The sequence below is a fragment of the Nocardia nepalensis genome (assembly GCF_048910785.1).
Lineage (GTDB): Bacteria > Actinomycetota > Actinomycetes > Mycobacteriales > Mycobacteriaceae > Nocardia > Nocardia nepalensis.
Genome location: NZ_JBKBET010000003.1, coordinates 394,085 through 450,829, shown reverse-complemented (window position 1 = coordinate 450,829; position 56,745 = coordinate 394,085). Strand labels below are relative to the sequence as shown.

Sequence of the window (56,745 nt, the reverse complement as noted above, 5' to 3'; positions counted from 1 at the left end):
GCGCGGCGGCGGATGGGCGCAACCGGTTGCGTGCGGTGCTCGTCGACGCGGGACAGCCCGGCGTGCACGTGACGAATCTGCCCCCGATACCTTTCGCACCCGAAATCCCGCACGCCACGGTGACCTTCGCGGGTGCGGTGGCCGAGGTGCTGCCCGGGGACGGGTATTCGGACTACCTCAAACCGTTTCGCACCATCGAGGACGTACACGTACTCGCGGCCACGCTCGGCTGGCTGGTGCGGGTCGGGCGAGAGTCCGGCTGGCCGCGGGCGGTGCTGCAGCGGTTGCTCGCGGCGGTGGCCTTCGTACGTGGCCTGGATATGGATCGGCCGACCGCGCCCGGCGGGCATATCGCATTGGGCGGGGCGTACGAATTCTTCGAGTGGGTGCTGGCGGAGCTGGAGCCGCTCTGGGCCCAGGCCGATCCGGTCACCCGTGAGCGGTGGGATCGGGATCGTCGACTGCTTGCGACGGCGGGAAAGGTACGGGCGCAACGGTTGACGGCGGCCTGGCAATCGCTGGGCATCGAGGATTTTCCAGCGGTGCCGACGGATAGCTGAGCCGGATTTCGACCTGCCCCAGAAATGGGGAGCGGGCCTCGGCGAAGGGGGGGAGTTAGCCGAGGCCCGCGTAAGGTCGGCCCGGGGGGGAGGGGCCGACGTGAATGATCCTACGCGATGATCCGGGATTGTGTGTGCGTGGCGATCGCCACTTTCCAAGATTTTTTGGGTCGGCTTACCTGCTGGCGGCATAGCAGCGGCCCAGGTGGCCGGACCGGTCGGTCGCCGGTCCACACGGCGATTTCGTGACTGTTGTCAAAAATGTTGTCGCGCAGGGTTTTACGGCGAGACTGTAATCGCACAGCCGACCTCTGTGGAATGCGAAAACCATGCCGACCGGTTGCTGTGTGTCCCGGATCGCTACTCGTTTCGTCTCCCCGGCTGCGGATTTGGCCGGATTTGTCGCGTGTCGTTTCGGCGCTGGCATGTCGTGTGCGCGGACACCGAGTACCGGCCGGGCCCGAATCGGGTAGTGCGCTACGCGTGATCGGACGGGTACCCGGGCGCGATGATCGAACCGGTCGCATCCCGAGCCGGCACCCCCGAGCACCGCCCGGAACGGGATGCGACCGTTCTATGTCCGGCTGTCGACGTCAGCCGTGGACAAAGCCCAGGCAGGCGGTAAATCACAGGAAATTGTCGGTGCCCAGGGCAATACTGACTCGGGTAACGCCTCGTCTCGAATGTCAGGAGAATCATGCCCGACGCTTTAGTCGCCGAGGGTCTGGTCAAACGATACGGCCGGTTGGTCGCCCTCGACGGACTCGACCTGTCGGTGCCCGAGGGTACTGTCACGGCACTGCTCGGACCCAATGGTGCGGGCAAGACCACCACCGTTCGAGTGCTCACCACCCTGCTGATTCCGGACGCGGGCCACGCGACGGTCGCGGGCATCGATGTGCTCCGCAATCCACAGGCCCTGCGATCGCGCATCGGTGCGTCGGGGCAATACGCCGCCGTCGACGAATATCTCACCGGATTCGAAAACCTGGAAATGGTGGGTCGGCTCTATCACATGGGCGTGCAGCGCAGTAAGGAGCGCGCGCGGGAATTGCTGGAGCGATTCCGGCTCAGCGATGCCGCCGACCGACCGGTCAAAGGCTATTCCGGAGGTATGCGCCGTCGCCTGGACCTGGCCGGTGCGCTGGTGGCGAATCCACCGGTGCTCTTCCTCGACGAGCCGACCACCGGACTCGATCCGCGTGCGCGCCTCGACCTGTGGGATGTCATCGAGGAACTCGTCGCGGGCGGCACCACCCTGCTGCTCACCACGCAGTACATGGAGGAGGCCGACCGGCTCGCCGATTCCATCGCGGTGATCGACCACGGCAAGGTGATCGCCCGCGGCACGTCGGACGAGCTCAAGACCCTGGTCGGCGGCGACCGCATCGAGCTCACCGTCGACCACGCCGACAATCTGGCAACCGCCCAGGAGGCACTGAAGGGGCTGGCGGACGGGGAGATCCACCTGGAGCCCGGGCTGCGCCGGATCACCGTTCCGGTCAGCAACGGCTCACAGGCGCTCGTCGACGCCGTCGGCAGGCTGAGCACGCACAACGTGCAGATCCACGATGTCGGCCTGCGCCGTCCGTCGCTGGACGACGTCTTCCTCATCCTCACCGGCCATGAGGCAGAGGAGCTGATCAACGGCAACGGTGGCAACGTCGCGGATCGGCTCGAAGCAACGGAAGGACGCAAGCGATGACCGCGGCGACCCTGGACGCCAGAACCGCCATGCCACTCGGTGAGCGCCTATCGATCGTCTTCAGCGACAGCTTGACGATCGCGAAGCGGAATGTCATCAAGATCAAGCGTGTGCCCGATGTGCTGATCTTCTCGACGCTGTCGCCGATCATGTTCGTGCTGCTGTTCGCCTACATCTTCGGCTCGGCGATCCAGGTGCCCGGCATGTCGGGCGGCTACCGGGAGTTCCTGATCGCGGGCATCTTCGCGCAGTCGGTGGTGTTCGGCGCGACGTTCACCGGATTGGGCCTGGCCGAGGATATGCAGAAGGGCATCATCGACCGATTCCGTTCGCTGCCGATGGCGCCGTCGGCGGTACTGGTCGGGCGCACCATCAGCGATGTGGTGATCAATGTGGTCAGCCTGGTGGTGATGTCGCTGACCGGCTATGTCGTCGGCTGGCGGATCCGCGGATCGTTCCTCGACGCGGTGCTCGCCTATGTGCTGTTGCTGCTGTTCGCCTATGCGATCTCTTGGATCATGGCCGTGGTCGGCCTGCTGGTCCGCGCACCCGAGGTGTTCAACAATGCCAGCTTCATGGTGATCTTCCCGCTGACCTTCCTGGCCAACACCTTCGTGCCGCTCGAGAATCTGCCAACGGGGCTGCGGATATTCGCCGAATGGAATCCGGTCTCCGCGGTCACCAAGGCGACTCGCGATCTGTTCGGCAATACCAGCCCGATCGCGCCGAAATCGGAGGCGTGGTCGATGCAGCATCCGGTGGTGACCACGCTGGCGTGGGTGGTGATCATTCTGCTGGCATTCATCCCGCTGGCGCTGCGTCAGTACAAGCGCACCGTCAGCCGCTGACCGGGCCCGCGCCCTGGTCAGCGGCGATCGTTCGTCAGCGACCGTTATCCGCGCCAGCGCCCGCCAAGGGGGTCGGCGCGGAACCGTTGCGGGAGTATCCGATGCGCGGCGGCGCGGGTGCGGGCTCCGGCGGTTGCGGACGCTTACTGCGGACCAGCCAGGCCACACCACCGGCCAGCGCGACAACGACCGCCGCGATTAGTCGGTTACGAGAACGTGTGGATCCAAGCAGGCGCCCCAAGGTCATTCGACAACTGTGGCACATACCCGCGCATCGCGCAGTAGGCCAATGCCCGCGACATCAGTTGTCCCGACATGATCCCCGCGCGCCTAGGGACCGGTGTGGCGAAGATGGATGTCTCGCTGACTAGCATGACGGGGTGACCTCACCGAATCAGACCGCTGTGGCGACGCTGCACACCAACCACGGCGATATCAAGATTTCGCTCTTCGGTAACCACGCACCGAAGACGGTGCGGAACTTCGTCGGCCTCGCCGACGGATCGGCGCCGTACACGACCGAGAACGCGAGCGGCGGAACCTCCGGCCCGTTCTACGACGGCGCGGTCTTCCACCGGGTGATCGACGGGTTCATGATTCAAGGCGGTGACCCGACCGGCACCGGACGCGGTGGACCCGGCTATGAATTCGGCGACGAATTCCATCCGGAGCTGCGCTTCGACCGTGGCTACCTGCTGGCGATGGCGAATGCGGGACCGGGAACCAATGGTTCGCAGTTCTTCATCACCGTCGGCCCGCAGCCGCATCTGAACCGCAAGCACACCATCTTCGGGGAGGTTGTCGACCCCGATTCGCGCAAGGTCGTCGATGCCATCGCGACCACGGCGACCGATCGCAACGACCGACCCAAGGAAGCCGTCACCATCTCCACGATCACCATCGAATAATCCGATGAACGCTCAACCGCCCGCACCGACATGCGTCCGCCACCCCAATAGACCGACGGGTCTGGCCTGCACGAGGTGCGGGCGGCCCGCTTGTCCGGAATGCCTGCGTCCGGCCGCGGTCGGCCAGCATTGTGTCGACTGTGTCCGCCAGGGTCAGCGTGAGGTCCGGCCGGTGCGCACGGTGGCCGGTGCACAGGCCGCGCGGATGCCGATTCCGTATGTCACCTATGTGCTGATCGCGCTGAACACCATTGTTTTCGCGGTCACCGCGGGCCAATCGCGCAGCCTGGTCGAAAACACCTCCCATTCCGCGCTGTACGTCGACTGGGTGCTGTACCCGCCCGCGGTGGCGCACGGCCAGTATGTGCGGCTGATCGGATCCGGCTTCCTGCACTACGGTCCGATTCACCTGCTGCTCAATATGTTCGCGTTGTACGTGGTCGGCCGGAGCATCGAGCCGGTGCTCGGACGGGTGCGCTATCTGGTGGTCTATCTGGTGTCGCTGTTCGGCGGTTCGGCCGCGGTCATGGTTTTCGCCGAGGACAGTCTCACCGCGGGTGCGTCGTGCGCGGTGTACGGCCTGTTCGGCGCCATCACGGTGCTGCTGATCCGGGTCCGGCAGAACCCGAATCAGATGTTGATCCTCATCGGCATCAACGTCTTCATCAGTTTCTCGCTGCCCGGCATCTCCTTGGCCGGACACCTCGGCGGACTGGCCGCCGGCACCCTCGCCGCGCTCGGCATTCTGTTCCTGCCCGAGTGGTTGCGCGCGAAATCCCAAGAGAATGCCCGGCTGATCGGCTGGGCCGCGGTCGCCGTGGTCGCCGTCGCGGCGCTGGCCGTCATCGTTGCCGGGGCGGTATCACTGCGGTAGATGCTTCACGTGAAACGTTGCCGCCGCACGGATTCGGCGCACCGCTACTGCGCCAGGCCATGTGCGACAAGGGTTTCGAAGACTTCGTCCGGACTGGTGCCGAGATCCCAGCGGCCGAAGATCAGCAGGCGTTCGTCGCCGTGCTGCTCGACGTCGATTTCGAGCATGGGATTCTTGCGGCCGAGGCGGCGGTAGCCGACCACCCGCGCGCGCAGAATCTGATCGCGTCGATATTCGGTCGGGCCGGTCAGGGTGCGAACCACGAGACGTGGCTCGGGGCCCGGGGTGATGCTCAGTCGTGGGCGCTGCCGGAATCCGAGTCCGGCCAAGGCCAACAGGCCGACCGCGGCCAACCCGATGAGCAGGCGGCTCGGCCCATCCTTGGCGAGGACGGCGGCACCGGTCAGCACCACACCGCCGATGGTGACCGCGACGAGTCCGGCCATCGGCGTGGTCCAAGTGGTGCGTGGCTCTGGAGGCAGCGGATCAGGCGAATCGGATTCGGGATCCACGCTCACTTTCCCCAATCGTTCCTCGAGTTGTCCACATGGTTATCCACAGGTGTGCATGAATGACACGTCTGTAATCCCAGCCGCTGGCGAGTTCTGCAGGTCGCTGGAAACAGCCGGCTAATCGACGGTCAGCGCCACCGCATCGTCATGATCAGGCCGATGACCATCAGCCCGAAGCCGATGAGGAAGTTCCACGCGCCCAGATCCGCCATCCAGGTGATGCGGTCATTGGCCAGGTAGTAGACGAGCAGCCAGAGCAGCCCGGCCAGCATGAAGCCGAGCATGATCACGACGTACCAGACCGGAGACGGCCCTACCTTCACCTTCACCGGCGTGCGGCTGGCGGGATTGATCGTGTAGTCGGTCTTCTTACGGACCTTCGACTTGGGCATGTCGTCCTCGTGTTCGGCGTTCAGGTCGGGTACCGGCGGGTGCGATTCGGTTGAATTATGGTGCCCGGCTCGCTTGCCGCGGTACCCGATCCGGCGTATGCGGAATGGGCCCGGGCGAGGGCTCAGGTCCCCTCCGGTCTGCCTCTAGGCTATCCCAACTGGTAATGCATGCGACGGTCCGCCGGGTCGCCACGTAATCTCGACAGCATGCGTGTACTGGTCGTCGACAACTACGACAGCTTCGTGTTCAACCTGGTGCAGTACCTCGGCCAGTTGGGTGCCGAGGCCGTGGTCTGGCGCAATGACGACCCGAAGCTGGCCGACCTGGATGCCGTGGTCGTCGAATACGACGGCATCCTGATCAGCCCCGGCCCCGGCACCCCGGATCGGGCGGGCGCGAGCATCGACCTGGTGCACGCCTGCGCCCGGCACGGCATTCCGCTGCTGGGGGTGTGTCTCGGACATCAGGCCATCGGCGAGGCATTCGGCGGCACCGTCACTCGGGCACCGGAACTGCTGCACGGCAAGACCAGTTCGGTATTCCACCTGGGCGCGGGCGTGCTGGCCGGTCTGCCCGACCCGTTCACCGCGACCCGATACCACTCGCTCACCGTCCTCGAGGACACCCTGCCCGCGGATATGGAGGTGCTCGGCCGCACCGACACCGGCATCGTGATGGCCATGCGGCACCGCACGCTGCCGATCCACGGCGTGCAGTTCCATCCCGAATCGGTGCTCACCCAGGGCGGGCATCGGATGCTGGCGAACTGGCTCGAGGTGTGCGGCGAACGTCCGTCCGAGGCGCTGGTGGAGATGCTGGAGGCGGAGGTCGCGGCACTGGTGACCCAGTGACGCGCGGGATCCGTCCCTATGTCCTGCTGTCCGTCGCGGTCAGCGTCGACGGATATATCGACGATGCCGGTCCGGAGCGGCTGAAGCTGTCGAATGCGGCGGACTTCGATCGGGTGGATCAGGTGCGCGCGGATTCCGACGCGATCTTGATCGGCGCGCAGACGCTGCGTCGCGATAATCCCCGATTGCTGGTCAACAGTGCGGACCGGCGGGCCGCGCGCATCGCGGCGGGTAAGCCGGAGCACCCGCTGAAGGTCGCCGTCAGCGCGCGCGGTGACCTGGATCCCGAACTGCGGTTCTGGCATCACGGCGGCGACAAGCTCGTCTACACCACCGCCGCCGGTGCGGCGAAGCTCGGCGATCGGCTGGCGGGTCTCGCCGAGGTGGTCTCGCTCGGTACCGATATCGACCTCGGTGCGATCCTCGACGATCTCGGTCGCCGTGGCATCGCCCGGCTGATGGTCGAGGGCGGCACGCGCGTCCACACGGAATTCCTCTCGGCGGACCTGGCCGACGAATTGCAGATAGCGGTCGCGCCGATCGTCGTCGGGCACGCGGCCGCGCCCCGCTTCCTCGGCCCGGCCGCTTACCCGGCCCGCAGAATGCACCTGGCCGAGGTCAGTCGGATCGGTGATGTCGCGCTACTGCGCTACCTGCCGCGAGAGTCCGGCGGTGTGGCAAATGACCGCTGAGTTTTCCCGATCGCGGAGGTCCTTCGATGTCGGCTGACCGGACCGATATCCAATTCATGCGCCGGGCCATCGAGCTGGCGCGGCTGTGCCCGACCAGTCCGACCGCGTTCTCGGTCGGCGCGGTCATCGTGGCCGACGGCATCGAGATCTCGACGGGCTATTCGCGGGAGACCGACGAGAAGGTCCACGCCGAGGAGTCCGCGCTCGACAAACTCGACGCGGACGATTCTCGCCTGGCCGCAGCGACGATCTACTCCACGCTGGAACCATGTTCACAGCGCGCCACCGCGACGCGGCTGCCGTGCACCGACCGGATCCTGCGGGCCGGGATCCCGCGCGTGGTCATCGCTTGGCGGGAACCGACGACCTTCGTGACCAATTGCGTCGGGGTGGAGAAGCTGCGGCAGCACGGCGTCGAAGTGGTCGAACTGGCGGAACTGGCCGAGGAGGCGATGTCGATGAATCGCCACCTGGATCTGTCTCAGCCGTAGCGACTGCTTGCAGGTCGCTCGAAACGGGCCGTAGCGACTGCTTGCAGGTCGCTCGAAACGGGCCGTAGCGACTGCTTGCAGGTCGCTCGAAACGATCAGCCTGTCAGGGCCTGCCGTAGACCGCGGTGACGAACTCGCCGAGCTGGTTCTCGTCGAGGTGCCGCGCGAGGTCGGCCTCGGTGATCATCCCGACCAGCCGCTTGTGATCAATCACCGGCATTCGCTTGATCCGGTGACTCTCCATCTCGTCGAGGACTTCGTCGACATCCGCATTGGCGTCGACCCATCGCGGCGTCGCCTCGCAGAGCTCCTCGGCGCGGGTGTTGGCCGGGGGCCGACCCTGGGCGATGCATTTGATCACGATGTCGCGGTCGGTGATGATCCCGCACATCCGTTCGTTCTCATCGGCGATGACCAGCGCGCCGACGCCGAGTTCGGCCATCAGCCGCGCGGCCTTGCCAACGGTCTCGTCCTTGGAAATCCACTGGGCACCGGGCTTCATGATGTCCCTGGCAGTAGTCATGGGACTGCCTCCTCTTCCACGAGGGGTTGGGATGGAACAGTCCCATTCTCGCGCCGATCAGACCGTGCGGTCCGCCTCTCCGCGTATTTAGGCCCCTGACCTGGGTGCCGCGATCACGGCGGCCCGAGGACGTACGTGGTGATCGAGACCGTTCCGTTCTTCGCGATCGACGATCCGGCCGCAGGCTGCTGGCTGACGATCCGGCCGACGCTGGTCGTATCGAAGGTGCCCTGCGTCGACTGGTTGATCTGGGCCGAGGTGCCGGTCCAGCCTGCCTGGCGCAGCTTGTCCAGCGCCTGCGCCGGGGTCAGGCCGACCAGGCTCGGCATCGTGATGTCGCCGCTGGAGATCTGCACGGTGACCGTCGATCCCTTATCGGCGGTGGTGCCGCCCGCGGGGCTGGTCGAGAGCACCTCGCCCTTGGGCTTCGAGGAGGGCACCTCCTGGATGGTGATCTTGAATCCGGCGCTGTCCACCAGATTCGGCTGCGCGACGCTGATGTCCTGGCCGACGACATTCGGCACCCGGATCTGCTCCGGACCGGAGCCGAGGATCACGACGACGGCCCGGTCGACATCGACCCTGGAGCCCGCCGAAGGTTCGGTGCCGATCACCTTGTCGGCTTCCTGCGCACTGGACGGTTTGCGTTGCACGGTCGGATCCATCCGCAGGCCGCTGGCGTTCAGCTGCTGCTCGGCCTGCTCCTGGGTCATACCGGCCAGCCGTGGGACCTGGACCTGTGCCGGTCCGGTGGAGACCTGCACGGTGATGGTGCTGCCCTTGTCGACCCGGGAACCGCCGAGCGGCTGGGTGGAGATGACATTGCCGGTGGCGACCGTGTTATTCGGCTTCTGCTGGATGGCCACCGTGAAGCCGAGCTTTTGCAGCCGATCCTGGGCCTGCTGCGCCGAATTGTTGGAAAGGTCGGGCACGGCGACCTGTTCCGGGCGCGCGCCCGGTCCGATCAGCACCCAGAACAAGGCGAACGCGACAATTACCGCGGCCGCGGCGCCGAGCGCGATGTAGAGGTTGCGGCGCGGATTCGCCGGTTCGGCGGGTTCCTGCTCGGCGGTGTCGTCATTGCGTTCGACGGTGCGGAAGCTGCGCGGCGGCGGTTCGTTCGAGCCGAGGATGGTGGTGCGGTCCTCGTCGGTCATCACCATCGGCGCACTGGGCCTCTGCCCGCCGAGCACCCGGATCAGATCGGCGCGCATCTCGGCGGCGGACTGGTACCGGTTGGCCGGATTCTTGCTCATCGCCTTGAGCACGACGGAGTCCAGCTCGCGCGGCACCCCGTTGTGGACGTGCGAGGGCAGCCGCGGATCTTCCCGGACGTGCTGGTAGGCAACGGCGATCGGCGAGTCGCCGGTGAAGGGCGGCTCGCCGGTGAGGATTTCGAACAGCACACAGCCGACGGAGTAGACGTCCGAGCGCGCGTCGACGGTCTCACCGCGCGCCTGCTCGGGCGAAAGATATTGCGCGGTACCGATCACGGCCGCGGTCTGGGTCATCGGATTGGAGCTGTCGGCGATCGCCCGCGCGATGCCGAAGTCCATCACCTTCACGGCACCGGCCCGGTTGATCATGATGTTGGCCGGCTTCATATCGCGGTGCACGATCCCGGCCTTATGGCTGAAATCCAGTGCGGCGCAGACATCGGCGACGATCTCCATGGCCCGGCGCGGCGGTATCGGCCCCTTGCCGCGCACGATATCGCGCAGCGTGTCACCGTCGACGTACTCCATCACGATGTACGGCAGCGGGCCGCCGTCCACCTCCGCCTCACCGGTGTCGTAGACCGCGACGATGGCCGGATGGTTCAGTGCGGCGGCGTTCTGTGCCTCACGCTTGAAGCGCAGGTAGAACGTTGGATCGCGGGCCAGGTCGGCACGCAGAACCTTGATCGCGACGTCCCGGCTGAGCCGTAGATCGCGCGCCTTGTGGACTTCGGACATGCCGCCGAACCCGATGATCTCACCCAGCTCGTAGCGGGAGGAGAGATTCTTCGGGGTCGTCATGGTTGTCCTTGCGGAGTAGCAGCGCCTGAAGTGGCCGAGGGTCCTCGGGCACCGGGACTATCCGGAAATGGTAAGTCGAGCGTAGGGAACCACGAGCCTCTTGTGGTGGTGGACGGATTCGTTGTTTTCGATGGTTTCGTTGTACTCGGCACCGTGGTGCTCGGTGGCGTCGTCGGCGGTGGCGTCGTCGTCGGCGCTTCGGTGGTGGTCGGCGGTGGCGGCGGCGGGGCCGGTCTGGTCGTGGAGACGATGGTCGTCGGCGGCTCGGTGGTCGTCGGCGGTGGCGTGGTGACCGGCGGCACCACGACCTTCGAGGTGGTGGGCGGGTGCACGGTATCCGGGTTGGTATCGCCGCCGAAGAGCAGCCACAGCACGAGACCGACGAGCAGTACCGAGCCGACGGCGACGGCCGCGCCGACCTTCTGGCCGGTCGTGAACCTCGACGTTTCCGGACCGGGCGCCGGGTTGGCGCGGGTGGCACCGGAACCCATCACCGTCTTGGGTGCGCCGATGGGCGTTTGCCCCGTCGCGCCCGCTACCCCCATCGGGGCGGCCGGGGTGTTGTATCGGACCGTCGCGCCCTCGTAGTCGTGCGACGGCAGGATCACCGTCGGACCGGGCGGCAGCACCCGGGTCGCGCCGGTCGCCATCGGTCCGGCGGCGCCGACCGGCGGTGGTGGGCGGCGTCCGGCGCGAACGGCGGCGACGGCGTCGGCGAACTCGCCGCCGCGGGCATAGCGCAGGGCCGGATCCTTGCCCATGGTGATCTCGATGAGCTCGCGCACATTGGGCGGCAGATCGGACGGCATCGGCGGCGGGGCCTCGCGCACATGTTTCATCGCGACGGTGATCGCGCCGTCTCCGCTGAACGGCCGCTGCCCGGCCAGCGCCTCGTAGCCGACTACACCGAGGGCGTACACATCGCTGGCCGCGGTCGCGTCCTCGCCGACCGCTTGCTCGGGCGCGATGTATTGGGCGGTGCCCATCACCATGCCGGTCTTGGTCACCGGGGAGGCGTCGACCGCCTTGGCGATGCCGAAATCGGTGATCTTCACCTGACCGGTCGGGGTGACCAGGATATTGCCCGGTTTCACGTCACGGTGCACCACACCCGCGGCGTGTGCGACCTCCAGTGCGCGGCCGGTCTGCTCCAGCATGTCCAGACCCTGGGCCACCGAGAGTCGCCCGAGCCGGTTCAGCACGGTATTGAGCGGTTCGCCCTGCACCAATTCCATGACCAGGTAGGCGGTCTCTCCGCCGCTCGGGTCCAGGGTCTCGCCGTAGTCGTAGATCCCGGCGATACCGGGATGATTCAGCTGGGCCGTGGTCTTGGCCTCACTGCGGAACCGGTGCCGGAAGGTAGGGTCGGCCGAGAACTCGGACTTGAGCACCTTCACCGCGACCCGGCGGTCCAGCCGGGTGTCGAGCGCCTCCCAGACCTGCCCCATACCGCCCGTGGCGATCAGGCGTTGCAGACGATATCGGTCGGCGATCATTGCGCCGTTGTTCAGCATCCCGGCCCCCGTACATCCACTCGCACGTTCATAATCTCTCAGCGCCCTCGCAAACCGGCGTCCAGCACCGCGCGGGCAATTGGCGCGGCCACCGAGCCACCGGTAGCGGCCAGCGCCCGATCGCCGCCGTTCTCCACGATCACCGCGATGGCGATCTTGGGGTTCTGGGCGGGCGCGAAGGCGATGTACCAGGCATGCGGTGGCGTATTGCGCGGATTGCTTCCGTGTTCGGCGGTTCCGGTCTTAGAGGCGATTTGATACCGGGTCTGGCCGTGTCCGACGGTGTTGTCCTCCGACGCGATCATCAGGTTGGTCAGCGTTGACGCTACCTGGGCGCTGACGGCTTGTCCGACTGAGACGGGTTTGTTCTTCGAGAGCTCGCTCAGATCGGGTCCCTGCAATTGATCGACCAGGTACGGCTCCATGCGCACGCCGCCGTTCGCGATGGTCGCGGCGATGACGGCGTTGTCCAGTGGGGTGAGCGCGACATCGCGCTGGCCGATGCTGCTCTGGGCCAGCGCGGCGTTGTCCGGAATCGTGCCGACGGTGCTCTCGGCGACCGGAATCGGGATGCCGCGGTGCGGGCCGATGCCGAACGCGGCGGCCTCGTCCTTGAGATTCGAGGAGCCGACCTTGAGGCCGAGTTCGACGAAGGCGGTATTGCAGGATCGGCGGAACGCCTCGGTGAGCGTTGCGGTGGGACCGTTGCCGCAGGTGCTGCCGTTGTAGTTCTCGAGCGTGGTGGTGGTGCCCGGAAGCGTGATGTTCGGCGCGGCGGTGAACTGGTCGTCCGGGGTTGCGGTGCCGTTGGCCAACGCGGCGGCGGTGACGATTACCTTGAAGGTGGAGCCCGGCGGATAGGTCTGCGACACAGCACGATTCAACATGGGTTGGCGCTGGTCCGCACTCAGCTCTTCCCAAGATTTGGTGCCCTGGGCGCCATCGTGCCCGGACAACAGGTTCGGGTCGTAGCTGGGGGTGGACACCATGGTGAGAATCTTGCCCGTACTCGGCTCGATCGCCACCACGGAACCGGTGAAGCCCTTGGCGGTCAACTGGTCGTAGGCGACCTGCTGCATCATCGGATCCAGCGTGGTGAGCACATTGCCGCCGCGCGGATCACGACCCGAGATCATATCGATCAGGCGCCGTCCGAACAGCGCATTGTCCGAGCCGTTGAGCACCGTATCCTCGGCGCGCTCCAGACCCGTGCTGCCGTACTGCATCGAGTAGAAGCCGGTGGCCGGTGCGTACGCCTGCGGATCGGTGGGGTAGGTGCGCAGGTACTTGTAGCGGTCATCGGTGGCGACCGAACTGGCAAGTACCGTGCCGCCCGCGGAGATCTGCCCGCGCTGGCGGGCGTATTCGTCGAGCAGCACCCGCGAGTTGCGTGGATCGGTGCGGTAGTCGTCGGCCTTGATCACCTGCACGTAGGTGGCGTTGACCAGTAGCGCGACGATCATGAGCATCACCGCGACCGCGACCCGTCGGAGCGGGGTGTTCATTCCTGCGGCCTCGCTTCCGGTTTGCGCAGGAGCTCGGTAGCCGCCTCCGCGATCGGGGCCACCGGATCCTTCTTGCGCACCGGCGCGGGGGCGCGAGCCGCGTCGGACACCTTGATCAGCAGGGCCAGCAGCGCGTAGTTGGCCAGCAGCGAGGAACCACCGTAGGACATGAACGGTGTGGTGAGGCCGGTCAGCGGAATCAGTTTGGTGACACCGCCGACCACCACGAACAGCTGGATCGCGATGGTGAAGGCCAGTCCCGCGGCCAGCAGCTTGCCGAAGCTGTCGCGCACGGCCAGCGCGGTCCGCAGTCCGCGCACCACGAACACCAGGAACAGCAGCAGCACCGCGGCGAGTCCGAACAGGCCCAGTTCCTCGCCGATGGTGGTGATGATGAAGTCGGTCTTGGCGAAGGGCACCTGCGAGGGCCGTCCGCTGCCGAGGCCGGTGCCCGCCAGTCCGCCGGTGGCCAGTCCGAACAGCGACTGCGAGATCTGGTAGCCGGTGTTGTTGTAGTCGGCGAACGGGTGCAGCCAGGTCTGCGTGCGCACCCGCACATGGCTGAAGGCCTGGTAGGCGAAGAAGAATCCGATGGTCAGCAGCGCGCCGCCGATCACGAGCCAGCCGACCCGTTCGGTCGCGATGTAGAGCATCACCAGCACGGTGCTGAAGATCAACAGCGAAGTGCCGAGGTCCTTTTCGAAGACCAGCACCCCGATGCAGACGATCCAGACCACCAGGATCGGTCCGAGGTCGCGGGCGCGCGGGAACTCCATGCCGAGGAAATGCCGCCCGGCCGCGGTGAACAGATCGCGCTTGGCGACCAGCACCGAGGCGAAGAAGATGATCAGCAGGATCTTCGCGAATTCACCCGGCTGCACGCTCAATCCGGGCAGCCGGATCCAGATCTTGGAGCCATTGGTCTCCGAATACGCGCCGGGCAGCAATGCCGGAATCGCCAGCGCGACAAGGCCTACGAGACCCAGGGTGTAGCTGTAGCGCGCCAACGTGCGGTAATCGCGCAGCACGACCAGGATCCCGATGAAGATGATCATCCCGAGGCCGGTCCACAGGATCTGTTGATTGGCATCGGGGGAGGGGATCGGCCACGAGTTGTACACGGCCGTCTGCGCATCGGCGAGATCGAGCCGATGGATCAGCACCAAGCCGAGTCCGTTGAGTAGCGCGGCGATCGGAAGTAGAAGTGGATCGGCGAACGGGGCGAAGCGCCGCACCGCCAGATGTGCCAGGGCGAAAAGGGCGAGGTAGGCGAGACCGTATTTGGCGATATCCGAGGTGACCGATTGTTCCTGGCTCGCTTCCACCAGGAACAGCGAGACGGTGACGATCACCGCCGCACCGGCGAGCAATAAGAGTTCGGCGTTGCGTCTGGTCGACGGCGGCGGCGCGGGCGCGAATCCGCCAGGGGGACTGGGAAAGGCCCCAGCGGACGGCGGTGCCGGAGCGGACATCAGTCCGTCACCCGGCAAGGCTCCCCCGCCGTCTGGGGGTTCGGCGACGCCGTCGCCGTCGGGGTCTTGGCGTCGGGGCTCTTGGTCTCGATCGGCTGCTCGGGTGCGGGCGGCTGCCGATTCTCGCTGGTCGGTGCCACCGAGGTCGGCGCGGGCGCACCGGGCGACACGGGCGGTTCGGCAGGCGGCGGCACGACGCCGGGCTGCGGCACCGCTTCCTTGGGCGGGCAGGCGGGCAGCAGTTCCTTCTGTGCCAGGGTCTGCATCTGCTTGCGGGCATCGTCCAGCGAGCCCGGCGGCAGTCCCTTGTCGACCTGATCGCGCCCGGTCTGCTTGAGATCGGACACCTTGAGCGCCTTGCACTTCGGCGGCAGACTCTCATCGGGCTGCTTCAGCGCGAGGGTGCCGCCGGCGTCGACACAGCCGAGCGATTCGACCTCGTGGATCGAATATCCGAGCACCGAACCCGGGAGCCCACGCAGGATGACGACCTGGCCGTTATCCGCACCGACGTAGTAGTTGCTGCGAATCATCTTGTAGCCGACCAGCAATCCGACAGCCGCGGCCACCACCAGGGCGACCGCGAGCAGGATCCACCGCAGCTTATGGGATTTGCTCTGCGCAGGCGGCTCGGGCGTGGCGGCGGCGCGGCGCGGCTCCGCCCGCGGCGGGCGCATCGCGGCGGCGCGCCCGGCCGCCGTATTCGGCGGCGGGGTGTCCTCGTCCTGACCCGAGGCCGCACCCGCCACGATCGGATGGCTCTGCCCATAGTCCAGATCGATGACATCGGCGACGACCACGGTGACGTTGTCCGGGCCGCCGCTGCGCAATGCGAGTTCGATGAGACGATCGGCACATTCGTCGGTGCTGCCCTCGCGCATGGTGTTGGCGATGGTCTCATCGCTGACCACATCGGAGAGTCCATCGGAGCACAGCAGATAGCGATCGCCCGCGCGGGCCTCGCGCATGATCAGCGTCGGCTCGATCTCGTTGCCGGTGAGTGCGCGCATGATCAGCGAACGCTGCGGATGGGTGTGCGCCTGCTCGGGGGTGATCCGGCCCTCGTCGACCAGCGACTGGACGAAGGTGTCGTCGCGGGTGATCTGGGCCAGCTCGCCGCCGCGCAGCAGATAGGCGCGGGAGTCGCCGATGTGCACCAGGCCGAGCTTCTTGCCCGCGAACAGGATGGCGGTGAGCGTGGTGCCCATGCCGTCGAGTTCGGGCTCCTCCTCGACGTGATCGGCAATGGCGGCGTTGCCCTCATGGGTGGCCGCGTTGAGCTTGCCGAGCAGATCGTCGCCGGGCTCGTCATCGTCGAGATGGGCCAGCGCGGCGATCATCAACTGCGATGCGACCTCGCCAGCGGCGTGGCCGCCCATCCCGTCGGCTAGTGCGAGTAGGCGTGCACCCGCATAGACGGAGTCCTCGTTGTTGCCTCGGACAAGACCGCGGTCGCTGCGCGCTGCGTAGCGGAGAACAAGTGTCACGATCGCAGCTCGATCACTGTTTTGCCGACACGAACGGGGGTGCCGAGTGGAACTCGGACCGCGGTGGTGACTTTCGCGCGGTCGAGATAGGTGCCATTTGTCGAGCCGAGGTCTTCGACGTACCAGTCGTCACCGCGCGGCGAGAGTCGCGCATGCCTAGTCGAGGCATAGTCATCGGTGAGTACCAGCGTTGAGTCGTCCGCACGTCCGATCAGCACCGGTTGGGTGCCGAGCGATATGCGAGTGCCGGCGAGTGAACCTTGAGTCACCACAAGAAATTTGGCGCCCTTCTGGCCTCGGCTGAAAGACGGCAGCACCGCGGAACCGCGTGCGGCCCTGGGCTGGATCCGGATGCCGGATGCCGCGTAGATGTCGCTGCGCAGGGTGCGCAATACCGCCCACACGAATAACCACAACAAAAGCAGGAACCCCGCACGGGTCAATTGCAGGATCAGTCCCTGCACGGCGCTCCACCTCCTGTTCGACCGTGTACGTCGGTGCCGTAGGTGCGAGTTCGCCCCCACCGGCTTGCTGGTTTCGCGAGCCCCGATCCCGGTGACGCGCGTGTGTTGGCAGCATCATAGGGCCGTGGGTCGAGTTCGATCACGATACGACCGCAGAATCCCTGTACGCCATGTCGTGACCTGCACCGCGAGCTTACGGGATCAGACGATACGGATCAGGATCTCGGAATGCCCGGCGCGGATCACGTCACCGTCGGCGAGCTGCCAATCCTGGACGGGGGAGCCGTTGACGAGGGTGCCGTTGGTCGAGCCCAGGTCCGAGAGCATCGCGGTCTGCCCGTCCCAGCGAACCTCGATGTGGCGGCGCGAAACCCCGGTGTCCGGCAGCCGGAAGTGCGCGTCCTGGCCCCGGCCGATGATGTTGCTGCCCTCGCGGAGCTGATAGGTGCGGCCGCTGCCGTCGTCGAGTTGCAGGGTCGCGGAGTAGCCCGAACCGGCTTGTGCGCCACCGCCATACGCGGGGGCCTGGTATCCGCCGCCCGGTGCGCCGTAGCCGGGCTGTTGCGAGTAGGCCTGGCCATAGCCGCCCGGCTCCTCGGGCGCGGCGTAGCCCGGCTCGCCGTAACCCGGTTCCGCGTAGCCCTGTTCGCCGTAGCCGGACTGTGCGTAGCCCTGCTGCCCGTAGCCCTGCTGCTGACCGTAACCGCCCTGGTCGGCGTAGCCCTGTTCGCCGTAGCCGGACTGCCCGTAGCCCTGCTGCCCGTAGCCTTGTTCGCCGTAGCCCTGCTGCCCGTAGCCCGGCTCCTGGTAGCCCTGCTGGCCGTAGTCCTGGTCGGCGTAGCCACCCTGCTGCTGGCCGTAGCCGCCGCGGTCGCCATAGGCCTGGCCGTAGGCCGGCTCCTGGTAGCCCTGCTGCCCGTAGCCCTGGCCACCCTGCTGGTAGTCGTAACCGTTCTGGTAGTCGCCGTAGCCCTGCTGCGAGTCCGGCGCCTGATAATCGGAGCCACCGCCGTAGGGCGCGCCGCCGCGGGCGTAGTCGTCGCGATACGCACCGTTCGGCGGCCCGGGCCGCCCCGCTGGCGGCGGTGCGTACCCGCGGTTGCGTGGATCGGACTCCGCGGGCTCACGGCTTGGGTCGTAGCCTGAGTTCTGCGTCATGGGGCCAGCTCCTGGTTGCGGGTGTGCAGGTCGTTGTGGCGGGGGTTCGGGGCTGCGAGCCGGGGTGGCTCTGCGGCCGATGTCGGGATCGACCCGACCGCTCGCCCTGAACTGTCCGGTGTGCAGCGTAGGTGATGCCTCGAATGCCACGTGTACTTCGCCGTAGGTCTGCCAGCCTTGTTCGCGGATGTAGTCCTGTAGGTGCTTGGCGAATGCGCGGGTCGTGAGGTCGTGGTCGGCCTCGAGTTGTTGGTGGTCAGAGGTGTTGATGGTGATCACATAGCTGTTGGGCGCCAACAGATGTCCGCCACCCAGATCCTGGATGTTGTCGGCGGCTTCCTGCTTGAGCGCCGCCTCCACCTCCTGGGGTACGACACTGCCCCCGAAGGCTCTGGCGAACACATCACCGACGGCGCCCTGCAGGCGACGCTCGAAACGAGAAACGATGCCCATCTCGGCCTCCCTTCGGCGAGCGTCTGTGCTGATTCATAACAACGACACGCGGATATGGCGTGTCGCGTATCGACCACGTTCATTGCATGATATCCACGATCGTCCACACCTGTAACTCCTGGAAAGCCCAGGGGGTTCCCGTGGCTGGCTGGCCAGCGCCGAAGCGCCGTCAGCAGGCGATTTCGTGTCTCGCCGACCATCGTGATACTGTCTCCCAGTCGCTCGGGCGAGTGGCGGAATGGCAGACGCGCTGGCTTCAGGTGCCAGTGTCCTTCGGGACGTGGGGGTTCAAGTCCCCCTTCGCCCACTGCTTCACCTGAGAAAGGCTCGTGCTCGCAAAGAGCACGAGCCTTTTTCTCGTTTTCGCGGGTGCATCCGCGGGTCGCTCAGAACGCGAATTCGGTGCCGTAGCCCGTCGTCTGGGCAGTGCTGTTGGTGGCGTCGGCGGTGACGGTCACGAACGGCATGGCCGAGGCGGGTGAGAGGCATCCGCTGACATTCAGCGGGGTATTGGTGTGCCCGAAGGTGTAGGGGAACGCCGCGTCCGGGTCCAGGAGTGCGGTGCCGATCGCTACCGCGGTGACATTGCCCGGGGCCACCGTTACCGAAAGCGCACCGGTGATGCCCGCGTTGACACCGACGTTGGGCGACACACTGACGCTGACGCTGGGCGGCATCCCGGAAGTGATGGTGATCGAGGGCGCGATACCAGCGCTGACGCCGACACTCGGGGCGATACCCACCGAGATGCCATTGGAAATGTCCACCGCGCAGCCGATCAGATATCCGGCCACGATCTGCCCGCTACGCAGCGACGAGACGCCGTCCATGTGGACCGAATACTCTGCGGACACCTTGACCTGGTGCGCGAACGGGACGTTGGATGCGATATCACCGCCGGGCGATGCGGAACTATTCGAATCGACCGATGCGACCACGTGCAGCCCACCGGCGTTGACCTCCCCCGGCGCCGCGCTGGCCGCGGTAACAGCACCGGTGGCGGCCACCGTTACCGCGATGATTACGGCGAGGATTTGCGAATGCTTGCGGTTCATCACGCTCCAGTCGAGTAGTCATCGAAACGGAACTTCACCAACGAACTCGCACACCAGCGATCGACGCGGATTCTGTGCGGGGTGTGCGGATCCAAAAACTGTAGCGGCCGGCGCAGGTCGGTCGCGGTTAACAGGGCCGGGGCGGCGTCATTTGGGCCGTCTGAAACCGAATGACACCTAATTCAGCGGTCTCTAATATCGGACGGGTGTACCGATGCTTCCTGATCACCCCGCCGCGCGCCTCCTGAGCGAGGTGTGCGCACCACCCGGTAGGTGAGCGCGCCGCATGGGCATCGTGCACCTCGCTTCCGCGACCCCCGATCCCTTTCTGTCGCAGGAGCGCGAACTCTTCATGTCCACATCTGTATCTATGCCCGGTCGAGCCGGGCTGGTCTGTCTCATCGGCGCCGGACTGTTGGCGGGCAGCGGCGGTCTGCTGGGCACCCTCCTTCATCGCGCGACCGGCCTTTCACCGGTGTCCGTCGCCACCTGTCGGCTCGCCGTCGGCGGGCTGTCGCTGATCGCTGTGCTCACCGTGACGCGACGGCCATGGCCGCGAGACATCGTGGCCTGGCGAAGGATCGGGGCGGTCGGGGTGCTTTCCGCAACCGTCCAGGCGAGCTTCTTCGGTGCTGTCGCGGCATCGTCGGTGAGCCTGGCGACCCTGATCACCATCGGGATGGCACCGGTGGTGGTCGCGCTGCTGGAACAACTGACCGGCAGGTGGGTCCTGGATCGTCGGCGTGGGGCGACGATCGGCATCGCACTGCTCGGGTTGATCCTGCTCGTCGGCGCACCCTCGGACCACTCGGCAGCGGGCGGGATATTCGCGGGTGCGGCAATGGCATTGGTGTCCGCCTGCGCCTTCGCGACGGTCACTGTGATCAGTGCCCGGCCGGTGCCAGGGCTCGACGCAATGACCACGACGGGGTTCGGCCTGGGTTGCGGTGCGGTGCTGCTGACACCGCTCGCGGCGATTTCAGGGCTTACGTTCGCCCCGACTCCGTACAGCATTGTCCTCGTCGTCGCACTCGGGCTGATACCTACCGCGGTGGCGTCCACCCTGTACTTCCGCGGGCTGTCCCAGGCCGGTGCGGGCACGGCCGCGGTGCTCGCGCTGCTCGAGCCCCTTACCGGCGCGGTGCTGGCCGCCGCGATGCTCGGTGAACGGCTGACGTCGAGTGGGTTGCTGGGCGCGGTGCTACTGACAGCAGCGCTGGTCCGCACCAGTGTTCAGTCACGGACCGGTGCGTCGTCCGTGCCGCTTATGCTCGGACCATCACATCCATGTGAAGGTCAAGGGTGAGGTGGGATATGCGGATCGGGGAACTGTCGGAGCGCACCGGTACGCCGCGGCGGCTGCTGCGCTACTACGAGGAGCAGGGCCTCATCGCCGCGGACCGTTGCGCCAACGGCTACCGCACCTATGACGACCGCTTCGTCGACCGGGTCCTGCAGATCCGCGGCCTGCTCGACGCGGGCCTGCCGACCCGCATCATCAAGCAAATCCTGCCCTGCCTGGACAAACCCCGCACCATTTACTTACCGGACGTGACCCCGGAAATGCTCGCCACCCTGGAACACGAACGTGACCGGATGACCGACCGCATCCGCTGCCTGTCCCGCAACCGCGACGCCATCGCCGAATACCTCGAAACGGTCAGAGGGAATGCCGCCCCCTGATCGGTATGTCATCTGATCCAGCGGGCGGCCAGAAGTCCGGAGGCGGCGGTCAGTAGCGCGGCGGCGACGACGGTCGCGTTCAGGCCGAGCTGGTCGGCGAGGACGCCCGCGATGAGAGCGCCTGCGGCATAACCGATATCGCGCCAGAAGCGGTAGGTGCCCAGCGCGTTGGCGCGCCAGGCGGGATGGGCGTGGTCGGATACCGACGCGATGAGGGCTGGATAGACCATTGCGGTGCCGATCCCGAGGGCGATCGCGGAGACGACGCCCGCCAGCAGCGGGCGCTCCAGCAGCGCCAGTGCCAGGACGAATCCGGCGGATTGGACCAGCATGCCGGCGACGATCAGAGGTTTGCGGCCGATGCGGTCGGCGAGATGGCCGGTGGGAATCTGCCCGATGCCCCACAGCAGCGGGTAGAGGCCCTTGATCAGCCCGATGGCGGCGATGCCGAGGCCATGGTCGGTGAACAGCAGTGGGAACACACCCCAGGTGAGTCCGTCGTTGAGATTGTTGACCATGCCCGCTTGGCTGGCGCCGCGCAGTGACCGGTTGTGCCAGGAGGTGCGGGCGAAGATCGTGGCCAGCGAATTGCCTTGGCCGGGTTCTAGTTTCGGGTGATCGGCCAGTTCGAGCGCCAGATGGGCGGCGGTATCGCCGACGACGATCGACAGGCCGAGTCCGGCGGCGACGAATACGACGCCGATCAGTTCGGGCGCGGGCCGCAGCCCGTAGCTGGTGGCGAGATATCCGGTGAGCAGCGCGGTGGCGCCGACGGCGACATATCCGGCGGCCTCGTTGAGTCCGGTGGCGAGTCCGCGACGGGCCGGGCCGACGAGGTCGATCTTCATATTGACCGTCATCGACCAGGTCAAGCCCTGATTGGCGCCGAGCAGAACGTTGGCGGCCACGATCCATCCCCATGCCGGTGCCCAGGCCAACAGGAACGGGACCGGGATGCCGATGAGCCATCCGGAGATCAGCAGCTGTTTACGGCGGAAACGTGCGGTCAATGCTCCGGCGGCGAGATTGGTCAGCGCCTTGGTCACGCCGAAGGCGATGATGAAGGAGAACACCGCCAGATCGCTCGTCAGGCCGAAGGTTTCGGCGCCGATCAACGGAACGGTGGTGCGCTCCAACCCGACCAGGCCGCCGACACAGATATTGACGATCACCAGCAGGCTGAACGGCAGCCAGTTCTCCCGCAACCCCAATCGCACCGGACGTGCCACCGCGCCCGACCCGGGAGCGGTGGCGTTCATCGAGCGTCGGTGAGCTGTTGGCCGCTGGCCGCGGCGAATTCGGCTGGGCCGCCGTCGAGTGCGACGATATCGCTGCGCCCGGCCCGCTCGAGCAGGCTCGCCGCGGTCATGGCGCGCTCGCCGTGCCCGCACGCGACGACGGCGCCGGCGGGGGCATCGGAGCGATATCGCCGAGTTCGATGTGGACCGCCCCTGGGACATGTCCGGCCGCGAACTCATTGTCCTGGCGCACATCGACGAACGTGCGTCCCCGCGCATCCGCTGCGGACAGGAACTCCGTGCGTCGTTGTTCGCCGCCCTCGGCGAGCCACCCGGACATCCCGGCCAGCCGTCCGGCGAGGCGTTCGTAGCCGATTTTGTATGCCTGCCAGATGATTTCGCTCAGGTCCTGGTCTTCTCCGGTGACGAAGACCAGCGGTATGTCGTCGGGCAGCAACCAGCCGAGCCAGGTCGCGAACTGGCCGCGCAACGGGATCGAGATCGCGCCGGGGATGTGTCCGGCCGCGTAGTCGGCCGCTGGGCGGACATCGACCGCGACCGCGCCCTCGGCCAGCAGCGCTCGCACGCGCGCTGGATCCAGCGTGGGCAGGATCGGATCGGCGGGCAATACGGCGGGCCCACGCCGGTTGAGTTCGGCGAGGCGATCGAAATAGGTGGGATAGGAGCCGAGACTCGCCACGAGTTGACGCACGAAGCTGTCTTCATCGGGTGCGGCAAGCAGCGGGTTGGCTCGCTTCTGGGCGCCGATGGTCGAGGTGCGATCGGTTCCGGGTGGGGCCGAGCAGAACGAGCCCGCACCGTGTGTCGGCCAAACCGCCACGTCATCGCCCAATGTCATGAGCCGATGCAGTGACCTGTACTGGGCGCGCGCCAGTTCCTCGGTGCGGTCGGCGCCGAGCAGATCGGTGCGGGCGGCGGAGTTCACGATCAACGACCCGCCGGTGAACACGCCGAGTTCCCGGCTGCCGTCGAGTAACAGGAACGACAAATGTTCGTCGGTGTGGCCCGGGGTGGCCAGTGCTCGCAGTGTCAGCCCGCCGAGGTCGATTTCATCGCCGTCGCCGAGGCCGGTATGGGCGAAGCGGCGCAGGCCCGCCGCGGACGCGAGGACCGTCGCATCGTCGTCGTGACCGAGTTGCACGGCGCCGGAGACGAAGTCGGCATGCAGGTGGGTATCGGCGGCGAACGCCACTCGCACACCGCGCCGCTGTGCCGCCGTCCGCAATGCCCGCAGGTCACGGCTGGCATCCACGGCCAGCGCCCGCCCATCGCCGAGATCGACAAGATAGGCGCTATTGCCCAGCCCCGCATCCACGAGCGGGATCAGTTGGTCGTCGGCGAAACTCACGATGGCCTCCAAGGTCGGTGGCGGGACGCCATGCTTATAATATTCCATAGATTATTGGAGGAAGCGATGGTGGAGTTCACACCGACCGAGAAGAAGGCCCGTCTCTACGAGGCTTTCGCGGCCAGCGGCAAGGCGCTGGCCAGCGGGAAGCGGCTCGAACTGCTGGATCTGCTCGCCCAGGGCGAGCGCACGGTGGAGGCGCTGGCGGCCGCTGCTGGATTGAATCTGACGACCGCGTCCGCACATCTGCAGACCCTCAAACAGGCCGGGTTCGTCGCCACGCGCCGTGAGGGCGTACGCATCCATTACCGCCTCGCCGGCGACGATGTCGCGCAGTTGTTCGCGCTGCTGCGCAAGGTCGCCGAAACCCATCAGGCCGCGGTCCCGGTCGCCCGCGCCGACTATCTCGGCACCGACGGCGCCCGTGTGGTCGGCCATGCGGAACTTCAGGCCCGGGTCGCCGCGGGTGCGGTGGTCGTGCTCGATGTGCGGCCGCTGATCGAATACCTGGCCGGGCACATCCCGGGCGCGATCTCGGTCCCGGTCGACGAACTCGCCGACCGGATCGCCGAATTTTCGGAAGATACCGAGATCGTCGTGTACTGCCGCGGCGAATACTGCGTTCTCGCCTACGACGCGGTGCGGCTGCTGACCGAACACGGTCGCCGGGCGGTCCGCCTCAATGACGGCATGCTCGAATGGCGGCTGGCCAACCTGCCGGTCCATACCGGTCCGCGCGAACCTGTTGACTCCTAATGAGAACCTGTTCTAATTTTTGGCATGCGCAGATATGAGGGCCGCCGGGTATTGGTCACCGGAGCGGGATCGGGCATCGGGCAGGGCATTGCCCTGCGGCTACTCGACGAGGGTGCGACATTGGTCGCCGCCGATGTCGACGCGGCGGGGCTGGAGACCACCGCGGCGAAGGCGGGCGACGCCGCCGATCGGCTGCGGACCGTCGAGGTGAATATCGCCGATATCGAGTCGGTGCGCGCGGCGACGGGCGAGGCGGTCGAATTCCTCGGCGGCCTGGATGTGCTGGTCAATGCGGCGGGCATTCTGCGTCCGGCGCGCACCGAGGATATGCCGCTCGAGGTGTGGAACCAGGTGATCACGGTCAACCTCACCGGTACCTTCCTGATGACCCAGAGCGCGCTGCCCGCGCTATTGGCGTCCGGACACGGCGTCGTCGTGAACCTCTCCTCGACCGCGGCCTTCAGCGCCGCGCCCTATCTGGCGGCGTATGCGGCCTCGAAGGGCGGCGTCAACGCCTTCACCCACGCGATCGCGCTGGAATACGCCAAGCAGGGGCTGCGCGCAGTGAACATCGTGCCCGCCGGCATCACCAGCGGGATCACCACCAAATCCATCCTCGATCAGCCCGAGGGTTTCGATCCGAAGCTGTTCTCCCGGATGACCGGCTGGCTCAACGGCGGCGCGCTCGGCAGTCCGGAGGATATCGCCGGTGTGGTCGCCATGGTCGCCTCCGATGACGGCCGCTATATGACCGGCACCGAAATCCGGATCGACGGCGGCGCGTTGATGTAGTCAGGCGGGTCGAGCGACGAGCAGATGATGCGGAATCGGCGGATTCGGCAGTTGCCGATGGTCGACGGTGCTGCCCGCGCGTTCCAATGCGGCGATCACCTCGGCCACCGGCCGCAGCGTGAAACCGTATGCGGTGAAGGGCAGTTTCGCCATCGCGTCCGGATCGCCGATGCCGACCACGAGGCTGCCGCCGGGACGGACGACGCGCACCAGTTCCTTGCACGCGGCATCCAGGTCCGGCACGAAGTAGATGGTGTTGACGGTGATCGCGGCATCGAGCGCGTTGTCGGCCAGCGGCAGTCCCGTCATCGGGCCCTCGGTGAGTTGCAGTCGGCCCGAACCGATTTCGCTGGCGAATTTGGCCCTGGCGCGGGTCAGCATGTCCGGGGAGATTTCGAAACCGTGCACCGTGCCGCCGCGTTCGAGCAGCATCGAAAGACCCGCGCCGCCGCCGAATCCGATATCGGCGACCGTCGCACCGGCGGTGACTTCCGCCGCCTCCACCGCACCCGCGATGGCGCGGTGATTGCCGCGATTGAGGATGAAGGCGAAGCCCTTCCCCAGTGTCCCGTGCGGGTTGCCGAGCTGACCGGCGATCGTGGACAGCAGACGGTCCCGAATACTCATGCCGTCATGCTAGCCACCGCCCAATTTGGATCATCTCTGCTTCGAATACTGTTCCCGCTGCGTCGGATCGGATTCGATCGAATGCCGTCAACGGAAAGCTGACCCCTGATGCGCTCACCACTCGTACTCCTCGCTGCCGCCTGCTTGGCACTCGCATCGGCCGGCGCGGCCGACGCGGCGGGATCGTGGGGTCCGCTGGCACCGCCCAATCCGTACCTGGGCCCGCTGGGGACCGCGACCATGCACGGTGACGCGGGGTCCTCGGATGCGACGCCATTGGCCGGGCCGGGTACGGGCTGGATTTCGGTGGCCGGGTACCCATTGGCGTCGGCGTGCCCGACGCTGCTGCAGGGTTCGGACAACCTGGTTGTCGCACTGTGCACGCCTGTCGTCGGTCAGACCCCGACCATCCATCTGCTCGATCCGTCCTTCGGCGGTCCGGTCGGCACCCCGCTGGCATCGCTGGAAATCGCCAAGGGCAGCCTGCTCGGCGGCGTCTACGCCTACCTCGACAATGCCGACCGCCTGGTCATCGTGGACGGCAACCGCACTCTGCTCCGCGTCGGCCACGCGCGCGACGCGGCGGGCAAGTGGCGGCTGTCGATCGATGCGTCTACCGACCTCGGCTCGGTGATTCCGGTTGGCGACAACGTGACCGGGCTGGTGCCGGACTGGTCCGGCAATGTCTGGTTCGCCACCGGCAAGAGTTTGGTCGGTCTGGTGACGCCCGCGGGTGCGGCGGCCACCGTCGCACTGCCCGCGGGTGAGTCGGTGGCCAACAGCATCTCGTCGGCGCCGAGTGGACGGGTGGCGGTCGCCACCACGCATGCGCTCTACGAGCTGCACGCCGACGCGGCCGGACGGCCGCAGGTGCTGTGGCGCGCGCCCTACGATCGCGGTTCGGCGCGCAAGCCGGGACAGCTCAGCTGGGGCACCGGCTCGACGCCGACCTACTTCGGGCCGAGCTCGGGGGCGGAATATCTGACCATCGTCGACAATGCGGACGGACAGGTCAACGCGCTGGTCTTCCGTTCCGGCAGTGGGCAATTGGTGTGCTCGCAACCGGTGCTCACCCGTGGCGGCCCGGGCAGCGAGAACTCGCCGATCGGCATCGGGCGGTCCGTCTTCGTCGCGAGTACCTACGGCTACCCGTACCCGGCCGTGCCCGAGGACGCGGGCCCGGCCGTTCCGGCTTCCGCACCGTTCGTCGGCGGCATGACCAGGGTCGATGTCGATGACACCGGGTGCCACACGGTGTGGGAGAACACGGTTCGCAGCGCAGCCGTCCCGCATCTGTCCACCGCCGACGGTTCGATCTACACCGTGACGCGCGTCGGACTCGACATCACGACCCCGCTGGACGGCTACGCGTTCACCGTCGTGAGTCCGGATACCGGCGCGGTGCTCTCGAACCGTCCGCTCGCCGGAACCATCGTCGACGACCCGCTGCAGACCTCGCCGTTGATCACCCACGATCGCAGGATCCTGCAGGGCACGATCACCGGAATCCTGCGCATCAGCTGAAATCACCGGCATTCGGTCCGGTGGCCAAACCCCGCTCGATGACCGCGAGGGTGCGCTTGATCGCCTGATCCCTGGCCGCGTCGTCGAGGTCGTCGAGTAAGCCATCGATGATGAGCGAGGCCATACCGTGCACCGTTGACCAGGCGGCGTATTCGGCATCCGGTCGATCGGCGGGGGCGAGGAATCCGACGGCCACGAGTTCGTCCAGGATGCCGGCGAGCAGGTCGAAGGCCGGGGATGGCATCTGGTCGCCGCAGAAGGCGGTGCGGAACAGACCGGGCTCGCGCAGTGCGAAGGTGATATAGCCCCGGCCCACCGCCCCTAGTCGGCTGATCGCATCCGCTTGCGGCGCAAGGCCTGCCATTGTCTCGGCCATCGCGCCGAACAGGGTCGCCTGTGCCTGCGCCTGCGCGGCGTTGAGTAATTCCTCGTGATTGGTGAAGTGCCGATAGGCCGCGGTCGGGGTGACACCGACGTGGCGGGCGGCGGCGCGCACCGTCACCGCCTCGGGTCCGCCGGTTTCCGCGAGTTCGGCGGCGGCGCGCACCAAGGCATTGCGCAGGTCGCCGTGGTGGTACGGGGCGGAGCGCTTCGTCGCTGCTTCCGAATCTGTCATCACATCGATGTTGACACCCGCACACATCTCATGGCAAGTTAACACGCATAAAGTTTACGCATGACAACATGCCCGATCGGAGACCGATATGTTCGAAAGACTCGGCAGATTCGTCGTCCACCACGCGCGCTGGATCCTGGTCGTCGGCGTGCTCGCGCTCGTCGCGGGCGGCGTGGTCGGCGCGACCGCCTTCAGCAAGATGCAGCCCGGCGGCCAAGAGGATCCCAACGCCCAATCCAGCGCCGCGGTCACGCAATTGGCCGATAAGTTCGGCGCCGATACCGACTACGTCTTCCTGGTCGAGGCGAAGCAGGGGACGGTCGACGCCGATGCGGTCGCCACCGTCGGCCGCGATCTGGCCCGGCGGCTCGCGGCCGATCAGCGGCTCATCAATGTCGTCTCGTACTGGGATACCGGATCCCCGGCCATGCGCTCCGGCGACGGGGCCGCCGCCGTGGTCCTAGCGGGCAATGCCGATAAGAACGCCACCGATAAGGAGAAGTCGGCCGCCGCGATCATCGATGCCTATCGCGCCGACGGGCCTACCGCGCAGATCGAGGTCGGCGGCGGCACCGCGATCTTCCACGCGATCACCCAGCAGATCGGCAAGGATCTCGGCCTCGCGGAAGCCGTTGCGGTGCCGTTGATCCTGGGGCTGCTGGTACTGGCCTTCGGCAATGTGATCGCCGCGCTGCTCACCCAGGTCGTCGGTGGCATCGCCATCCTCGGCACCTTCACCGAACTCTCGATCCTGGGTTCGGTCACCGATGTGTCGATCTATGCGGTGAATCTGACCACCGGTCTCGGTCTCGGCCTGGCGGTGGATTACGGGCTGCTGATGGTGAGTCGATTCCGGGAGCGCCGCGCTGCGGGGGCCGAACCGTCCGATGCCGTGATATCGGCGGTATCCACGGCCGGTCGGACCATAGCGTTCAGCGCGGCCACGGTCGTTGCCGCTCTGTCCGCGCTGGTGATCTTCCCGCAGTACTTCCTGCGGTCCTTCGCCTACGGCGGCATCGGCGTCGTGGCCATCTCGGCCCTGGCCGCGGTGGTCATCTTGCCCGCGCTGCTCACCGTGCTCGGCGCGCGGACCGATGCGTGGCGGGTGCCCGGTGTCCGCGGGATCCGAGGGGACGCCACGCCGTTCTGGGCCGGAGTCGCCGGATTCGCCATGCGCAGGCCGCTGCTGGCGGGTGTGCCGGTGGTGGCGGTGCTGCTGCTCGCGGCCGCCCCGCTGCTGAACGTGCAGTTCGGCACGCCCGACGATCGGGTGCTGCCGACGAGCACCGAGGTGCGTCAGGTCGGTGACGCGCTGCGCGACGACTTCGGCGGCGGCGATGTCAACGCGCTGTCGGTGATCACCGAGACCGGCGTGGCCGCCGGCCCGCTCGCGGACTACGCGCGCACACTGTCGCGGATCGAGCACGTCAGCCAGGTCGACTCGAGCGCGGGCACTTTCGTGCGCGGCGAGCTGACGGCGAGCACACCCGCCGATGCCCGCTTCGCCCGTCCGGACGCGCAGCGGCTGACGGTGCTCACCGATCTGGACCGCAATTCCGCCGCCGCGCGCGATCTGGTCGATCGGGTGCGCGAGGTGCCGGGTCCGGCCGGGGCGAGCGCCTTGGTCGGCGGTCAGGTGGCCGAGTTGCGCGACAGCCTCGCGTCGATCGGCGCGAAACTGCCGATCGCGATCGGGTGGATCGTGGCGACGACCTTCGCGCTGCTGTTCCTGTTCACCGGCAGCATCGTGCAGCCGCTGCGCGCACTGCTGTCGAATGTGCTGAGTCTGGCCGCCACACTCGGGCTGATGGTGTTCATCTTCCAGCAGGGGCACCTGTCCGGGGTGATCGGTTTCACACCGGCGCCGCTGGATGTCTCGATGCTGCTGTTGTTGTTCTGCATCACCTTTGGGCTGTCGATGGACTACGAGGTGTTCGTGATCAGCCGGATCAAGGAGCTGCACGATCGCGGGGTGTCCACGAAGGAAGCGGTTATCGAAGGGCTGGCCAGGACCGGGCGTCTGGTGACCACCGCCGCGGCATTGATTTCGATCAGCTTCCTCGCCTTCACCAGCAGCGATGTTCGGTTTATCCAGTTCTTCGGTCTCGGTGCCGGATTGGCGATTCTGATCGACGCGACGCTGGTGCGCGGTGTGCTGGTGCCGGTGGCGATGCGACTGCTCGGCAGGGCGGCTTGGTACGCGCCCAAGCCGCTGCGGTTGGTGCACGGTCGGCTCGGTCTGGCCGAAGCCTGAGGGCGGTTCACGAGGCGGCCCCGCACGGAAATGTGGGGCCGCTTCGGCGTGTGGGTGATCGCCTGTCGCAGCGCCGTTTTCATGCGGTTCGGCCTGGTTGAGCGGCAATGGTGGCGGATGTCACAGAACCCGTTTTGGTTGCGGTCGAGGTGCTGACTCGGCCCCGATGTGGCAGTCGAGCAACCCCATTTCCCTAACTGGTTAATCATGATCTTGACCGGATGCAAGTCCACGTTGAAGGGTTGCGACTAGGTGTAGATCACGTTTATTAGCCGGTAAACAAACCTGAGGTTGCTTTTAGTTCATCCAACGGTCAGCTAACGCAATTATCGGCCATGGAATCCCCAGGTCGGGAGCATGTTGCGGGAACATGGAGAGATCTATGTTTTCCGTCCAGTTAATCGGTCGAAGAAAGTTTGTCGGCGATCGAAGGTTTTCCGAACGTGATCTGGGATCGCGCACTGAAGGTGCTTCGCGAGGCCTTGTGTGGGCCCCCCGGATTGCCGCTACGAGTTTGCTGGATGAGTGAAAAACCATGTGCCCACATGGGTTTGCTGGGGGCCTGCTTTATACGCTTGACCACGGCGGGGAGGGTTGCGTCGGGATAACGATTGTGTACAGTTGACGGTAACGCTGGCCGCAGCTGAGCTGGACTCGCTGCGGCCAGCGGAACTCAATTGGGGGACTTCGAAACTCATCCGCGGCTCAGCGTTGCTACTGATTGCCCGGACCCATTTCACTCATCGTGTGCTCGGCGTTGTCTGCCAACGGTCCGTGATATCCGTGCCGGGTAGACCGAGTTCGGCCGCGGCCCGGGCGTCCTGCTCGAGCGCGGCGCGGCGACCGACCACGAAGACGTAGCCGAGAAACAATGCCTCCGCGACGAATCCGATGCCGACCTTCACCGGCACCGGCAGCGAACTCGGCGTCACGAAACCCTCGAGCAGACCGCAGACCAGCAGCACCGCGACCAGACCGAGCGCGACCGTCGCGGTCGCCCGGCCCTGGCGCGCCACCGCCTCCAGCCGACTCGATCGGCCCGGATCGATCAGCGTCCAGCCCAGCTTCAGTCCGACGCCGCCCGCCACGAAGATCGCGGTCAGCTCGAGCGTGCCGTGCGGCAGGATGAACCCGAAGAACGAATCGAGCCGACCGGCCTCGGCCATCAGCCCGCCGGTCACCGCCGTATTCAGCGCGTTCCCGAACAGCAGGTACACCGCCGGCAGGATCAGCACGCCCGTGAACAGCACCATCGCCGTCACCCAGGCGTTGTTGGTCCATACCTGCGCGGCGAAGGCGTCGTGCGGATGTTCGGAGTAGTAGGTCTCGAATTCCCCGCCCGGTGCGGTGAGCCAGTCGTTGTCGTTGGTGATGCCGAACACATCGCGCGCCGAACCGGATCCGGATATCCAGACGGCCAGACCGGTGGAGACCATGATGAACACCGCCGCCACCGCCACCCACCACGGCCACGCCCGATACAGCGTCGCGGGGAAGCGGTGCGTGAAGAACCGGCCCACCTCGTGCCACGCGTCGCCCTTGGTGCCCAGCACCCGGCCGCGCGCCTTGGTCAGCAGCGCGCTGAGTCCGGCGATGAGTTCCGGATCCGGACTGTGCGATTGCAGGCGCGCCAACTGCTGTGAGGTGCGCCGGTACAGCGCGACCAGTTCGTCGGCCTCGGCGCCGCTGAGCTTGCGCCGCCCGGCCAGATAGGCCAGCCGATCCCACGCCCCCCGCTGTGCGTAGCTGTACGCGTCTATGTCCATTGGTTGCCTCCCATACCGCCGGTCGGAAGAATGCTATCGACATGGCTGAATTCACCACCGGCGAAGCGGTCGCACTCGAGCTGCCGATCGCGCGGATCCCGACCAGGGCCATCGCGTTCCTCTTGGACGTGCTGGTGCAGTTCGTGCTGGGCAGCATCCTGGTGTTCGTCCTGAGCCTGGTGCTGGCCTTCTCCGGTGCGGACATCGCGTGGTTCAGTGCGGCGCTGATCACCGCGATCGTCGCAACGTTGGTCGGCTATCCGGTGCTCTGCGAAACCCTCATGCGCGGACGGACCATCGGGAAGTTGGCGCTCGGCCTGCGGGTGGTGCGCGGCGACGGCGGGCCGATCGATTTCCGTCACGCCCTGACCCGCGGTCTTGCGGGCGTGATCGTCGACTTCTGGATGTTGGGCGCGTTCGGTGCGGTCGGCGTGGTCACCTCGATGTGCTCGCCGAATGCGCGCCGGGTCGGCGATGTGCTCGCGGGCACCGTCGTCGTGCACGGTCAGCGCCGCGTGCCGTTCCCGCTGCTGGCCGTCGCGCCGCCCTGGCTCGTCGCCTGGTCCGGACAGCTGGACCTGTCCGGCATCCACGAAGATCTCGCGCTCGCGGTGCGCCAGTACCTGTCCCGCGTCAACACCCTCACCCCCGCCGTCCAGGCGAACCTCGGCCACACCCTGGTCGTCGCCGTCTGCGACCGTCTGCAGATCCCCGTCCCCGCGAACTACCCACCCGTACAGATCCTCGGCGCGGTCATCGCCGAACGCCAACGCCGCACCCTCGCCCCGATAGTCGCCCCGATGGTGATGGCCGGCCCGCGCCCCATGCCGATCGCCCGCGCGAGCTAGGCCGCGACTCACATCGTGCCGGACTGTTTGAGTTCGAGGTATTCGTCGGCCAGGGCTTCGGGGAGGCGGCCGGGGGAGGCCGCTACGACGGCTATGCCCATGCGGCGCAGGGATTCCTGGACCAGGGCGCGTTCGGCGAGCAGGGATTCGGCGGCGGCCGCGGGGTAGAGGTCGGCGAGGGTGGCGCGGTTGGCGGCCGCCGCGGCGACGTCGGGGTCGGTGACCGAGACGATCAGGACGCGGTGGCGTTGGGCGAGGGTCGGGAGCACCGGGAGCAGGTTTTCTTCGACGGCGGCGCCGTCGAGACTGGTGAACCAGACCACCAGGCTGCGGCGGCGGGTGCGTTGGATGGCGGCGCGGACCAGACCCGCGCTGTCGGTGTCGACCAGTGCGGGGGTCACGCCCGCCATGGCGTGCATGAGTTTCAGCTGCAGGCGGCGGCCGCCGACGCCGCGCACCTCGGTGCGGACCTTGCGGTCGTAGGCGAGCAGGTCCACCGAATCGCCCGCCGCGGCGGCGAGTCCGCCGAGCAGCAGTGCGGCCTCGATGCTCGCGTCCAGGCGGGTGCCCGCGCCGACGCGGCCCGCGCTGATGCGGCCGGTATCGAGCACCATCAGCATGTGGCGGTTGCGTTCCGGCCGCCAGGTGCGCACCAGGACGTCTTTGGCGCGGGCGGTCGCGCGCCAGTCGATGGCCCGGACGTCATCGCCGGCGACATACTCGCGGAACGAATCGAATTCGGTGCCCTGACCGCGCAGATTCGCGACATTGCGGCCCTCGAGATGTTGCAGCCGTTTCACCTTCGAGCGCAGCAGGCGTTCACTGCGGAATTCGGGCAGCGCGCGGACCCGGGCGGGCACCGTGTGGCGGCTCTGCCATCCGGCCATGCCCAGCAGGCCGAACAGGCGCACCGTCACCGGACCCGCGACCCGATCGCCGCGGTAGGTGGGCGTCAGCGTGGTGTGTACGCGCAGGCGGGTGTTGGGCGGCAGATCCAGTCGGTGCGTGCGGGTTTCGGCGCGGGCACTGCCGGGCCAGTCGTCCCACATCCGCCCGCGCACGGTGCGGGTTCCGTTGTTCACCACGCTGAGTTCCACGTCAGCGGCGCGGCCGAGCCGGATCACCGTCAGCTGTTCCCTGGACAGCGTGAGATCGCGGGGCCGCGCCACCGTGCCCAGATCGAAAAGGACAAGGGCGGCAAGCAGACTCGTCACGAGGACAACGCCGAGCCAGGACGGCATGACGAAGCCGACGAACAGCGCGAGCAGCACCGCCGTCACGGCGAGCCGACCGGTGACGACCACGAGTTACACCGGAACCGGAACCGACAGCAGCAGCGACGACATGACACCCTCGGTCGTCACACCGTCCAACTCCGCCTCGGGCCGCAGGTGCAGACGGTGTCGAAGGACCGCCACCGCAACAGATTTCACGTCATCCGGCGTCACGAACCCGCGGCCGTTCAGCCAGGCGAAGGCGCGCGAGGCAGCCATCAACGAGGTCGCCCCACGGGTGGACGCGCCGTGTTGCACCGCGGGGGAGTTGCGGGTGGCCCGGCAGATATCCACCGTGTAGGCGAGCACCTCGGGGCTGATGGTGACCCGGGTGATCGCCGCCCGCGCCGAGGCGATATGCGAGGGCCCCGCTACCGGCCGCAGACCGGCGGCGGCCAGATCGCGCGGATCGAATCCGCCCGCGTGCCGCTGCAGGATGCGGAATTCGTCGTCGCGGCCGGGCAATTGGATATCGACCTTGAACAGGAACCGGTCCAGCTGCGCCTCCGGCAGCGGGTAGGTGCCCTCCTGCTCGATCGGGTTCTGGGTGGCGACCACCACGAACGGATCCGGCAGCGGCTGCGGCTTGCCGTCCACCGAAACCTGGCGTTCCTCCATCGATTCCAGCAGCGCCGATTGGGTTTTCGGGGGCGTGCGGTTGATCTCGTCGGCGAGCAGCAGGTTGGTGAAGACCGGGCCCTGCCGGAAGGTGAACTCGGTCGTATGCGGGTCGTAGATCTGCGAGCCGGTTACATCGCTCGGCATCAGATCCGGGGTGAACTGAACCCTGGCGTGCTCGAGATCCAGGGCCGTCGCGAGCGCCCGAACGAGCAGCGTCTTGGCCACGCCCGGCACGCCTTCCAGCAGCACATGGCCGCGGCAGAGCAGTGCGAGCACCAGGTACATGATCGCGTTGTCGTTGCCGATCACCGCTTTGCCGATTTCGGCACGCAGCGCGGCGAATGCCGCGCCCGCCTCCTCGGCGGTGGGGGTGTGGTTGGTGTCCGTGCTGGTCATCCGACCTCCGCCTCTATCCATTCGAGTTGTGTGGCAACGAGTTGCAGGGTGCTCGCATCGGGCACCGGTCCGTACAGTGCGGCGCCGATCATGGCCGGATCGGCCCTGGTGCGGGTGGCGATCGTCGCGATGAGTCGATCCGGGGTGGCATCGGTGGTCACACCGAGCATGGGACGGATGCGGCGCAGTGTCGCGGCGCGCAGCCGGGCGGCGACATGTTCGTGGTCCTTCGACCGGCGATACAGCGCGGCCTGACCGCCGAGCAGTTCGTTCGCCGCCACCTCGACCGGCCTCGGTTCACCGACCAGCGCACCGCGGCGGCGCGCCCGCCACCACACCACGAGTGCGGCCGCGATCAGGAATTGGAGTCCGCCGAAGGCCAGCGGTGCGGGCAGCCTGCCGAAGATGGAGTCCTTGCCCGCGCCGAAGCCCGAGCCGCCGTCGTCCGGGCGCTGCTCGGGATGTTTGTTCGGCGGCGGGATGTCCGGCGGCGTCGGCTTGTGCGGGGCGGGCGCGGCGCACGAATTCAACACGGCGTACAGCAGCACGACCAACGCGATGACGGCCAGCAGCGCTGCCCAGAATTTCGGATTGCGCAGCAGGTCGGGCAGCGGCGGGAGTTGTCGGCGGGTCCTGGTCTTTTCGGTGATCGTCGCCTCGGCCGGTTCCGCCGCGGGCGGTGGGGCGCTGCGCGAGTACCGGTCGGCGTATTCGAGTCTGCGGTACTCGTCCTCGGTCGCGTGCCGACCGCCGTAGACGACCTCGTCGAAACTGTATGCGGCCGGATGTAATTCGGTAGCGGCCTCCAGCGGCAGCGCGGTCGTCGCGTCGTCGGCGGTTTCCCGGGCGGTCCGCGAGCGGCGGACCTCCAACATGCCGCGCTGTTCGAGGCCGCGCAGCACCGCACGGAATCGTTCACGCAGCGCGGTATCGAAATCGCGGTGCAGCGCGGCATTCTCGGCGGCCTCGCGGTGGTTGTCCGCCGGCCCGAGTCGCGGCGGCAGCGGTGCCGCGGGCTCGGTCGGTGCGGTGAAGTCCGGCGCACCGGTCGCCTGAGCGACACCTCTGATGGAATCGCTATCTGGTGCTTCGCTCATCTCTTTTCCGTCCCCGGCACCCGGATATCGAGCCCCTCGCGACGGCACCGCCGATCGACATACGACACCACCCGCGTCGCCGACTCGACAACCTCACCGAAGGCGATGATCAACAACACCGCGGAAGTGAGCAGGACGATGACCTGCCAGCGATGGGTTCCGGTGAAATCCGCGAGGTACCACGGAATGCCGAGCAGCGGCACGGCGATCAGGACCACCAGGGCGCGGCAGGCGAACCACAATCCGGTGATCGATGACTGGGCGCCCTCGACCAGCAGCTTCGAGCGCGCCACCGCCCCGGCGTGCGTGGTCCGCTCGACGAAGATGACCGGCACCGCGACGAATCGCCCGGCCCGCAGATAGCCGAGCCAGATCAGCGCGAACGGATAGGTGATGATCAGAATGCTGCCGCCGACCAGTACGCCGACGCCGACCAGGGTGTACAGCACCTGGAACGCCAGCAGCGGACCCGCGACCGCACCCACCCGGCCCAGCGCGGTGCGCCAGCCGATCGGTGATCCGGCCACCGTCGCCAGTGCGACCCCGACGGTCATTCCGCGCAGCAGGAACCGCAGCAACCAGGCGCAGGCCGCCGTCGCGAGGATCGCCGCCCACGCGGTTCCCGCGTCGGAGCCTTCGGTCAGATATGAAATCCCCCCGGTGACACCGACGACCACGAGCTCGGCCAGGACGAGCCCGATCGCGGTGGTGCAGACCAGCACGACGATATTCGCCTGGATCAGCGCGAACGGCTCGTCGAGGAGTTCGCGAAAGCTCAATGGACGGATCGGCACCGTCGTTCCAGGGGACCCTGGTACCGGATCGTTCCCCGCCCCGACGGCACCGGCCGATTCGGCGGCAGGTAGCACGCGGCCGAGTCTAATCGTCGGCGACCCGCCAGGCGGGTCACAACGTATGGATGGTGCGTCGGGTCAGCGCTCGAGCAGTCGGTCCACGACTTTCCGGTAGCGCGCCGGGTCGACGGCCGGTAGGCCGAGCAGGGCGCGCATGTAGGCGCCGTCGCCGACCAACCGGATGATGTCGGCCCGCACCGGATCGTCGACGTCGGTGTCCAGACCGGCCGACCAGCCGTTCATCATGTCGGCCAGCGCTTGGCGCACCTCATCGGTCTCCGGGCCGGATTTGGCATCGACGGTGCGCATGGCGGCGACCATCGATCGGTAGAGCGCGAGTTCCAGTGCGTCCGAGGCATCGTCCGGATTCGGGGTCTGCAGATACCACTCGGCGACCGATGTGCCCTTGGCGACGGCGGCGTCGAGTTGTTGTCCAGCACGTTCCCCCAGTCGGCGTACCAGGCCAGCGAGCAGGGCGTCCTTGCTCTTGAAGTGGTACAGCAGTCCGCCCTTGGAGACACCGGCGGTCGCGGCGACGTTCTCGAGGGTCACCTGGGACATCCCCTTTTCCAGCAGCAGGGTTTCGAGCGCGTCCAGGATCCGGTCGCGAGTGTTTGCCGTCACCGCCGTGACTATACCGGCTGGACGGTAATGTTGATTTACTGTACCGTCTGGACGGTAAGAAGACCGAAGACGGAAATCGAGAAGGCGATGACCACACAGATCGAGAAGGACACCGGGATCGTCCCGCCGCGCGCCACGGTCCGTGATTGGGCGGGCCTGGTCGTGCTCGCGCTGGCCCTGCTGCTGCTTGCCGTCGACGCGACCGTGCTCGACCTCGCGGTGCCCGCGATCAGCGCGGAATTGGCGCCGACCACACCGCAGCTGCTGTGGATCATCGACGTGTACTCGTTCGTCCTGGCCGGACTGCTGGTCGTGATGGGCAATCTCGGCGACCGGATCGGGCGGCGCAGACTGCTGCTGATCGGAGCCTTCGGATTCGGACTCGCCTCGGCGCTGGCCGCCTGGTCGGTTGATCCGGAAATGCTGATCGCCGCGCGCGTGCTGCAAGGTGTCGCGGGTGCGACGCTGATGCCCGCGACGCTGGGGCTGATCCGGTCGATGTTCCTGGATCCACGGCAGCGCACCGTCGCGATTTCGGTGTGGGCGGCGATGGCCGGGGGTGGTGCGGCGGCGGGTCCGCTGCTCGGCGGCTGGCTGCTCGAGCACTACTGGTGGGGTTCGGTATTCCTGGTGAACCTGCCGGTGCTGCTGGTGCTGCTGGCGGTGGGCCCGGCGCTCATTCCGGAATCCCGCGACCCGCGGCCCGGCCGCTTCGACCTGCCGAGCGCGGCGCTGTCCATGTTGGCGCTGGTGCCGGTGGTGTACGCGGTCAAGGAATCCGCGGCGCACGGTATGAGTGTGCGGCTGTTGGTGATCGGTGCGGTCGGTGTCGTCGCGGGTGTGGCGTTCGTGCACCGGCAGCGTGGACTCACCCACCCGATGATCGACCTGAAGCTGTTCGCGCTCCCCAGCTTCCGCACCGCGGTCCTCACCAATCTGCTCGCGGTCTTCGCGCTGGCCGGTGTGCTGTTCTCCGGCTCGCAGTATCTGCAGTTGGTGCTGGGACATTCGCCGATGCGGGCCGGATTGCTCCTGCTTCCCGGTCTCGCGGCCAGCGTGCTCGCCTCATTGGCGGCGGCGTGGTTGGTCCGGGTGCTGCGTCCCGGGCTGGTGCTCGGTGGCGCACTGGTATTCGCCGCGATCGGTTCGGCGCTGTTCCTGTGGCTGAGCCCGGATTCGGCGACCAGTACGGCCCCGTTCATCGTCGGGTTCCTGTTGCTCGGCGCGGGTGTCGGTGTGGCACTGACGGTTTCGTCCGATCTGGTGGTCAGCTCGGCTCCGGCGGAGCGGGCCGGTGCGGCCGCGGCGGTCTCGGAGACCGCCTACGAGACCGGCATCGCGCTCGGTGTCGCCGTGCTCGGCAGCGTCACCATGGCGGTATTCCGCGGCGGACTCGACCTGTCCCGGGTACCGAGCGAGCAGACCGGCGCGGCCTCGGAATCCCTCGGCGGCGCTACCGAATTCGCGCGCGAACTGCCGGAATCGGTGGCCAGCGGATTCCTGACATCGGTGCACGAGGCCTTCGTCTCGGGCGTCCACGTCGCCGCGATCGGCACGGCAGTCGTGCTGCTGATCGCCGCGGTGGTGGCCTTCCAATTGCGCACGGCCCGCGCGTAACCCGATGTAGCCGAGGAGATTTCGCCCCGTTCGAAGGTCGAGCGGGGCGAAGTCGTACCCACGTTGCGTCGAATGATCGACACCGATTCGAGTGCTGGTGAAAATGCACGACGGCTAATGGGTCTGCGGCCGTCCGAGTTGGGTCGCCGTGACCCTGCCGCGCAGCAGGACGGATTCGCCGAGGGTCCACTGTTTCGCTTCGGACGGGTTGGCGGCGGCGATGGTGGGGGCGGAGGTGAGGAGGCGATGCGGATCGGTTTTGGCGAGTTCGCAGAGGCGGGCGGCCTCGTTGACCGCATCGCCGATGACGGTGAATTCATAGCGTTGGTGCGCGCCGACATTGCCCGCGACGACGCGGCCCGCGGCCACGCCGATGGCGGCGGTGAAGTCGGCGGCCCGCGCGGTCAGGCGGTTTCGGATGGCGCGGGCGCAGGACAGGGCCGCGCCCGCTGCGTCGCCGAGTGGCGCCGGCGTGCCGAAGACGGCCAGCGCGGCATCGCCCTCGAATTTGTTGAGTAGCCCGCCGCACTGTTCGACCTCATCGACCACTATGTCGAAGAAGCTGTTCAGGATGGCGACGATTTCGGTGGCGGGGCGGGTGGCGGTCATGGTCGTCGAGCCGATGATGTCGATGAACAGCACGGCCGCTTCGCATTCCACGCCGCCGAGATTCGGCTCGCCCTCGAGTGCCGCCTCGGCGACATCGTGGCCGACATGCCTGCCGAACAGGTCCCTGATCTGTTCGCGCTCGCGCAGACCCGCCACCATGCGGTTGAATCCGCTTTGCAACTCACCCAATTCGGTGCCGTCGTAGACCGTGAGCGCGATATCGAGATCGCCGTCCTCCACCTGACGCAGTGCGCGGCGCACGCCGCGGATGGGGGCGACCGTCGCCGCCAGGGTCTGTGTCATCAGCAATAGACCGAAGCAGAGTCCGGCGCCGCCGAACGCCAACATGCACACCGCCAGCCGCGCCGTGCTCACCTCGTCCATGGTCAGCGCCAGAATGGCCACCACCATCGACGCGGTCATCGGAACCGCGGAACCCAGCGTCCAGGCCAGAATCGACCGCCCGAACACACCGATGCCGCGCCGCCGTCGCGAGGCCGCGGCCTCGAGCACCCGCGCGGTCGAGGGCCGCAGTGCGAACTCGATGATCAGATAACTGTTGGCGCACACCACGATCGCGCTGAACCCGATACCGAACACGATTTTCGGGATGAGCGCCGGATCCGACAGTCCGTACAGCGTGGTCAGCACCGCCATGCCGCCCAGCCACAGCACTGCCTGGCACCGCACCAGCCGCATCGGCACCCGGGTTGCCGCGAGCTGCTCCGCCTCGGTCGGCACCTGATCCGGATCGATCGCCCACCGCAGCGCACCCAGTCCACGCGTCGTGCCCCACCAGAGTCCGATCACCAGGGCCAGCGCCCCATAGAGCGGTGTGGCGACGAAATCGAGCAGCACCAGCCGCCTGGTGAACACCGTCGGGCCGGGCAGCACGAACCCGGTCAGCGCGATCGATACGAAGATCCCGGTGAGATTCGCGATCAGCAACGGCAGCGTCAGCAGCAGCTGTACCCGAATCCGCCGCTTGCCAGCCGATTCCGCGGCAGACCCGAGCAGCCGCGACCCCCAGGGGGCAGCCCCCGCGTCCGGCTTGGTCCGCACGTCATTGTCTGGCATGCGTTGCAGACTAAGCTCCGCACCCGCGATAGCGGCGGCCACCGCCACCTCGTTCGATCTTGCGTTGCGCCTCGGCGTGTACGCCGGTGATGCGGTGGCGGCGGCCGCTATCCCCCTCTCTGCGGCAAATGCGCGATCGGGCGGGTGCGACTGCGCTCGATGGGCCTGCTCTTCCCCGGTGAGCGGGGCGTCGCGGTGGGTCATGCGGCCGGGACGTCTTCGGCCGACAGTGCCGGTTCGGTGTCGAGCAAGTGTGTCCGTTCGGGCAGCAAGAGTGGGGTGGCGAGCAGGAGAACGCCGGCGATGGTGATAGCCGCGATGGGGCTGGTGAGTGTGGCGAGGATGCCCCAGATCACCATGAGGGCGGCCTGCACGAGTTTGCCGCTGACACTCCACGTGCTGAGGACTTGGGCGGCATGATCCGCGGGAGTCCGCTGCAGGCGTTCGGTGGCGTAGATCGGGTTGAAGATGCCCATGCAGATGATCAGCAGGCCCTCGACGATGATCACGGTGAGGAGTCCGGTGACGCCGGGATGGATGAACGCGAGACCCAGCGGGAAAAGCGATCGCAGCCAGCCCGAGACGGTCATGACTCGGTGCCGGCCGTAGCGCTGCACGAGGCGGGTGGAGAGGCGGGCGCCCACTAAGCCGCCGAGTGCCGGGATGCCGAAGGCAAGACCGTACTGCCAGGCCGGGAAGTGGTATTCGCCCAGCAAGAGGACGGCCAGGAGCGGGGCGGTGGCCATGATCAGGCCGCCGACCAGGATCTGATTGAGGAACAGGCGACGTAGTGCGCGGTCGTGGCGGATGAACCGCCAGCCACGAAGCAGGTCGGCTCCGCGCAACCTGGCGGCCGGATCGCGGGGCGCCGCGACGTCGCCTCCGCGGATGCGCAGGACCGCGAGTGCGGATAGCAGGTAGCTGAGGGCGTCGGCCATGACGGTGACGACCGGACCGAGCAGCCCGATGAGCGCGCCGCCGAGGGGCGGTCCGGCCGCGGTCGCCACCCAACTCGTGCCCTCGAACCTCGCGTTCGCGGTAAGGAGGTGATCGCCGCGGACGAGGTATTTCAGGTACGCGCCGGATGCGGCGGTGAAGGCGATGCTCGCGGTTACGGAGATGACCGAGACGACCAGCAACTGGCCGTAGGACAGCACGCCGAGGAAGTACGCGATCGGAACACTGGCCATCGCGAGGAACCGGGCCAGGTCCGTCGCGATCATCACCGGACGCTTGGGCCGGTGCTCGACCCACGGCCCGAGCGGGAACGCGATGATCGCCGCGACGGCAGGCCCGGCCGCCTCCAGCAGCGAAACCGCGAATGCCGATGAGTGCAGCACACGAACCGCGATGAGCGGGAACGCTCCGAAGGCGATCCACGTGCCGTATGTGCTGACGGCGTAGGCCGACCACAGCCAGCCGAAAGCGGACCCCGATTTCACGCCCATATGACTCCCCTGCAACAACCGATGTTTGGATCACTGAATCAAATCGCCTACGCCACAGCAGGATCAAACAACCGCCGTTCGGTGAGCCACAACGATCAGTTGTGCAGATATAAGCTGGACCAATGGATACCGAGGCAGTGCGATCGTTTGTCCGGGCGGCGGAGCTCGGACAGTTGCAACACGCGGCCGACGAGCTGGGCGTAACGCAGCAGGCGGTCTCGAAGCGGATCGCCGCCCTGGAGCGTGAGCTGGATGTCCGCCTGTTCACCCGGACCGCCCGAGGGGTCGAACTGACGCTCGACGGCCAAGCGTTCCTCCCACACGCGCGCAGCATCGTCGCGGGCGTCGATCGCGCCGTCACCGCGGTCAGGCCGGGCTCGCGGGCCCTTCGGATCGACGTTCTGGGCCTGCGGAGCGCGCAGGCCGTCGTTCTGCACGACTATTGGCGCTCGCATCCCGAAACCGACCTGGACGTGGTGACCCTGAAGGTCAACGATCCGCACGTGGCGGCCGCCGCCGTCCAGGCAGGCGATATCGACGCCTCGTTCCGCACCGTCACCGATCCGGCCACGCTGCCGCGCGACGTGCAAATGATCCACGCCTTCGACTCGCCGCTGGAACTGCTCGTCGGCCCCAGGCATCCGCTTGCCTCCGCACGAACACTGACCCCACCCCAGCTGCGCAAGCTTCGGATCTGGGTACCGGGCATCGTGCCCCGAAGCGAATGGGCAGAGTTCTACGATCAGCTCGCCACCGCCTTCGACCTCCGCATCGACGCGGCCGGCCCGAACTTCGGTGACGAGGTACTACTGGACGCCCTCGCGGACTCCGCCGACGTCGCCACCCTTGTCGGCGCGCGCGATCGGTACATCTGGCCGACGAACCACGACCTACGCCGCATCCCGATCGTGAATCCGACGCTCGCCTACCCGCTCTGCCTCATGTTCCCCAGAACGAATCCGCACCCGGGACTTCGGGCGATCATCAACCACTTCGCGAGCCTGACCCCGCTCCCCGAGACGGCCTGGCTCCCGTCCTGGGCAACGACACCACGCCGCGGCGCCGGCCACATCGCGCACATCCGCGACAGATAGTCGTGCATCACCAACATGACTCGCTCAACCCGTTCGCCACCGAGTTCGATCTGCCGCCGCAGTCGCCGCTCGAGCGGCACAGGTGATAGGAGATCGGACCGAGCACACGCGCGATGGTGCCGTTCGGGCGATCCGATCGGACAGCGGCGCGGCCCCGGCCGTCAGGAAGGTATCGAATGGCGACGGCCGGCAGGGAGCAGCGGACCCGCGGATACCGAACAGTGCCGCAACGCACCCGTGCGTCCGTCGGAACCGCGTCCGATCAGTTCGCGGGCGGGAGTTCCCGCGGGCCGCGGCGGCCGGGCAGTTCGTTGCGCTGGCGGGCCGAGAGTTCGTCGTGGCGTTCGACCGGGGGCAGGCCGTAGCCCTGGGGTGCGGCGGCCGAGGGCAGTGCCGAGTAGCGCGGGTCCTGGGCGTACTGCGGGTAATCCGCGTCCACGACGGTGGCCGCGATGCGCTGGGCGTGCCAGGAATCGGGGGTGCCGGGTGGCAGCTGGTAACCGGCCTGGGCCGGCTGACCGATGGCCGGTGCATGCGAATCCTGGGAGTCCACGGTCACCTTGCGGGTGCGGCGCAGAGTGAAGGTGATCTCCTCGACCTCCTCGAACGCCTGCCGCGCGGTGCGCAGCGGGTGGGTGGCGGTGTCGATCGCGTTCGCGACGAACGAGGGCACCAGCGGCCGGATCCAGCGGGCCGCGGTATCGCTGAACGGCACGGTGCCGATCAGCGGAAGTTCCAGGCCGCCGCCCTTGGGTGCGGCGGGTGCGGCCGACGCGACATGCGGCACCACCGTGCCAGCCGCGCTGGTCGGTGCGAGCGCCCCCGCGCTGACGGTGGCCGGTAGGTTCGGTGTCACGATGCCCTCCTGAGACACGGAGCTGTCCTCTCGGTCGCCAGCCGTTCCGGCTGGGAGTTCGCCACGACGCTGATTTCCAACGAGGTGTTGGGGTTCGGTGATGCCGATCTCCAGCCCGCCGATGGCGGCGATGATCCGGGTGCGCTGGCGCTCCCGGTCGATGGCGGTATCGGCCTCGACGGCAAGTCGGGCGGCGGTCAATTGCTGTTCGGCGCGCAGGGTTTCGGCCTCGGCCCGCACCTCGGCCCGCTTGACCGCGATGGCGGCATCGGCGCTGCGTTCGGCGCGGTCCTGCACGGTGTGGAAGGCCAGTCGCCGATCGAATGAGGTCTCGCCGCGCCACCACCGCAGGATCAGCGGCAGCAGCGCGAGCAGGACGAAAACAATGATGGTCAGCACCCGCAGCAGGAAGGCCCCCGCCGTGCCGGTGGTGTAGTCGTTCATCGCCAGCCAGCGCGCGCCCAGGCCGCGATCGGCATCGGCGAAGGCGACGGAACCCGCTGCGGTGACGGCCTTTTGGTCATCGGCGATCCGCTGATCCAGCCCGGCCACCCGGTTCTGCGCCGCGGCCAGCTGCTTGCGCGCGTCGTCGAGCATTTCGTTGGCGGTCTGCGATTCGGGTCCGCGGCCCGGCACGCCGGTGATCCTGGTCTGCGGGCACTCCGGTGTCGGGTTGTACTCACAGCGCGCGATCACCAATGCGTGGTCGATATCGGCCTGCGCTTTGACAATCGACTGATCCAGCGCCGCGCGATCGGCCTTGGCGCGGTCGAGTTCGGTGGTCGCGGTGACCACGGCGGGCGCGGAATCGACGGCGCGCTGGGCCTTTTCATCCAGCAGCCGGTCGATGGTGCCGCCGAAGAGCACCGTCGAGGCGAGTTCGGCGACCAGCACACCGGCACCGACCGCGACCGCGATCCGTCCGGCGAGGCCGCGGCGGTCCGGTCCGCTGGCCGGTCGCGCGGTCGCGAGTGCGCGGGCCACCGCACCGGCCAGCAGTGCGCCGACGATCGCGACGAAGACGATCGCGAATAAGGGCATGGCATCGGCCGCGGCCAGGGCAAGTGTGGTGACCAAGCCGGCCGCCGTCGCGAACAGCAGTACGACGGCACCGCTCACGGCATAGCCCGCCCGCTCATGCCGTTCGTTGAGTTCTATTCCACCCTGCTCGCGCCCGAGACCTCCGCCGAGCCAGCTGAACAAGCCGGTGACTGTCATGGGATCCCACATCCTCTACATCCCAGTCATGGCGGCCGCGCCGCTAGCGACTGCTTGCAGGTCGCTCGATAGGACCGGCGAAACTGTCACAGATTCGTTGTCACAGCGTGACAGGCGCGGCCGCGACACACCGAATGAGGAACCGGGGATGTGGTAAGGCTCACAGAATTGCCGATTCCGCCCGGACTTGTGCGCGCGCTCACCCTTAATCTGGCGTAGTTGACCGGAACCGGACGGGGTGGTGCGAATGTTTTTCCGAGGCTCGGCGAGGGTTGTGGTCTGTGTGGCGGCCGCACTGTTGATGGCTGCCCCCGACAGCGGCGCGCAAACACTCGACGACGACCCGGCTCTGGACCGCATCGTCGCACTGCTGACCGAACGCCTGGACACCGCCGACGCTGTCGCCGCGGCCAAATGGGCGACGGCCGCGCAGAACGGTGGCGAGCCCTCGATCGACGATCCGGCACGCGAAGCGCAGGTATACGACTCGATGGCGCGCCTCGGCGCCGAGCGCGGACTGCCGGAAAGCTGGATCCACCAGGTGTTCTCGGGTCAGATCGAGGCCAATAAGATCGTCCAGCGCGGCCTGGTCACCCGCTGGCGCTTCGATCCGGCCGCGGTGCCGAGCACGCCGCCGGATCTGGCCACCGTGCGCCCGGTGATCGACCGGGTGAACGCGGAGATCATCGACCAACTCGCGCTGCGCCGCGCCGAGCTCACCGGACCGAATTGTGCCCAGCGCCTGGCATCGCCGGTGCTCGGGGCCCTTACCTCCGGACGTGCCGACCCGCTGCACCAAGCGGCCCTGGTCAGGGCCGCCGCCGCGCTGTGCGGTCCTTAGTCCGGTGTGCTATAGGCCGCAAGTCCTCCGGCACTGTGTGTCGGAGACCGGAAATGTGTTGTAAAGCACTCGCATTCGGGTTGCTGGAAATGTGCTGAATCCCACAGAATGTAAAAGAATCCGGATGGTCGGATCAGGTTGTGTGCTCGTCACGCCCCTGTCGGAAATCTCTCATCCACCCCGCTGACCAGTTAGCCACTGCGGATCGGGTTTGCGTCGTGTGAAGCAGGGGAAATCCACTTCGATGCAGGTGAGCGCCGGTTCTCGCGTATGCGGTTCGCCGTCGCGCGGGTCCTGGGTGCCCGTTGTCGCAGGTTGGCACGGGGTGCCAAGGGGATCGATCCCACCGTGTTCGCTGCTTTACACTGGACAACGCGCACACGTGGAGGACCGAATGAAGAAGCCCAGCTAGACCTTGTTATTAGCACAACCTAAGTTGGTTGGGCTCAGGACCTGACTTATCGTTTGCTCTTACGCCGAACACAGAATGTTCGGCACTATCGCCCGCTCGGGCTCGGAAATCCGGTGCCCAAGCGTAGCGGGCGAGCACCCGCGCGGAGGTAAGGAACACGTAAGCGTTCCGTTACCGACGAGCACCCCTACGTCACAGCAGCGGGTGGACAACTGGAGACCGTGACTGCACGAAGAAGACCATCAGCGCGGCTGGTTTCGCAACGTACGGGCGCAGTCTTGACGGAGGCAATCGACGAAAGGCCCCTTTCCCATAGGCCGATTCATCGAGGCCGACTTTCTTGAAGGCAGAGGCATGACGCAACTTCCTGGCCACAGGTCCCCCGGACCCATCGGGCTCTATGACCCGGCGAACGAACACGACGCCTGCGGTGTCGCATTCGTCGTCGACATGCACGGCCGCCGCAGCCGCGACATCGTCGACAAGGCTATTACGGCTCTGTTGAATCTGGAGCACCGCGGTGCCGCGGGCGCCGAACCCAATAGTGGTGACGGCGCGGGCATCCTGATCCAGATTCCGGACCGGTTCTTCCGCGCCGTGGTCGATTTCGAGTTGCCGCCGGAGGGCTCCTACGCCACCGGTATCGCCTTCCTGCCGCAGGCCCGTCGCGAGGCGACCAAGGCGGCCTACGGCCTGGAGCGCATCGTCGAATCCGAGGGCCTGGCCGTCCTGGGCTGGCGCGACGTGCCCACCGATGAGTCCACCCTCGGTGCGCTGGCCCGCGACGCCATGCCGACCTTCCGTCAGATCTTCATCGGCTCGCCGAAGGGTTCGGCCGAACAGCTGTCGGGCATGGACCTGGAGCGCCGCGCCTACGTCGTGCGCAAGCGGGTCGAGCACGAGCTCGGCAAGGCGGGCGCCGGTGAGGGTGCGGTCGGCAAGGAGTCGGTCTACTTCCCGAGCCTGTCCGGGCAGACCTTCGTCTACAAGGGCATGTTCACCACGCCGCAGCTGCGCGCTTTCTACCTGGACCTGCAGGACGACCGGGTGGAGTCCGCCCTCGGCATCGTGCACTCCCGGTTCTCCACCAACACCTTCCCGTCGTGGCCGCTGGCGCATCCGTTCCGCCGGGTCGCGCACAACGGTGAGATCAACACCGTCACCGGCAACGAGAACTGGATGCGCGCCCGCGAGGCGCTGCTGCGCTCGGATGTCTTCGGCATCGACGAGGCCGGCAACAACCGCCTGGAGAAGATCTTCCCCGTCTGTACCCCGGGGGCGAGCGATACCGCGCGCTTCGACGAGGTGCTGGAACTGCTGCACCTCGGCGGCCGCAGCTTGCCCCACGCGGTGCTGATGATGATTCCCGAGGCCTGGGAACGCAACGAGAACATGGACCCGCAGCGGCGGGCGTTCTACCGCTACCACTCGATGCTGATGGAGCCGTGGGACGGCCCGGCATCGGTCTGCTTCTCCGATGGCACCGTGGTCGGCGCCGTGCTCGACCGCAACGGCCTGCGGCCCAGCCGCGTCTGGGTCACCGATGACGGTCTGGTCGTCATGGCCTCCGAGGTCGGCGTCCTCGATATCGATCCGGCCAAGGTGGTCAAGAAGGTCCGGCTGCAGCCGGGCCGCATGTTCCTGGTCGACACCTCGCAGGGCCGCATCGTCGGCGACGAGGAACTCAAGAGCCAGCTGGCCGCCGAGCACCCGTACCAGGAATGGCTCGACGCCGGTGTGACCAAGCTGGCCGACCTGCCCGATCGCCCGCACGTGCACATGTCGCACGATCGCGTGCTGATCCGTCAGCAGATCTTCGGATACACCAACGAAGAGCTGAACCTGCTCATCTCGCCGATGGCCAAGACGGGGCTGGAGGCGCTCGGCTCGATGGGCACCGACACCCCGATCGCGGTGCTGTCGTCGCGCCCGCGACTGCTCTTCGACTACTTCTCCCAGCTGTTCGCGCAGGTGACCAACCCGCCGCTGGACGCGATCCGCGAGGAAGTGGTGACCAGCCTGCGCCGGGCCATCGGCCCGGAGGCCGATCTGCTGCACCCCGGCCCGGAGTCCTGCCACCAGATCACCATCCCGCAGCCGATTCTGGACAACGACGAGCTGGCCAAGCTCATCCACATCAACGACGACGGCTCGCATCCGGAGCTGCGTTCGGTGGTCGTGCACGGTCTGTACCCGGTGAAGAAGGGTGGCAAGGGCCTGCGCAAGGCGCTCGAGGCCATCAACACCCAGGTCTCGGCCGCGATCGAGGGCGGCGCGCGGATCATCGTGCTGTCCGATCGCGAGTCCAATGAGAAGCTGGCGCCGATTCCGTCGCTGCTGCTGACCGCGTCGGTGCACCACCACCTGGTCCGCGAGCGCACCCGCACCATGGTCGGTTTGGTCGTCGAGGCCGGTGACGCCCGCGAGGTGCACCACATGGCCATGCTGGTCGGCTTCGGCGCGGCCGCGATCAACCCGTACATGGCCTTCGAGACCATCGAGGATCTGCTCGAGCGCGGCGGACTCCAGCTGCCCGGCAGCACCGGCGATCTGGCCGCCGACTACCGCAAGGCGGTCGCGAACTACAACAAGGCCGCGAGCAAGGGCGTGCTCAAGGTGATGTCCAAGATGGGCATCTCCACCATCGCCTCCTACACCGGCGCGCAGCTGTTCCAGGTCATCGGCCTGTCGCAGGACCTGGTGGACGAGTACTTCACCGGTCTGCGCTCGCATCTGGACGGCATCGGCCTGGACGAGATCGCCGCCGATGTGGCGGCCCGGCACACCGTGGCGTTCCTGGAGAACCGCAACGAGCGCGCGCACCGCGAACTCGAGGTGGGCGGCGAATACCAGTGGCGGCGCGAGGGCGAATACCACCTGTTCAACCCGGACACCGTCTTCAAGCTGCAGCACGCCACCCGCAGCGGTCAGTACTCGATCTTCAAGGAGTACACCAAGCTGGTCGACGACCAGTCCGAGCGACTGGCCTCGCTGCGCGGCCTGTTCAAGTTCAGGACCGGTGAGCGCAAGCCGATCTCCATCGACGAGGTCGAGCCCGCCAGCGCCATCGTCAAGCGGTTCTCCACCGGCGCGATGAGCTACGGCTCCATCTCCTCCGAGGCGCACGAGACCCTGGCGATCGCGATGAACCGGCTCGGCGGTCGCTCGAACTCCGGTGAGGGCGGCGAGCACCCGGCCCGCTTCGAGGTCGAGGAGAACGGCGACTGGCGGCGTTCGGCGATCAAGCAGGTCGCCTCGGGTCGCTTCGGTGTCACCGCCCACTACCTGACCAACTGCACCGATATCCAGATCAAGATGGCCCAGGGCGCGAAGCCCGGTGAGGGCGGCCAGCTTCCGGCGCACAAGGTGTACCCGTGGGTCGCCGAGGTGCGGCACTCGACGCCGGGTGTCGGCCTGATCTCGCCGCCGCCGCACCACGACATCTACTCGATCGAGGATCTGGCGCAGCTGATCCACGACCTGAAGAATGCGAACCCGCAGGCTCGGATTCACGTGAAACTTGTCGCGGAGCCCGGCGTCGGCACGGTTGCGGCCGGTGTGTCGAAGGCGCACGCGGACGTGGTGCTGATCTCCGGCCACGACGGCGGCACCGGCGCCTCGCCGCTGACCTCGCTGAAGCACGCGGGTGGTCCATGGGAACTCGGCCTGGCCGAGACCCAGCAGACGTTGCTGCTCAACGGACTTCGCGACCGCATCGTCGTACAGGTCGACGGTCAGATGAAGACCGGCCGCGACGTGATGATCGCCGCGCTGCTCGGCGCCGAGGAATTCGGTTTCGCCACCGCGCCGCTGGTGGTGTCGGGCTGCATCATGATGCGCGTCTGCCACCTCGACACCTGCCCCGTCGGTGTCGCGACGCAGAACCCGGTGCTGCGCGAACGCTTCACCGGCAAGCCGGAATTCGTCGAGAACTTCATGCTGTTCGTCGCCGAAGAGGTCCGGGAACTGCTGGCGGAGTTGGGCTTCCGCACGCTCGACGAGGCCATCGGCCGGGTCGACATGCTCGACACCTCCCAGGCCAAGGCGCATTGGAAGGCCAGCAAGCTGGACCTTTCGCCGATCCTCGACGATGTCGAGACCGCGTTCATGCGTCAGGACCGCTACTGCACCAAGACCCAGGACCACGGCCTGGACAAGGCGCTGGACCAGCAGCTGATCGCGCAGAGCAGCGATGCGCTCGAGCGTGGTCAGGCGGTGAAGTTCGAAACCAAGATCACGAACGTGAACCGCACCGTCGGCACCATGCTCGGCCACGAGGTGACCAAGCTCTACGGTGGCGCGGGCCTGCCCGATGACACCATCGACATCACCTTCAGCGGTTCCGCGGGCAACAGCTTCGGCGCCTTCGTGCCCGCCGGTATCACGCTGCGGGTACACGGTGACGCGAACGACTATGTGGGCAAGGGTCTTTCCGGCGGCCACCTGGTCGTGCGCCCCTCGCTCAACGCACCGGCCGAATTCGTCGCGGCAGAGAACATCATCGCGGGCAACGTGATCCTGTTCGGCGCGACCAGCGGTCAGGCATTCCTGAGCGGTGTGGTCGGCGAGCGGTTCGCCGTGCGCAACTCGGGCGCCACCGCGGTGGTCGAGGGCGTCGGCGACCACGGTTGTGAGTACATGACCGGTGGCCGGGTGGTCATCCTCGGTGAGACCGGCCGCAACTTCGGCGCCGGTATGTCCGGTGGTGTGGCGTTCGTCTACGACCCGAACGGCACCTTCGAGGCCAGGCTCAACCCGGAGCAGGCCGACGCGGTCGAGCAGCTCGCCGGTGACGACTTCACCTGGCTGCGCGACATCATCACCCAGCACCGCGAGCAGACGGGTTCGGCTGTCGCCGAGCGCATTCTGAGCGACTGGTCCCAGCAGGTGAACCACTTCGTGAAGGTTATGCCGCGCGAATACAAGAAGGTTTTGCTCGCGATTTCCGAGGCCGAGAAGAACGGCACGGACGTCGACGAGGCGATCATGGAGGCGGCACGTGGCTGACCCGCAAGGATTTCTGAAGCACACCAAACGGGAACTGCCGACGCGTCGTCCGGTTCCGCTGCGCCTGATGGACTGGAAAGAGGTCTACGAGCAGGGTTTCTCCCACCAGACCCTGCAGACCCAGGCCAGCCGGTGCATGGACTGCGGTATTCCGTTCTGTCACAACGGCTGTCCGCTGGGCAACCTGATCCCGGAATGGAATGACCTGGTCTACAAGGGCCAGTGGCGTGAGGGCATCGACCGGCTGCACGCGACCAACAACTTCCCGGAGTTCACCGGGCGGCTGTGCCCGGCGCCGTGCGAGGCGTCCTGCGTCCTCGGCATCAACCAGGATCCGGTGACGATCAAGCAGGTCGAGGTCGAGCTCATCGAGAACGCCTTCGACGAGGGCTGGGTGACCCCGGTCTACCCGACCCGCCTCACCGGCAAGAAGGTCGCCGTCGTCGGTTCGGGTCCGGCCGGTCTGGCTGCCGCACAGCAGCTGACCCGGGCCGGTCACACGGTGACCGTCTTCGAGCGCGCCGACCGCATCGGCGGCCTGCTGCGCTACGGCATCCCGGAATTCAAGATGGAGAAGCGCTTCATCGACCGCCGCCTGGCGCAGATGGAGGCCGAGGGCACCATCTTCAAGACCGGTGTGAACGTCGGTGTCGACATCACCGCCGACGAGCTGCGCGCGCGGTTCGACGCGGTCGTGCTCGCCGGTGGCGCCACCCTGGCGCGTGACCTGCCGATCCCGGGCCGGGATCTGGACGGCATCCACCAGGCGATGGAATTCCTGCCGTGGGCCAACCGGGTACAGCTCGGCGACGATGTCACCGACGAGAACGGCCTGCCGCCCATCCACGCGAAGGACAAGAAGGTCGTCATCATCGGTGGCGGTGACACCGGCGCGGACTGCCTTGGCACCTCGCACCGGCAGGGCGCGGCGAGCATCCACCAATTCGAGATCATGCCGCGGCCGCCGGAGGAGCGTGCCACCTCCACTCCGTGGCCGACCTACCCGCTCATGTACCGGGTCTCCTCGGCGCACGAGGAGGGCGGCGAGCGGGTGTTCTCCGTGAACACCGAGCGCTTCGTCGGTGCGGACGGCAAGGTCACCGCGCTGGAGGCGCACGAGGTCAAGATGGTCAACGGCCGCTTCGAGAAGGTCGAGGGCACCGACTTCACCCTCGAGGCCGACCTGGTGCTGCTCGCCATGGGCTTCACCGGTCCCGAAAAGCCGGGCCTGCTCGAAGGTTTGGGCGTCGGCTACGACCAGCGCGGCAATGTCCAGCGCGACAAGAACTGGGCGACCAACATCCCGGGCGTCTTCGTCGCCGGTGATATGGGCCGCGGCCAGTCCCTGATCGTCTGGGCCATCGCCGAGGGTCGCGCCGCGGCCGCCGCGGTCGACAAGTTCCTGGAAGGCGAGACCGCGCTGCCCGCGCCGATCGCCCCCACGGCGGTCGCCCAGCGCTAGAACCTCTCTCTTACCGGAGCGGAAAGGGCGCCTGTGGACTTCGGTCCACAGGCGCCCTTGTTTGTGCGTCGAATCGAGCCGCTCGGCATTTGCTGTTCACTCCTGCGTGATCTTGCCGGGGTCGAGTGAAAGATCGCGGAACGGAACCGGTTCCGGCGTGCGCGGTGACGGGAATCGGACACGGTAACGAGTTTGAATGGCGCAGGTGGGGGTGTTGCCTTATTGTGATCTGCGGCGTGGTGCGTGATCTTGGGATGTGGGTCGCGACGTGCATGTCCAACCAGTTGATAACTGGAGTTAGCCCGATGTGCACTGGATCGACATCCGCCGAGGTCGGCACGGTTAGCGGACAACTGTCGGGGCTTGCTCCCGCAAGGGGCAGTGGTTTTGAACTGGAGCAGTATGCGGTTGAAGAAGGTTGCCGCCGCACTTGGTGCGTGCGCGGCTGTTGCATCCGGCGTGGTCCTTGGTAGCGGTTCGGTAACGGCCGATCCGGGCTGCCCGAGCCTCTATGTGGTGGCGGTTCCCGGCACCTGGGAGACCGGAAAGGATAAGACGCCGCAGCCCGGCATGCTGGCCGGCGTCACCGACGGTCTGCCCAGATCGGTGGACGTCGACTACGTGACGTACGCCGCGACCGCATTCCCCTGGGAGGGCGATGTCTACGGTGCGTCCAAGAAGGAAGCGACCGATCGTGCCCGCGGTCTGGCGGTCTCGATGGCGCAGCGCTGCGGCGGCACCAAGATCGCGCTCGTCGGCTACAGCCAGGGCGCGGATGCCGCGGGTGATCTCGCGGCCGAGATCGGCACCGGCCTGAGCCCGATTCCGGCCGATCGGATCGCGGGCGTCGGCCTCATCTCCGATCCGCGCCGTTCGCCCACCGACGTTCAGGTCGGTCCGATCGCGCAGGGCGGGGGCGCCGGTGGCCCTCGGGTCGGCGGCTTCGGCTGGCTCAGCGATCGCACCCGCACCATCTGCGCGGTCGACGATCTCTACTGCGCCACCGCCACCGATGATTTCGTGACCCGCTTCGCCGGATTCCTCGCGCAGACCTCCGAGGCGAACCCGGCCAACATCTGGCGCTACCAGCTCGAGGCAGGCGCCATCATGAACGACCTGATGTCGTTCGGCGGCATCCCGACACTGCAGTCGCAGTTGACCGATTCCGCGAACCAGCAGCGGGCCAAGGATCTCGAGCGGTTCTACCGTTCGCAGGCGCACACGCTCTACGGCAGTTACCCGGTGGGCGGCGGGCAGACCGCAATCACCTGGATGCACAACTGGATTGCGGGCATGGCCTGATTCCAGGCCCTCGATACCCATAGCGAAGGCCACCTCTCCGGACGGAGGGGTGGCCTTTCGCTTTCTACGATCCGTGACTAGCTGCTACCGGCGGAACCGGTCGGCGGCCGGAAGTGCTGGAAGAAGACGTGCGGTCCATCGCCGGGGCAATGCCGATCGTCCGGCCCGCGGAACTCCACCCGCGGCCCCGGCCCGTCCGGGAACTCGTCCGACCAGTGATGCGGACGGCCGATATCGGTGCCTTCCAACGGAATCGGATCCGAGACGGACTGGGCCGCGGACGAATCGGGCTCGGCCGCGGAGGCGGTGACGGCGAGCGCGCCGAGCGGAATCGAGACCAACGCACCGGCCACCGCCACCCGGGCGAAGCGCCGCTTGAATGTCGCTGTCGTGGAGAGCAAAACGGAATTCCTTTCTCTCGATCGTGAGCGCTGCAGTGGCGGCTCACCCGACCAATAGAAGGCTCCGTCGCTGGGAGCGGGGTGCGATCAATCTGGCAGTCGGCTGTGAATGCCCGAGTCTGTGAACAACCGTCAGGGTTGCTGTGAAATGTTGCGCGGCAACAGATCCCAGACATGACCGTTCTCATTGATGGTGGCCGCGGTGCGGCGGCCGCTGCGGGAGAACAGGATTCGGGTGATCGAGCAGTAGTCGATCGGGAAGGTCAGCGGCCGCGCCAGGCCGAGCACATCCTGCAGGATCACATTGATCACCCCGCCGTGCGCGAACACGACCACCGTATCGGCGGGATCGGTATGCGCGGCGATCGAGGTGACGGCCTCCCGCACCCGCGTGGTGAAGGCCGGCCCGTCGATCTGCTCGGGCAGATGCCCGGACTTGATCCGTTCATAGACGGCCTGGAATTCGACCTTGGCGTCCTCGATCGGAATGTAGGCGGGCAGATCCCGATCGTATTCGGCCAGATCGTCGATCACATCCACCGGCAGCCCGAGCTTCGCCGCGGTCGGCCCGGCCGTCTCCAGCGCCCGGCGCTGCGGACTGCTCACGATCCGGCTGATCCGATGCTGACTCAAAGCCGCGGGCACCCGCTCGGCCTGCTCGATGCCCACCGGCGCCAACCCGGGATCGGCGGGCCCGACCGTATTCGACAACCGCACCGGCTGAGCATGACGAACCAGAATCAACTGCACCCCGCCCACTCTGCCGTATCCGAACTCCCCACCGATATCAGGGTGAACCAGTACCTCGCCGACTACCGCCGCCTTTGCGGTCAGCATCCCGACCGATCCTAATTCCGAACGCGCCGCCATCTAGGCGGCAGCCGCCCGGAGATACCGAAACGGCCCGGTTCGCGAAATGCGAGCCGGGCCGTTCGTCAGGTATGGCCTACTGCTGCTTCTTACGCTGAGTGAGCAGGTAGATGCCGCCGACGATCAGGGCGATGACGACCAGACAGCAGATGCCGCCGAGGATCAGCAGCCCGCTGCTGCCGCTCTTCTTTCTCCTGGCCGCGAACTCCATCGCCGAGGCGAGGGTGTCCGAGTTGGTCCAGGTGTCCGCGCTCGCCAGCAGCTGCGGGTCCAGCAGAGTCGTGTTGGTCAGCAGGTCAAGGTACATATGCGTCCCCATCTACGTCGGTAACGGCCTCCTCCCGGGGCCGAATACTCAACGTTAGCGGGCGAATACGGCAAACGGAACTCAGCGCGGCTTCACCAGTGGGAACGGCAGCGTCTCGCGAATGCTGCGACCGGTGATCAGCATCACGATGCGGTCCACACCCATCCCTAAACCGCCGGACGGCGGCATCGCATGCTCGAGCGCCTGCAGGAAGTCCTCGTCGAGTTCCATCGCCTCCGGATCGCCGTTGGCCGCCAGCATCGATTGTTCGGTGAGCCTGCGGCGCTGTTCGATCGGATCGGTGAGTTCGCTGTAGGCAGTACCCAATTCGACGCCCCAGGCGACCAGATCCCAGCGCTCGGTCACGCCGGGGATATTGCGGTGCGCGCGTGTCAGCGGGGA

Annotated in this window: 50 protein-coding genes and 1 tRNA gene (2 of these 51 only partly in view); 22 read left to right on the top strand and 29 right to left on the bottom strand. The window is 67.1% G+C overall.

The genetic code is table 11. The features are described 5' to 3' along the window. The 3 genes from ACHQ4I_RS02620 to ACHQ4I_RS02610 form a co-directional block, all read left to right on the top strand. On the top strand, nt 1-560 hold the 3' portion of the coding sequence (locus ACHQ4I_RS02620; RefSeq protein ID WP_420770013.1) for an acyl-CoA dehydrogenase family protein. Its footprint begins 382 nt before the window's first position; only the last 560 of its 942 coding nucleotides appear in the window; its start codon lies beyond the left edge, outside the window; the stop codon is at nt 558-560. Nucleotides 561-1,257: 697 nt separating this feature from the next. Further along, nucleotides 1,258-2,265: an ATP-binding cassette domain-containing protein gene (locus tag ACHQ4I_RS02615; protein WP_420770012.1), complete on the top strand. Its 1,008-nt coding sequence runs from the start codon at nt 1,258-1,260 to the stop codon at nt 2,263-2,265. A 29-nt stretch (nt 2,266-2,294) separates the two neighbouring features. Beyond that, nucleotides 2,295-3,113 carry an ABC transporter permease gene (locus ACHQ4I_RS02610; RefSeq protein WP_420770177.1) on the top strand — a complete coding sequence of 273 codons (819 nt, stop codon included), beginning with the start codon at nt 2,295-2,297 and terminating at the stop codon, nt 3,111-3,113. A 34-nt stretch (nt 3,114-3,147) separates the two neighbouring features. Here the strand turns inward: ACHQ4I_RS02610 and ACHQ4I_RS02605 are convergent, their stop codons facing one another. Beyond that, entirely contained in the window at nt 3,148-3,360 is a 213-nt protein-coding gene (locus ACHQ4I_RS02605; RefSeq protein ID WP_420770011.1) for a hypothetical protein, read from the bottom strand. Nucleotides 3,361-3,493: 133 nt separating this feature from the next. Here ACHQ4I_RS02605 and ACHQ4I_RS02600 point away from each other — a divergent pair, with 133 nt between their 5' ends. Continuing rightward, the gene (locus tag ACHQ4I_RS02600) at nt 3,494-4,021 is read left to right on the top strand and encodes a peptidylprolyl isomerase (RefSeq protein ID WP_420770010.1); all 528 of its coding nucleotides are present in this window, start codon (nt 3,494-3,496) and stop codon (nt 4,019-4,021) included. A 4-nt stretch (nt 4,022-4,025) separates the two neighbouring features. After that, complete coding sequence (locus tag ACHQ4I_RS02595) at nt 4,026-4,895, top strand: rhomboid family intramembrane serine protease (RefSeq protein ID WP_420770009.1); 870 nt, start codon at nt 4,026-4,028, stop codon at nt 4,893-4,895. Between the two features lie 44 nt (nt 4,896-4,939). Here the strand turns inward: ACHQ4I_RS02595 and ACHQ4I_RS02590 are convergent, their stop codons facing one another. Together ACHQ4I_RS02590 and crgA are read right to left on the bottom strand one after the other, a co-directional pair. Beyond that, nucleotides 4,940-5,341, bottom strand: a complete 402-nt coding sequence (locus ACHQ4I_RS02590; RefSeq protein ID WP_420770176.1) for a PH domain-containing protein — start codon at nt 5,339-5,341, stop codon at nt 4,940-4,942. 194 nt (nt 5,342-5,535) lie between these two features. Next, nucleotides 5,536-5,799, bottom strand: a complete 264-nt coding sequence (crgA, locus tag ACHQ4I_RS02585) for a cell division protein CrgA (RefSeq protein WP_420770008.1) — start codon at nt 5,797-5,799, stop codon at nt 5,536-5,538. Between the two features lie 207 nt (nt 5,800-6,006). On the opposite strand from crgA, the gene ACHQ4I_RS02580 reads away from it, so the two are divergent. From ACHQ4I_RS02580 to ACHQ4I_RS02570, 3 genes are read left to right on the top strand one after another with little or no spacing between them, the layout of a single operon-like run. Then, nucleotides 6,007-6,651, top strand: coding sequence for an aminodeoxychorismate/anthranilate synthase component II (locus tag ACHQ4I_RS02580; RefSeq protein ID WP_420770007.1), 645 nt, complete (start codon nt 6,007-6,009; stop codon nt 6,649-6,651). After that, nucleotides 6,648-7,343 (top strand): RibD family protein, encoded by a 696-nt coding sequence (locus ACHQ4I_RS02575; RefSeq protein WP_420770006.1) that lies wholly within the window; start codon nt 6,648-6,650, stop codon nt 7,341-7,343. Before ACHQ4I_RS02580 ends, ACHQ4I_RS02575 begins: the two co-directional genes overlap by 4 nt. A 26-nt stretch (nt 7,344-7,369) precedes the next feature. Further along, nucleotides 7,370-7,834, top strand: coding sequence for a deaminase (locus tag ACHQ4I_RS02570; protein WP_420770005.1), 465 nt, complete (start codon nt 7,370-7,372; stop codon nt 7,832-7,834). A gap of 103 nt (nt 7,835-7,937) precedes the next feature. On the opposite strand, the gene ACHQ4I_RS02565 is transcribed toward ACHQ4I_RS02570, so the two are convergent. The 8 genes from ACHQ4I_RS02565 to ACHQ4I_RS02530 form a co-directional block, all read right to left on the bottom strand. After that, nucleotides 7,938-8,357: a CBS domain-containing protein gene (locus ACHQ4I_RS02565; protein ID WP_420770004.1), complete on the bottom strand. Its 420-nt coding sequence runs from the start codon at nt 8,355-8,357 to the stop codon at nt 7,938-7,940. Between the two features lie 113 nt (nt 8,358-8,470). Next, nucleotides 8,471-10,375 (bottom strand): Stk1 family PASTA domain-containing Ser/Thr kinase, encoded by a 1,905-nt coding sequence (gene pknB, locus ACHQ4I_RS02560; protein WP_420770003.1) that lies wholly within the window; start codon nt 10,373-10,375, stop codon nt 8,471-8,473. Then, nucleotides 10,372-11,889, bottom strand: a complete 1,518-nt coding sequence (locus tag ACHQ4I_RS02555; protein ID WP_420770002.1) for a serine/threonine-protein kinase — start codon at nt 11,887-11,889, stop codon at nt 10,372-10,374. Before ACHQ4I_RS02555 ends, pknB begins: the two co-directional genes overlap by 4 nt. A 38-nt stretch (nt 11,890-11,927) precedes the next feature. Continuing rightward, the gene (locus ACHQ4I_RS02550; protein ID WP_420770001.1) at nt 11,928-13,394 is read right to left on the bottom strand and encodes a peptidoglycan D,D-transpeptidase FtsI family protein; all 1,467 of its coding nucleotides are present in this window, start codon (nt 13,392-13,394) and stop codon (nt 11,928-11,930) included. Then, complete coding sequence (locus tag ACHQ4I_RS02545; protein ID WP_420770000.1) at nt 13,391-14,866, bottom strand: FtsW/RodA/SpoVE family cell cycle protein; 1,476 nt, start codon at nt 14,864-14,866, stop codon at nt 13,391-13,393. The genes ACHQ4I_RS02550 and ACHQ4I_RS02545 overlap by 4 nt, the downstream gene beginning before the upstream one ends. Next, nucleotides 14,866-16,353 carry a PP2C family protein-serine/threonine phosphatase gene (locus tag ACHQ4I_RS02540; protein ID WP_420769999.1) on the bottom strand — a complete coding sequence of 496 codons (1,488 nt, stop codon included), beginning with the start codon at nt 16,351-16,353 and terminating at the stop codon, nt 14,866-14,868. The genes ACHQ4I_RS02545 and ACHQ4I_RS02540 overlap by 1 nt, the downstream gene beginning before the upstream one ends. Then, nucleotides 16,350-16,817: an FHA domain-containing protein FhaB/FipA gene (locus ACHQ4I_RS02535; RefSeq protein WP_014980860.1), complete on the bottom strand. Its 468-nt coding sequence runs from the start codon at nt 16,815-16,817 to the stop codon at nt 16,350-16,352. The genes ACHQ4I_RS02540 and ACHQ4I_RS02535 overlap by 4 nt, the downstream gene beginning before the upstream one ends. A gap of 201 nt (nt 16,818-17,018) precedes the next feature. Next, nucleotides 17,019-18,428, bottom strand: a complete 1,410-nt coding sequence (locus ACHQ4I_RS02530) for a DUF3662 and FHA domain-containing protein (RefSeq protein ID WP_420769998.1) — start codon at nt 18,426-18,428, stop codon at nt 17,019-17,021. Nucleotides 18,429-18,652: 224 nt separating this feature from the next. Between ACHQ4I_RS02530 and ACHQ4I_RS02525 the strand changes: the two genes are divergently transcribed. Further along, a tRNA-Leu gene (locus ACHQ4I_RS02525) sits at nt 18,653-18,735 on the top strand. 79 nt (nt 18,736-18,814) lie between these two features. On the opposite strand, the gene ACHQ4I_RS02520 is transcribed toward ACHQ4I_RS02525, so the two are convergent. Beyond that, complete coding sequence (locus ACHQ4I_RS02520; RefSeq protein WP_420769997.1) at nt 18,815-19,483, bottom strand: MspA family porin; 669 nt, start codon at nt 19,481-19,483, stop codon at nt 18,815-18,817. 286 nt (nt 19,484-19,769) lie between these two features. Between ACHQ4I_RS02520 and ACHQ4I_RS02515 the strand changes: the two genes are divergently transcribed. Together ACHQ4I_RS02515 and ACHQ4I_RS02510 are read left to right on the top strand one after the other, a co-directional pair. Beyond that, nucleotides 19,770-20,789, top strand: a complete 1,020-nt coding sequence (locus tag ACHQ4I_RS02515) for a DMT family transporter (protein WP_420769996.1) — start codon at nt 19,770-19,772, stop codon at nt 20,787-20,789. 8 nt (nt 20,790-20,797) lie between these two features. Then, nucleotides 20,798-21,166, top strand: a complete 369-nt coding sequence (locus ACHQ4I_RS02510; RefSeq protein WP_420769995.1) for a MerR family transcriptional regulator — start codon at nt 20,798-20,800, stop codon at nt 21,164-21,166. Between the two features lie 8 nt (nt 21,167-21,174). Here the strand turns inward: ACHQ4I_RS02510 and ACHQ4I_RS02505 are convergent, their stop codons facing one another. After that, nucleotides 21,175-22,425 (bottom strand): MFS transporter, encoded by a 1,251-nt coding sequence (locus tag ACHQ4I_RS02505; RefSeq protein ID WP_420769994.1) that lies wholly within the window; start codon nt 22,423-22,425, stop codon nt 21,175-21,177. 106 nt (nt 22,426-22,531) lie between these two features. Further along, a complete protein-coding gene (locus tag ACHQ4I_RS02500; RefSeq protein WP_420769993.1) occupies nt 22,532-23,773 on the bottom strand; it encodes an MBL fold metallo-hydrolase in 1,242 nt (413 codons plus the stop codon). A 66-nt stretch (nt 23,774-23,839) separates the two neighbouring features. On the opposite strand from ACHQ4I_RS02500, the gene ACHQ4I_RS02495 reads away from it, so the two are divergent. Further along, the gene (locus tag ACHQ4I_RS02495) at nt 23,840-24,529 is read left to right on the top strand and encodes an ArsR/SmtB family transcription factor (RefSeq protein ID WP_420770175.1); all 690 of its coding nucleotides are present in this window, start codon (nt 23,840-23,842) and stop codon (nt 24,527-24,529) included. 24 nt (nt 24,530-24,553) lie between these two features. After that, nucleotides 24,554-25,321, top strand: a complete 768-nt coding sequence (locus tag ACHQ4I_RS02490; RefSeq protein WP_420769992.1) for an SDR family NAD(P)-dependent oxidoreductase — start codon at nt 24,554-24,556, stop codon at nt 25,319-25,321. On the opposite strand, the gene ACHQ4I_RS02485 is transcribed toward ACHQ4I_RS02490, so the two are convergent. Beyond that, nucleotides 25,322-25,948, bottom strand: coding sequence for a class I SAM-dependent methyltransferase (locus ACHQ4I_RS02485; RefSeq protein WP_420769991.1), 627 nt, complete (start codon nt 25,946-25,948; stop codon nt 25,322-25,324). Between the two features lie 108 nt (nt 25,949-26,056). Here ACHQ4I_RS02485 and ACHQ4I_RS02480 point away from each other — a divergent pair, with 108 nt between their 5' ends. Next, nucleotides 26,057-27,472, top strand: coding sequence for a hypothetical protein (locus ACHQ4I_RS02480; protein ID WP_420769990.1), 1,416 nt, complete (start codon nt 26,057-26,059; stop codon nt 27,470-27,472). Here the strand turns inward: ACHQ4I_RS02480 and ACHQ4I_RS02475 are convergent. After that, nucleotides 27,465-28,088, bottom strand: coding sequence for a TetR/AcrR family transcriptional regulator (locus tag ACHQ4I_RS02475; protein ID WP_420769989.1), 624 nt, complete (start codon nt 28,086-28,088; stop codon nt 27,465-27,467). The genes ACHQ4I_RS02480 and ACHQ4I_RS02475 overlap by 8 nt on opposite strands. Nucleotides 28,089-28,176: 88 nt before the next feature. On the opposite strand from ACHQ4I_RS02475, the gene ACHQ4I_RS02470 reads away from it, so the two are divergent. Then, entirely contained in the window at nt 28,177-30,342 is a 2,166-nt protein-coding gene (locus ACHQ4I_RS02470) for an MMPL family transporter (RefSeq protein WP_420769988.1), read from the top strand. A gap of 740 nt (nt 30,343-31,082) precedes the next feature. Here the strand turns inward: ACHQ4I_RS02470 and ACHQ4I_RS02465 are convergent. Further along, nucleotides 31,083-32,108 (bottom strand): stage II sporulation protein M, encoded by a 1,026-nt coding sequence (locus ACHQ4I_RS02465; protein WP_420769987.1) that lies wholly within the window; start codon nt 32,106-32,108, stop codon nt 31,083-31,085. Nucleotides 32,109-32,149: 41 nt separating this feature from the next. On the opposite strand from ACHQ4I_RS02465, the gene ACHQ4I_RS02460 reads away from it, so the two are divergent. Beyond that, nucleotides 32,150-32,956: an RDD family protein gene (locus ACHQ4I_RS02460; protein WP_420769986.1), complete on the top strand. Its 807-nt coding sequence runs from the start codon at nt 32,150-32,152 to the stop codon at nt 32,954-32,956. Between the two features lie 8 nt (nt 32,957-32,964). On the opposite strand, the gene ACHQ4I_RS02455 is transcribed toward ACHQ4I_RS02460, so the two are convergent. The 5 genes from ACHQ4I_RS02455 to ACHQ4I_RS02435 all read right to left on the bottom strand — a co-directional run bounded on the left by ACHQ4I_RS02455 (nt 32,965) and on the right by ACHQ4I_RS02435 (nt 37,822). Further along, nucleotides 32,965-34,260, bottom strand: a complete 1,296-nt coding sequence (locus ACHQ4I_RS02455) for a DUF58 domain-containing protein (protein WP_420769985.1) — start codon at nt 34,258-34,260, stop codon at nt 32,965-32,967. Nucleotides 34,261-34,263: 3 nt separating this feature from the next. After that, complete coding sequence (locus ACHQ4I_RS02450; protein ID WP_420769984.1) at nt 34,264-35,247, bottom strand: AAA family ATPase; 984 nt, start codon at nt 35,245-35,247, stop codon at nt 34,264-34,266. After that, the gene (locus tag ACHQ4I_RS02445; RefSeq protein WP_420769983.1) at nt 35,244-36,344 is read right to left on the bottom strand and encodes a DUF4129 domain-containing protein; all 1,101 of its coding nucleotides are present in this window, start codon (nt 36,342-36,344) and stop codon (nt 35,244-35,246) included. The genes ACHQ4I_RS02450 and ACHQ4I_RS02445 overlap by 4 nt, the downstream gene beginning before the upstream one ends. Next, a complete protein-coding gene (locus ACHQ4I_RS02440; protein WP_420769982.1) occupies nt 36,341-37,138 on the bottom strand; it encodes a hypothetical protein in 798 nt (265 codons plus the stop codon). Before ACHQ4I_RS02440 ends, ACHQ4I_RS02445 begins: the two co-directional genes overlap by 4 nt. 138 nt (nt 37,139-37,276) lie before the next feature. Then, nucleotides 37,277-37,822 (bottom strand): TetR/AcrR family transcriptional regulator, encoded by a 546-nt coding sequence (locus ACHQ4I_RS02435; protein ID WP_420769981.1) that lies wholly within the window; start codon nt 37,820-37,822, stop codon nt 37,277-37,279. 87 nt (nt 37,823-37,909) lie between these two features. On the opposite strand from ACHQ4I_RS02435, the gene ACHQ4I_RS02430 reads away from it, so the two are divergent. Then, complete coding sequence (locus ACHQ4I_RS02430; protein ID WP_420769980.1) at nt 37,910-39,439, top strand: MFS transporter; 1,530 nt, start codon at nt 37,910-37,912, stop codon at nt 39,437-39,439. 114 nt (nt 39,440-39,553) lie between these two features. Here ACHQ4I_RS02430 and ACHQ4I_RS02425 read toward each other — a convergent pair whose 3' ends face one another. Beyond that, the gene (locus tag ACHQ4I_RS02425) at nt 39,554-41,125 is read right to left on the bottom strand and encodes an adenylate/guanylate cyclase domain-containing protein (RefSeq protein WP_420769979.1); all 1,572 of its coding nucleotides are present in this window, start codon (nt 41,123-41,125) and stop codon (nt 39,554-39,556) included. A 200-nt stretch (nt 41,126-41,325) separates the two neighbouring features. Continuing rightward, nucleotides 41,326-42,573 (bottom strand): MFS transporter, encoded by a 1,248-nt coding sequence (locus tag ACHQ4I_RS02420; protein ID WP_420769978.1) that lies wholly within the window; start codon nt 42,571-42,573, stop codon nt 41,326-41,328. Between the two features lie 122 nt (nt 42,574-42,695). On the opposite strand from ACHQ4I_RS02420, the gene ACHQ4I_RS02415 reads away from it, so the two are divergent. Continuing rightward, nucleotides 42,696-43,667, top strand: a complete 972-nt coding sequence (locus ACHQ4I_RS02415; protein WP_420769977.1) for a LysR family transcriptional regulator — start codon at nt 42,696-42,698, stop codon at nt 43,665-43,667. A gap of 262 nt (nt 43,668-43,929) precedes the next feature. Here the strand turns inward: ACHQ4I_RS02415 and ACHQ4I_RS02410 are convergent, their stop codons facing one another. After that, nucleotides 43,930-45,741 (bottom strand): DUF4407 domain-containing protein, encoded by a 1,812-nt coding sequence (locus tag ACHQ4I_RS02410; RefSeq protein ID WP_420769976.1) that lies wholly within the window; start codon nt 45,739-45,741, stop codon nt 43,930-43,932. Nucleotides 45,742-45,988: 247 nt separating this feature from the next. Between ACHQ4I_RS02410 and aroQ the strand changes: the two genes are divergently transcribed. The 4 genes from aroQ to ACHQ4I_RS02390 all read left to right on the top strand — a co-directional run bounded on the left by aroQ (nt 45,989) and on the right by ACHQ4I_RS02390 (nt 54,765). Beyond that, nucleotides 45,989-46,582: a gamma subclass chorismate mutase AroQ gene (gene aroQ, locus ACHQ4I_RS02405; RefSeq protein WP_420769975.1), complete on the top strand. Its 594-nt coding sequence runs from the start codon at nt 45,989-45,991 to the stop codon at nt 46,580-46,582. A 766-nt stretch (nt 46,583-47,348) separates the two neighbouring features. Next, on the top strand, nt 47,349-52,001 hold the full coding sequence (gene gltB / locus ACHQ4I_RS02400; RefSeq protein WP_420769974.1) for a glutamate synthase large subunit: 4,653 nt from the start codon (nt 47,349-47,351) through the stop codon (nt 51,999-52,001). Further along, nucleotides 51,994-53,463, top strand: coding sequence for a glutamate synthase subunit beta (locus ACHQ4I_RS02395; protein ID WP_420769973.1), 1,470 nt, complete (start codon nt 51,994-51,996; stop codon nt 53,461-53,463). Before gltB ends, ACHQ4I_RS02395 begins: the two co-directional genes overlap by 8 nt. Before the next feature lie 402 nt (nt 53,464-53,865). Then, the gene (locus ACHQ4I_RS02390; RefSeq protein ID WP_420769972.1) at nt 53,866-54,765 is read left to right on the top strand and encodes a cutinase family protein; all 900 of its coding nucleotides are present in this window, start codon (nt 53,866-53,868) and stop codon (nt 54,763-54,765) included. A 77-nt stretch (nt 54,766-54,842) separates the two neighbouring features. On the opposite strand, the gene ACHQ4I_RS02385 is transcribed toward ACHQ4I_RS02390, so the two are convergent. The 4 genes from ACHQ4I_RS02385 to lysX form a co-directional block, all read right to left on the bottom strand. Continuing rightward, entirely contained in the window at nt 54,843-55,166 is a 324-nt protein-coding gene (locus ACHQ4I_RS02385) for a hypothetical protein (RefSeq protein ID WP_420769971.1), read from the bottom strand. Between the two features lie 132 nt (nt 55,167-55,298). Further along, complete coding sequence (locus ACHQ4I_RS02380; RefSeq protein WP_420770174.1) at nt 55,299-55,916, bottom strand: histidine phosphatase family protein; 618 nt, start codon at nt 55,914-55,916, stop codon at nt 55,299-55,301. Nucleotides 55,917-56,112: 196 nt separating this feature from the next. Next, nucleotides 56,113-56,343: a hypothetical protein gene (locus ACHQ4I_RS02375; protein WP_420769970.1), complete on the bottom strand. Its 231-nt coding sequence runs from the start codon at nt 56,341-56,343 to the stop codon at nt 56,113-56,115. 81 nt (nt 56,344-56,424) lie between these two features. Continuing rightward, nucleotides 56,425-56,745, bottom strand: the final stretch of a protein-coding gene (lysX, locus tag ACHQ4I_RS02370; RefSeq protein WP_420769969.1) for a bifunctional lysylphosphatidylglycerol synthetase/lysine--tRNA ligase LysX. The gene runs 3,060 nt beyond the window's last position; 321 of the gene's 3,381 nt are visible here — the last part of the coding sequence; its start codon lies off the right edge, out of view; the stop codon is at nt 56,425-56,427.

What these genes read in the sequence shown, in the direction of transcription:
- ACHQ4I_RS02530 (WP_420769998.1), bottom strand. Translation starts at nt 18,428, where the DNA reads ATGGGCATCGTTTCTCGTTTCGAGCGTCGCCTGCAGGGCGCCGTCGGT.
- ACHQ4I_RS02480 (WP_420769990.1), top strand. Translation starts at nt 26,057, where the DNA reads ATGCGCTCACCACTCGTACTCCTCGCTGCCGCCTGCTTGGCACTCGCA.
- ACHQ4I_RS02425 (WP_420769979.1), bottom strand. Translation starts at nt 41,125, where the DNA reads ATGCCAGACAATGACGTGCGGACCAAGCCGGACGCGGGGGCTGCCCCC.
- ACHQ4I_RS02550 (WP_420770001.1), bottom strand. Translation starts at nt 13,394, where the DNA reads ATGAACACCCCGCTCCGACGGGTCGCGGTCGCGGTGATGCTCATGATC.
- ACHQ4I_RS02590 (WP_420770176.1), bottom strand. Translation starts at nt 5,341, where the DNA reads ATGGCCGGACTCGTCGCGGTCACCATCGGCGGTGTGGTGCTGACCGGT.
- ACHQ4I_RS02495 (WP_420770175.1), top strand. Translation starts at nt 23,840, where the DNA reads ATGGTGGAGTTCACACCGACCGAGAAGAAGGCCCGTCTCTACGAGGCT.
- ACHQ4I_RS02605 (WP_420770011.1), bottom strand. Translation starts at nt 3,360, where the DNA reads ATGACCTTGGGGCGCCTGCTTGGATCCACACGTTCTCGTAACCGACTA.
- ACHQ4I_RS02450 (WP_420769984.1), bottom strand. Translation starts at nt 35,247, where the DNA reads ATGACCAGCACGGACACCAACCACACCCCCACCGCCGAGGAGGCGGGC.
- ACHQ4I_RS02515 (WP_420769996.1), top strand. Translation starts at nt 19,770, where the DNA reads ATGGGCATCGTGCACCTCGCTTCCGCGACCCCCGATCCCTTTCTGTCG.
- ACHQ4I_RS02485 (WP_420769991.1), bottom strand. Translation starts at nt 25,948, where the DNA reads ATGAGTATTCGGGACCGTCTGCTGTCCACGATCGCCGGTCAGCTCGGC.
- ACHQ4I_RS02510 (WP_420769995.1), top strand. Translation starts at nt 20,798, where the DNA reads ATGCGGATCGGGGAACTGTCGGAGCGCACCGGTACGCCGCGGCGGCTG.
- ACHQ4I_RS02555 (WP_420770002.1), bottom strand. Translation starts at nt 11,889, where the DNA reads ATGCTGAACAACGGCGCAATGATCGCCGACCGATATCGTCTGCAACGC.
- ACHQ4I_RS02615 (WP_420770012.1), top strand. Translation starts at nt 1,258, where the DNA reads ATGCCCGACGCTTTAGTCGCCGAGGGTCTGGTCAAACGATACGGCCGG.
- ACHQ4I_RS02545 (WP_420770000.1), bottom strand. Translation starts at nt 14,866, where the DNA reads ATGTCCGCTCCGGCACCGCCGTCCGCTGGGGCCTTTCCCAGTCCCCCT.
- ACHQ4I_RS02565 (WP_420770004.1), bottom strand. Translation starts at nt 8,357, where the DNA reads ATGACTACTGCCAGGGACATCATGAAGCCCGGTGCCCAGTGGATTTCC.
- ACHQ4I_RS02420 (WP_420769978.1), bottom strand. Translation starts at nt 42,573, where the DNA reads ATGGGCGTGAAATCGGGGTCCGCTTTCGGCTGGCTGTGGTCGGCCTAC.
- ACHQ4I_RS02390 (WP_420769972.1), top strand. Translation starts at nt 53,866, where the DNA reads ATGCGGTTGAAGAAGGTTGCCGCCGCACTTGGTGCGTGCGCGGCTGTT.
- ACHQ4I_RS02490 (WP_420769992.1), top strand. Translation starts at nt 24,554, where the DNA reads ATGCGCAGATATGAGGGCCGCCGGGTATTGGTCACCGGAGCGGGATCG.
- ACHQ4I_RS02520 (WP_420769997.1), bottom strand. Translation starts at nt 19,483, where the DNA reads ATGAACCGCAAGCATTCGCAAATCCTCGCCGTAATCATCGCGGTAACG.
- pknB (WP_420770003.1), bottom strand. Translation starts at nt 10,375, where the DNA reads ATGACGACCCCGAAGAATCTCTCCTCCCGCTACGAGCTGGGTGAGATC.
- gltB (WP_420769974.1), top strand. Translation starts at nt 47,349, where the DNA reads ATGACGCAACTTCCTGGCCACAGGTCCCCCGGACCCATCGGGCTCTAT.
- ACHQ4I_RS02505 (WP_420769994.1), bottom strand. Translation starts at nt 22,425, where the DNA reads ATGAACGCCACCGCTCCCGGGTCGGGCGCGGTGGCACGTCCGGTGCGA.
- ACHQ4I_RS02470 (WP_420769988.1), top strand. Translation starts at nt 28,177, where the DNA reads ATGTTCGAAAGACTCGGCAGATTCGTCGTCCACCACGCGCGCTGGATC.
- ACHQ4I_RS02595 (WP_420770009.1), top strand. Translation starts at nt 4,026, where the DNA reads ATGAACGCTCAACCGCCCGCACCGACATGCGTCCGCCACCCCAATAGA.
- crgA (WP_420770008.1), bottom strand. Translation starts at nt 5,799, where the DNA reads ATGCCCAAGTCGAAGGTCCGTAAGAAGACCGACTACACGATCAATCCC.
- ACHQ4I_RS02570 (WP_420770005.1), top strand. Translation starts at nt 7,370, where the DNA reads ATGTCGGCTGACCGGACCGATATCCAATTCATGCGCCGGGCCATCGAG.
- ACHQ4I_RS02430 (WP_420769980.1), top strand. Translation starts at nt 37,910, where the DNA reads ATGACCACACAGATCGAGAAGGACACCGGGATCGTCCCGCCGCGCGCC.
- ACHQ4I_RS02445 (WP_420769983.1), bottom strand. Translation starts at nt 36,344, where the DNA reads ATGAGCGAAGCACCAGATAGCGATTCCATCAGAGGTGTCGCTCAGGCG.
- ACHQ4I_RS02465 (WP_420769987.1), bottom strand. Translation starts at nt 32,108, where the DNA reads ATGGACATAGACGCGTACAGCTACGCACAGCGGGGGGCGTGGGATCGG.
- ACHQ4I_RS02475 (WP_420769989.1), bottom strand. Translation starts at nt 28,088, where the DNA reads ATGACAGATTCGGAAGCAGCGACGAAGCGCTCCGCCCCGTACCACCAC.
- ACHQ4I_RS02580 (WP_420770007.1), top strand. Translation starts at nt 6,007, where the DNA reads ATGCGTGTACTGGTCGTCGACAACTACGACAGCTTCGTGTTCAACCTG.
- ACHQ4I_RS02460 (WP_420769986.1), top strand. Translation starts at nt 32,150, where the DNA reads ATGGCTGAATTCACCACCGGCGAAGCGGTCGCACTCGAGCTGCCGATC.
- ACHQ4I_RS02610 (WP_420770177.1), top strand. Translation starts at nt 2,295, where the DNA reads ATGCCACTCGGTGAGCGCCTATCGATCGTCTTCAGCGACAGCTTGACG.
- aroQ (WP_420769975.1), top strand. Translation starts at nt 45,989, where the DNA reads ATGTTTTTCCGAGGCTCGGCGAGGGTTGTGGTCTGTGTGGCGGCCGCA.
- ACHQ4I_RS02410 (WP_420769976.1), bottom strand. Translation starts at nt 45,741, where the DNA reads ATGACAGTCACCGGCTTGTTCAGCTGGCTCGGCGGAGGTCTCGGGCGC.
- ACHQ4I_RS02375 (WP_420769970.1), bottom strand. Translation starts at nt 56,343, where the DNA reads ATGTACCTTGACCTGCTGACCAACACGACTCTGCTGGACCCGCAGCTG.
- ACHQ4I_RS02415 (WP_420769977.1), top strand. Translation starts at nt 42,696, where the DNA reads ATGGATACCGAGGCAGTGCGATCGTTTGTCCGGGCGGCGGAGCTCGGA.